The 57,671-nt window shown below is 60.4% G+C and carries 52 protein-coding genes (2 of these 52 only partly in view); 36 read left to right on the forward strand and 16 right to left on the reverse strand.

The genetic code is table 11. The features are described from left to right. The 14 genes from GWE18_RS08860 to GWE18_RS08925 form a co-directional block, all read left to right on the forward strand. On the forward strand, positions 1–1,481 hold the 3' portion of the coding sequence (locus GWE18_RS08860; RefSeq protein WP_275185376.1) for a DUF3363 domain-containing protein. The gene continues 277 nt to the left of window position 1, outside the view; the window shows 1,481 of its 1,758 coding nt (coding positions 278–1,758); the start codon falls outside the window, past its left edge; the stop codon is at positions 1,479–1,481. A gap of 262 nt (positions 1,482–1,743) precedes the next feature. Beyond that, positions 1,744–2,325 carry a ribbon-helix-helix domain-containing protein gene (locus GWE18_RS08865; RefSeq protein ID WP_275185377.1) on the forward strand — a complete coding sequence of 194 codons (582 nt, stop codon included), beginning with the start codon at positions 1,744–1,746 and terminating at the stop codon, positions 2,323–2,325. Positions 2,326–2,455: 130 nt separating this feature from the next. After that, the gene (locus tag GWE18_RS08870) at positions 2,456–3,706 is read left to right on the forward strand and encodes an MFS transporter (RefSeq protein ID WP_275185378.1); all 1,251 of its coding nucleotides are present in this window, start codon (positions 2,456–2,458) and stop codon (positions 3,704–3,706) included. A 160-nt stretch (positions 3,707–3,866) separates the two neighbouring features. Continuing rightward, positions 3,867–5,870: a conjugal transfer protein TraG gene (locus tag GWE18_RS08875; RefSeq protein WP_275185379.1), complete on the forward strand. Its 2,004-nt coding sequence runs from the start codon at positions 3,867–3,869 to the stop codon at positions 5,868–5,870. Positions 5,871–5,879: 9 nt separating this feature from the next. Further along, complete coding sequence (locus GWE18_RS08880) at positions 5,880–6,314, forward strand: hypothetical protein (RefSeq protein ID WP_057900525.1); 435 nt, start codon at positions 5,880–5,882, stop codon at positions 6,312–6,314. Between the two features lie 132 nt (positions 6,315–6,446). Then, on the forward strand, positions 6,447–7,415 hold the full coding sequence (gene trbB, locus GWE18_RS08885; RefSeq protein ID WP_275185380.1) for a P-type conjugative transfer ATPase TrbB: 969 nt from the start codon (positions 6,447–6,449) through the stop codon (positions 7,413–7,415). After that, positions 7,412–7,735, forward strand: coding sequence for a TrbC/VirB2 family protein (locus GWE18_RS08890; protein WP_275185381.1), 324 nt, complete (start codon positions 7,412–7,414; stop codon positions 7,733–7,735). Before trbB ends, GWE18_RS08890 begins: the two co-directional genes overlap by 4 nt. Further along, positions 7,735–7,998, forward strand: coding sequence for a VirB3 family type IV secretion system protein (locus GWE18_RS08895; RefSeq protein ID WP_275185382.1), 264 nt, complete (start codon positions 7,735–7,737; stop codon positions 7,996–7,998). Before GWE18_RS08890 ends, GWE18_RS08895 begins: the two co-directional genes overlap by 1 nt. Positions 7,999–8,005: 7 nt before the next feature. Next, positions 8,006–10,447 carry a conjugal transfer protein TrbE gene (trbE, locus tag GWE18_RS08900; RefSeq protein WP_275185383.1) on the forward strand — a complete coding sequence of 814 codons (2,442 nt, stop codon included), beginning with the start codon at positions 8,006–8,008 and terminating at the stop codon, positions 10,445–10,447. Continuing rightward, positions 10,444–11,181: a P-type conjugative transfer protein TrbJ gene (gene trbJ, locus GWE18_RS08905; protein WP_275185384.1), complete on the forward strand. Its 738-nt coding sequence runs from the start codon at positions 10,444–10,446 to the stop codon at positions 11,179–11,181. The genes trbE and trbJ overlap by 4 nt, the downstream gene beginning before the upstream one ends. Before the next feature lie 384 nt (positions 11,182–11,565). Then, a complete protein-coding gene (gene trbL / locus GWE18_RS08910) occupies positions 11,566–12,816 on the forward strand; it encodes a P-type conjugative transfer protein TrbL (protein ID WP_275185385.1) in 1,251 nt (416 codons plus the stop codon). Next, positions 12,816–13,499, forward strand: a complete 684-nt coding sequence (gene trbF / locus GWE18_RS08915; RefSeq protein WP_275185386.1) for a conjugal transfer protein TrbF — start codon at positions 12,816–12,818, stop codon at positions 13,497–13,499. The genes trbL and trbF overlap by 1 nt, the downstream gene beginning before the upstream one ends. 32 nt (positions 13,500–13,531) lie before the next feature. Next, on the forward strand, positions 13,532–14,476 hold the full coding sequence (gene trbG / locus GWE18_RS08920; protein ID WP_275185596.1) for a P-type conjugative transfer protein TrbG: 945 nt from the start codon (positions 13,532–13,534) through the stop codon (positions 14,474–14,476). Then, complete coding sequence (locus GWE18_RS08925) at positions 14,476–15,666, forward strand: TrbI/VirB10 family protein (RefSeq protein ID WP_275185597.1); 1,191 nt, start codon at positions 14,476–14,478, stop codon at positions 15,664–15,666. The genes trbG and GWE18_RS08925 overlap by 1 nt, the downstream gene beginning before the upstream one ends. A 61-nt stretch (positions 15,667–15,727) precedes the next feature. Here the strand turns inward: GWE18_RS08925 and GWE18_RS08930 are convergent, their stop codons facing one another. From GWE18_RS08930 to GWE18_RS08945, 4 genes are all read right to left on the reverse strand, one after another. Further along, a complete protein-coding gene (locus GWE18_RS08930; protein ID WP_275185387.1) occupies positions 15,728–15,907 on the reverse strand; it encodes a hypothetical protein in 180 nt (59 codons plus the stop codon). Positions 15,908–16,895: 988 nt separating this feature from the next. Beyond that, positions 16,896–17,324, reverse strand: coding sequence for a heme-binding protein (locus GWE18_RS08935; RefSeq protein ID WP_275185388.1), 429 nt, complete (start codon positions 17,322–17,324; stop codon positions 16,896–16,898). A 28-nt stretch (positions 17,325–17,352) separates the two neighbouring features. Continuing rightward, on the reverse strand, positions 17,353–20,295 hold the full coding sequence (locus tag GWE18_RS08940) for an FAD-binding and (Fe-S)-binding domain-containing protein (protein WP_275185389.1): 2,943 nt from the start codon (positions 20,293–20,295) through the stop codon (positions 17,353–17,355). Positions 20,296–20,394: 99 nt separating this feature from the next. After that, on the reverse strand, positions 20,395–21,126 hold the full coding sequence (locus GWE18_RS08945; protein WP_275185598.1) for a GntR family transcriptional regulator: 732 nt from the start codon (positions 21,124–21,126) through the stop codon (positions 20,395–20,397). Positions 21,127–21,243: 117 nt separating this feature from the next. On the opposite strand from GWE18_RS08945, the gene GWE18_RS08950 reads away from it, so the two are divergent. The 3 genes from GWE18_RS08950 (at position 21,244) to GWE18_RS08960 (ending at position 24,622) form a co-directional block, all read left to right on the forward strand. Further along, positions 21,244–22,446, forward strand: a complete 1,203-nt coding sequence (locus GWE18_RS08950) for an alanine--glyoxylate aminotransferase family protein (protein WP_275185390.1) — start codon at positions 21,244–21,246, stop codon at positions 22,444–22,446. Positions 22,447–22,588: 142 nt separating this feature from the next. Continuing rightward, on the forward strand, positions 22,589–23,788 hold the full coding sequence (locus GWE18_RS08955; protein WP_275185391.1) for an aminotransferase class V-fold PLP-dependent enzyme: 1,200 nt from the start codon (positions 22,589–22,591) through the stop codon (positions 23,786–23,788). A gap of 36 nt (positions 23,789–23,824) precedes the next feature. Continuing rightward, positions 23,825–24,622: an enoyl-CoA hydratase/isomerase family protein gene (locus GWE18_RS08960; RefSeq protein ID WP_275185392.1), complete on the forward strand. Its 798-nt coding sequence runs from the start codon at positions 23,825–23,827 to the stop codon at positions 24,620–24,622. Positions 24,623–24,646: 24 nt separating this feature from the next. Here the strand turns inward: GWE18_RS08960 and GWE18_RS08965 are convergent, their stop codons facing one another. Continuing rightward, positions 24,647–24,976 carry a hypothetical protein gene (locus tag GWE18_RS08965; RefSeq protein WP_275185393.1) on the reverse strand — a complete coding sequence of 110 codons (330 nt, stop codon included), beginning with the start codon at positions 24,974–24,976 and terminating at the stop codon, positions 24,647–24,649. 693 nt (positions 24,977–25,669) lie between these two features. Here GWE18_RS08965 and GWE18_RS08970 point away from each other — a divergent pair. Then, positions 25,670–26,656 carry a tripartite tricarboxylate transporter substrate-binding protein gene (locus GWE18_RS08970; RefSeq protein ID WP_275185599.1) on the forward strand — a complete coding sequence of 329 codons (987 nt, stop codon included), beginning with the start codon at positions 25,670–25,672 and terminating at the stop codon, positions 26,654–26,656. An 8-nt stretch (positions 26,657–26,664) separates the two neighbouring features. Here the strand turns inward: GWE18_RS08970 and GWE18_RS08975 are convergent, their stop codons facing one another. After that, a complete protein-coding gene (locus tag GWE18_RS08975) occupies positions 26,665–27,315 on the reverse strand; it encodes a class II aldolase/adducin family protein (RefSeq protein WP_275185394.1) in 651 nt (216 codons plus the stop codon). A gap of 91 nt (positions 27,316–27,406) precedes the next feature. Between GWE18_RS08975 and GWE18_RS08980 the strand changes: the two genes are divergently transcribed. The 4 genes from GWE18_RS08980 to GWE18_RS08995 are packed head-to-tail and all read left to right on the forward strand — an operon-like array spanning position 27,407 to position 31,515. After that, complete coding sequence (locus tag GWE18_RS08980; RefSeq protein WP_275185395.1) at positions 27,407–28,282, forward strand: S-methyl-5'-thioadenosine phosphorylase; 876 nt, start codon at positions 27,407–27,409, stop codon at positions 28,280–28,282. Next, positions 28,279–29,382: an S-methyl-5-thioribose-1-phosphate isomerase gene (gene mtnA, locus GWE18_RS08985; RefSeq protein WP_275185396.1), complete on the forward strand. Its 1,104-nt coding sequence runs from the start codon at positions 28,279–28,281 to the stop codon at positions 29,380–29,382. The genes GWE18_RS08980 and mtnA overlap by 4 nt, the downstream gene beginning before the upstream one ends. A gap of 57 nt (positions 29,383–29,439) precedes the next feature. After that, the gene (locus tag GWE18_RS08990) at positions 29,440–29,982 is read left to right on the forward strand and encodes a tripartite tricarboxylate transporter TctB family protein (RefSeq protein WP_275185397.1); all 543 of its coding nucleotides are present in this window, start codon (positions 29,440–29,442) and stop codon (positions 29,980–29,982) included. A gap of 21 nt (positions 29,983–30,003) precedes the next feature. Further along, the gene (locus GWE18_RS08995; RefSeq protein ID WP_275185398.1) at positions 30,004–31,515 is read left to right on the forward strand and encodes a tripartite tricarboxylate transporter permease; all 1,512 of its coding nucleotides are present in this window, start codon (positions 30,004–30,006) and stop codon (positions 31,513–31,515) included. 281 nt (positions 31,516–31,796) lie between these two features. On the opposite strand, the gene GWE18_RS09000 is transcribed toward GWE18_RS08995, so the two are convergent. From GWE18_RS09000 to GWE18_RS09020, 5 genes are read right to left on the reverse strand one after another with little or no spacing between them, the layout of a single operon-like run. Further along, entirely contained in the window at positions 31,797–32,456 is a 660-nt protein-coding gene (locus GWE18_RS09000; protein WP_275185399.1) for a hypothetical protein, read from the reverse strand. 15 nt (positions 32,457–32,471) lie between these two features. Then, positions 32,472–32,948 (reverse strand): type II 3-dehydroquinate dehydratase, encoded by a 477-nt coding sequence (locus tag GWE18_RS09005; protein ID WP_275185400.1) that lies wholly within the window; start codon positions 32,946–32,948, stop codon positions 32,472–32,474. A gap of 54 nt (positions 32,949–33,002) precedes the next feature. After that, on the reverse strand, positions 33,003–34,283 hold the full coding sequence (locus GWE18_RS09010) for a TRAP transporter large permease subunit (RefSeq protein WP_275185401.1): 1,281 nt from the start codon (positions 34,281–34,283) through the stop codon (positions 33,003–33,005). Positions 34,284–34,310: 27 nt separating this feature from the next. Further along, positions 34,311–34,835, reverse strand: a complete 525-nt coding sequence (locus tag GWE18_RS09015; RefSeq protein ID WP_275185402.1) for a TRAP transporter small permease — start codon at positions 34,833–34,835, stop codon at positions 34,311–34,313. A 6-nt stretch (positions 34,836–34,841) separates the two neighbouring features. Beyond that, positions 34,842–35,849, reverse strand: coding sequence for a TRAP transporter substrate-binding protein (locus GWE18_RS09020; protein ID WP_275185403.1), 1,008 nt, complete (start codon positions 35,847–35,849; stop codon positions 34,842–34,844). 192 nt (positions 35,850–36,041) lie between these two features. Here GWE18_RS09020 and GWE18_RS09025 point away from each other — a divergent pair, with 192 nt between their 5' ends. Continuing rightward, positions 36,042–36,716 carry an FCD domain-containing protein gene (locus tag GWE18_RS09025; RefSeq protein WP_275185404.1) on the forward strand — a complete coding sequence of 225 codons (675 nt, stop codon included), beginning with the start codon at positions 36,042–36,044 and terminating at the stop codon, positions 36,714–36,716. Between the two features lie 129 nt (positions 36,717–36,845). Here the strand turns inward: GWE18_RS09025 and GWE18_RS09030 are convergent, their stop codons facing one another. Then, positions 36,846–38,039 carry a CoA transferase gene (locus tag GWE18_RS09030; RefSeq protein ID WP_275185405.1) on the reverse strand — a complete coding sequence of 398 codons (1,194 nt, stop codon included), beginning with the start codon at positions 38,037–38,039 and terminating at the stop codon, positions 36,846–36,848. A 744-nt stretch (positions 38,040–38,783) separates the two neighbouring features. Between GWE18_RS09030 and GWE18_RS09035 the strand changes: the two genes are divergently transcribed. Both GWE18_RS09035 and asnB read left to right on the forward strand, forming a co-directional pair. Beyond that, the gene (locus tag GWE18_RS09035) at positions 38,784–40,337 is read left to right on the forward strand and encodes an oligosaccharide flippase family protein (RefSeq protein WP_275185406.1); all 1,554 of its coding nucleotides are present in this window, start codon (positions 38,784–38,786) and stop codon (positions 40,335–40,337) included. 3 nt (positions 40,338–40,340) lie between these two features. Then, positions 40,341–42,179 (forward strand): asparagine synthase (glutamine-hydrolyzing), encoded by a 1,839-nt coding sequence (gene asnB / locus GWE18_RS09040; protein WP_275185407.1) that lies wholly within the window; start codon positions 40,341–40,343, stop codon positions 42,177–42,179. A gap of 75 nt (positions 42,180–42,254) precedes the next feature. Here the strand turns inward: asnB and GWE18_RS09045 are convergent, their stop codons facing one another. Continuing rightward, the gene (locus GWE18_RS09045; RefSeq protein ID WP_275185408.1) at positions 42,255–42,458 is read right to left on the reverse strand and encodes a hypothetical protein; all 204 of its coding nucleotides are present in this window, start codon (positions 42,456–42,458) and stop codon (positions 42,255–42,257) included. Here GWE18_RS09045 and GWE18_RS09050 point away from each other — a divergent pair. From GWE18_RS09050 to GWE18_RS09075, 6 genes are read left to right on the forward strand one after another with little or no spacing between them, the layout of a single operon-like run. Next, positions 42,435–43,271 carry a glycosyltransferase gene (locus GWE18_RS09050; protein WP_275185409.1) on the forward strand — a complete coding sequence of 279 codons (837 nt, stop codon included), beginning with the start codon at positions 42,435–42,437 and terminating at the stop codon, positions 43,269–43,271. The genes GWE18_RS09045 and GWE18_RS09050 overlap by 24 nt on opposite strands. 55 nt (positions 43,272–43,326) lie before the next feature. After that, on the forward strand, positions 43,327–44,166 hold the full coding sequence (locus GWE18_RS09055; RefSeq protein ID WP_275185410.1) for a methyltransferase domain-containing protein: 840 nt from the start codon (positions 43,327–43,329) through the stop codon (positions 44,164–44,166). A 47-nt stretch (positions 44,167–44,213) separates the two neighbouring features. Next, positions 44,214–44,732 (forward strand): DapH/DapD/GlmU-related protein, encoded by a 519-nt coding sequence (locus GWE18_RS09060; protein WP_275185411.1) that lies wholly within the window; start codon positions 44,214–44,216, stop codon positions 44,730–44,732. Continuing rightward, positions 44,722–45,579 (forward strand): class I SAM-dependent methyltransferase, encoded by an 858-nt coding sequence (locus GWE18_RS09065; protein ID WP_275185412.1) that lies wholly within the window; start codon positions 44,722–44,724, stop codon positions 45,577–45,579. The genes GWE18_RS09060 and GWE18_RS09065 overlap by 11 nt, the downstream gene beginning before the upstream one ends. Before the next feature lie 2 nt (positions 45,580–45,581). Continuing rightward, a complete protein-coding gene (locus GWE18_RS09070; protein WP_275185600.1) occupies positions 45,582–46,505 on the forward strand; it encodes an NAD-dependent epimerase/dehydratase family protein in 924 nt (307 codons plus the stop codon). Beyond that, positions 46,481–47,707 carry a glycosyltransferase family 1 protein gene (locus GWE18_RS09075; RefSeq protein WP_275185413.1) on the forward strand — a complete coding sequence of 409 codons (1,227 nt, stop codon included), beginning with the start codon at positions 46,481–46,483 and terminating at the stop codon, positions 47,705–47,707. Before GWE18_RS09070 ends, GWE18_RS09075 begins: the two co-directional genes overlap by 25 nt. Here GWE18_RS09075 and GWE18_RS09080 read toward each other — a convergent pair. Further along, the gene (locus tag GWE18_RS09080) at positions 47,688–48,554 is read right to left on the reverse strand and encodes an epimerase (protein ID WP_275185414.1); all 867 of its coding nucleotides are present in this window, start codon (positions 48,552–48,554) and stop codon (positions 47,688–47,690) included. The genes GWE18_RS09075 and GWE18_RS09080 overlap by 20 nt on opposite strands. A gap of 368 nt (positions 48,555–48,922) precedes the next feature. Between GWE18_RS09080 and GWE18_RS09085 the strand changes: the two genes are divergently transcribed. The 4 genes from GWE18_RS09085 to GWE18_RS09100 all read left to right on the forward strand — a co-directional run bounded on the left by GWE18_RS09085 (position 48,923) and on the right by GWE18_RS09100 (position 53,191). Continuing rightward, positions 48,923–49,984 (forward strand): Gfo/Idh/MocA family oxidoreductase, encoded by a 1,062-nt coding sequence (locus GWE18_RS09085; protein WP_275185415.1) that lies wholly within the window; start codon positions 48,923–48,925, stop codon positions 49,982–49,984. After that, the gene (locus tag GWE18_RS09090) at positions 49,981–50,451 is read left to right on the forward strand and encodes an acyltransferase (protein WP_275185416.1); all 471 of its coding nucleotides are present in this window, start codon (positions 49,981–49,983) and stop codon (positions 50,449–50,451) included. The genes GWE18_RS09085 and GWE18_RS09090 overlap by 4 nt, the downstream gene beginning before the upstream one ends. Positions 50,452–50,488: 37 nt before the next feature. Beyond that, complete coding sequence (locus GWE18_RS09095; RefSeq protein ID WP_275185417.1) at positions 50,489–51,589, forward strand: DegT/DnrJ/EryC1/StrS family aminotransferase; 1,101 nt, start codon at positions 50,489–50,491, stop codon at positions 51,587–51,589. Between the two features lie 237 nt (positions 51,590–51,826). Beyond that, positions 51,827–53,191, forward strand: coding sequence for a hypothetical protein (locus GWE18_RS09100; protein ID WP_275185418.1), 1,365 nt, complete (start codon positions 51,827–51,829; stop codon positions 53,189–53,191). A 279-nt stretch (positions 53,192–53,470) separates the two neighbouring features. On the opposite strand, the gene GWE18_RS42250 is transcribed toward GWE18_RS09100, so the two are convergent. Beyond that, on the reverse strand, positions 53,471–55,891 hold the full coding sequence (locus GWE18_RS42250) for a glycosyltransferase (protein ID WP_342804241.1): 2,421 nt from the start codon (positions 55,889–55,891) through the stop codon (positions 53,471–53,473). 269 nt (positions 55,892–56,160) lie between these two features. Here GWE18_RS42250 and GWE18_RS09115 point away from each other — a divergent pair, with 269 nt between their 5' ends. Continuing rightward, positions 56,161–56,532, forward strand: a complete 372-nt coding sequence (locus GWE18_RS09115; RefSeq protein WP_275185419.1) for a hypothetical protein — start codon at positions 56,161–56,163, stop codon at positions 56,530–56,532. 32 nt (positions 56,533–56,564) lie between these two features. Here the strand turns inward: GWE18_RS09115 and GWE18_RS09120 are convergent, their stop codons facing one another. Beyond that, a protein-coding gene (locus tag GWE18_RS09120; RefSeq protein WP_275185420.1) for an O-antigen ligase family protein crosses the window boundary here: on the reverse strand, positions 56,565–57,671 show its 3' portion. 201 nt of this gene lie beyond the right edge of the window; the window shows 1,107 of its 1,308 coding nt (coding positions 202–1,308); its start codon lies beyond the right edge, outside the window — the gene reads right to left on this strand; the stop codon is at positions 56,565–56,567.

The following is a 57,671-nucleotide window of genomic DNA, read 5'->3' on the forward strand; positions in this document are numbered from 1 at the left end:
GTTCAGCACCGCTGTTCAAGCATATCACCTATTTGAAGCGGGAGGGCGTGACGCGGGACGGTGCCGACGCCCGGATGTTCGACGCGAGATCGGATGTGGCGGATGAGCGCGCCTTTGTCGAACGCTGTGAGGACGACCGGCATCATTTCCGCTTCATCATATCTCCGGAGGATGCCGCCGAACTCGGCAATCTCCGTAGCTTCACGCGAGAGCTAATGGTCGACGTAGCAGCGGACCTCGAAACCAAACTGGACTGGATTGCGGTCGATCATTGGAATACCGACAACCCCCATGTTCATGTCCTGATCCGCGGCCGCGACGCGAACGGCCAGGATTTGGTCATTAGTCGTGATTACATCAGCCGCGGCTTTCGGAATCGCGCCACCGAGCGCGTTACTCTCGAACTCGGGCCACGCAGCGAGCGAGAAATCCGATCTGCCCTGACGAGGGAGGTTGAGGCCGAGCGCTGGACGAGTCTAGATCAGGCGTTGCGTATTGCCGCCGACGAAGGGGCCGGCGTGGCGGACCTTCGACCAAATGCAACAGGTGAAGACCCCGAACTTCGCCGCCTGATGGTCGGCCGAGCAACCAGGCTGGAACGTTTCGGCCTTGCCGAGCAGATTGCACCCGGTTGCTGGACCCTCAAACCTGGTATCGAGGACAAGCTTCGTGATCTCTCGATTCGTCGCGATATCCTAAAGACCATGCATCGGGCTATCGCCGGCATCGGTCGCGATCCAGATGTCTCTGGCTTCGCCCTGCACGGCGATGAGCCGGCAGACGCAGTGGTTGGCCGCCTGGTCGAGCGCGGGCTGCATGACGAGCTGAAAGGTTCGGCCTATGCGATCATCGAGGGCGTCGATGGACGAACGCATCACATCAAGTTCACCGATCTGGAAATGACCGGCGATGCCATGCCCGGCGCGATCGTGGAGGCCCGGTCATACGAGGACGCGCAAGGCCGCAAACGCCTGGCGCTTGCCACGCGATCGGATCTCAGTATCGAGGCTCAGGTCACGGCGCAGGGGGCGACCTGGATCGATTGGCAGTTGCTTGTGCGTGATTCGGAGATCGGCGGCGCCGGTTTCGGAACAGCGGTGCAAGATGCGATGGAGCGCCGGATCGACCATCTCTCAAACGAAGGTCTCGCGCGGAGACAAGGGCAGCGCGTTATCTTCGCTCGCGATCTCCTCAATACTTTAAGGAAACGAGACCTTGAAGCGGCTGCATCGAGGCTCTCGGCCGAGACCGGACTGCTCTATCATCCCTCGTCTGAAGGTGAGCATGTCGCGGGTATCTATCGTCAACGCGTAACGCTGGCATCGGGACGGTTTGCCATGATCGACGATAGATTTGGATTCCAGCTTGTACCTTGGCGACCGGCGCTGGAGGAGCATCTTGGTCGGGAGGTGTCAGGCATCGCAACGAAAGGGGGCGGCGTGACCTGGACCATCGGAAGGAAAATTGGTCTCGGAATTTGATCCGGACGCGCCACGCATTTCGGCGTGCGAACTCTGCGTCGTGCCGCTACTCCAAGGCACTCACAGGGCTGAGTCAGTTTCTGTATCCGGATCTATCCGAACATACGACGACAGCAATTGAGAGATTGCCCGGCGACCGGGCGTAGCTCCTTTTGTAGGTCACGTTCGTGGCGGTCGAGGTACTTTCGGCAGTTGCCGAATTTCCGATCCCAAGGTGCCCGCTGCAAGCGCAGTTCAATAGCGTTTCAAACAAGGTCCAAGCATGAAGCCCAGGATTGGCGTCTACCTATCTGAACAGATGGCCGCACGGCTAACGGCGGCGGCCAAGCGTCCCGGTGCCAGCAAATCAGCGCTTGTTGAGGCCGCGCTCGCTCAGTTCCTGGGTGCTGACGACGACACTGATAACCTCTCGGTGGACCATCGCCTTACCCTTATAGGCCGCCAACTCGAGCAACTCGATCGCGATCTTAGAATCGTAAACGAGACTGTCACGCTTCAGGCCCGATACCACCTTGCAGTGACGCCACCGCTGCCGGCCGCCGCTCTGCGCACTGCCTGCATGCTAGGGGCGGAACGCTTTGACGAATTTGCCGCACAAGTCGGGCGACGCGTTCATTTGGGAACATCTCTCATGCAGGAGACGATAGATCGGATCGGTACGACGAAACGGGATACGCAGGCTAGCGTCGTCGGGGAGGGGATGCCAGCACCGTACTCCCCAGCTCAAGAGCCAGATGTCCGCGCGTCAAGTCAGCTTGGCAGTGATGCACACAACCCCGCTGCCGTTCGGGAGGGCGGCAGCTTGATCAACTTTCCAGGCAAGGCGGGGATACCTCTGCACTAAGGTCGCCACGACCTGGGAAATCGCTCGCGCAAATTCGAGCGATCAGTTGCGACGATCTGGAGCGTCTCAGGACGCGAGTTCACGCCGACCTGCTGGAAACCTGACAACAAACTGGCGTCTTATTCTGTGCGTGTTCCTGCCGTTCGTTGCCGCCTATTACCTTGCGTTTCTGTTCCGGACTATCAATGCGACGATCGCGAACCCGCTTGCGTCGGAATTTGGCCTCGGCGCCGGCGATCTTGGCCTGCTGACGTCGGTGTACTTCCTGACTTTCGCCGCTGCTCAGATTCCGATCGCCATCTTATTAGACCGATACGGCCCGAGACGAATCCAGTGTGCTGTGTTGGTCGCCGCAGCGCTGGGCGCGGCGTTATTTGCTGTCTCGAACAATTATTTCCTGCTCCTCGGCGGCCGGGCGCTGATCGGTCTAGGCGTCGCCGCGGCATTGACGGCTGGCTTGAAGGCCCTCGTTCTCTGGTTTCCCGCGGAGCGTATCCCGCTGCTCAACGGTCTGATGATCATGTTGGGGGCCTTGGGCGCCCTGACGGCAACGCTGCCCGCCGCAAACCTACTGGATTCGATTGGTTGGCGAGGGTTGTTTGAGCTACTCGCAGTGGCGTCGGCTGGATGCGCTCTTATTATCTACGTCGTCGTGCCTGAGGCGCCGGCTGCAAGCGATGCGACCGCCAACAGTATAACGACGGTTTACGCCGACCCGCGCTTTTGGCGCCTGGCTCCGCTTTCGGCGACCTGTATCGGAACCGCTTGGGCGTTGCAGGGACTATGGGTGGCGCCATGGCTCAGCGATGTCGAAGGGCTCGACCGGACCGGAGTGCTCCGGCATTTGTTCGTCATGGCAGTCGCATTAGGTGTGGGGGCGCTTCTATTGGGTGTCGCGGTCGATTGGTTGGGCCGGCGCGGTGTCGGACCGAGGGTGCCATTGGGCGTCGTCGCTGTGGTATTCATTGCGGCTCAACTGACGCTGATCTTCCGGTTGCCCATTCCCTCGTATCTTCCATGGGCCGTCGTCGCGGCGGTCTGTACTGCGACCGTTCTCAGTTATGCGATCCTGGCCGAGTATTTTCCCAAGGAAATTGCTGGAAGGGCCAATGCGGCGCTGAACGTGCTCCACATCGGTGGTGCGTTTTTCGTGCAGTATATGACTGGCATGGTGGTTCAGCTCTGGACCCCTATAGAGGGGCACTACCCTGAGGTTGCCTACAAAACGGCGTTTACCGTCAATGTCGGCCTCCAGGTCGCAGCAGGCATCTGGTTTGCTTTACCTTGGATTTTGCCACGCGGTCGCACGCGATGGCGATACCATGCGGCGCATAGCAGTTGCTATGTGCTCTCAGGGCGCGTCAGGGCTGGCCATGCTTGACAAGGCCATGACGGCCCGAATTTCAGATGAGCGAGCTGTTTGTAGGATGCTTTCGGTTCGGGTAGACCGGCCGATTTGTTCGCAGGAATGCGCAGGAATGCGCTGACCATTCCAAAAGGCTTGTACGAGGGGGTGCGGATCGTCTGATCTGCTGGTGCCCATGTCTGCCACCAAAATTCTCTGGGACCAGATTCTCGTCGTCTTCACCATTGTGCTGGTCACGATGTGGGCCGCGACGCAGTGGACCGCGTGGCGGCTTGGCTATCAGCCCCAACTCGGCGAACCCTGGTTTGAGCTTGCGTATGGTGTTCCCGTCTATTTTCCACCGTCCTTCCTTTGGTGGTGGTTTGCCTACGATGCCTATGCACCTGACGTGTTCGTCGAAGGAGCATGCGTTGCGGCATCGGGCGGGATCATTTCCATTGTGGTCGCATTTGCGATGTCGGTGTGGCGGGCTCGTGAGGCGAAGACGGCCGCGACATACGGTTCCGCGCGTTGGGCGAAGGGACCTGAGATTCGACGCGCGGGCTTCGTCGGGCCGGACGGAGTGATCCTCGGGCGTTTCGAGAGACGTTATCTGCGGCACGACGGACCGGAGCATGTGCTGTGCTTCGCGCCGACCCGATCAGGGAAGGGCGTCGGACTCGTTGTGCCTACACTCCTGACTTGGCCAGGAAGCTGCATTGTCCATGACATCAAGGGTGAAAACTGGACCCTGACGTCAGGCTTTCGGGCCCGGCACGGCCGGGTGCTGTTGTTTGATCCAACCAATTCTGAGAGCGCGGCCTACAATCCTCTTTTGGAGGTGAGGCGAGGGGAATGGGAGGTCCGCGACGTCCAAAATGTCGCTGATGTACTGGTTGACCCGGAAGGATCGCTTGAACGGCGTAATCACTGGGAGAAGACCAGCCACGCCTTGCTGGTCGGAGCTATCCTTCACGTTCTGTATGTGGAACAGGACAAGACACTTGCGGGCGTCGCGAGCTTTCTGTCCGATCCGAAGCGTCCGATCGAAACAACGCTTCGCGCGATGATGACTACGCGGCACCTTGGCGAAGCCGGGACGCATCCAGTGATCGCTTCTGCGGCGAGGGAGTTGTTAAACAAGAGCGAGAACGAGCGATCAGGCGTACTATCGACGGCGATGTCGTTCCTGGGTCTCTATCGCGATCCCGTCGTTGCCCAGGTAACACGCCGCTGCGATTGGCGAATCCGCGATCTCATAGAGGATGACCGGCCAACGACGCTCTATCTCGTTGTACCGCCGTCTGACATCAGTCGCACCAAGCCCTTGGTGCGGCTCGTGCTAAATCAGATCGGTCGCCGTCTCACTGAAGACCTCCATGCCAAGGGCCGTCGGCATCGCCTGCTGTTCATGCTCGATGAGTTTCCGGCGCTTGGAAGACTTGACTTCTTCGAGTCCGCGCTTGCCTTCATGGCTGGCTATGGACTCAAGAGTTTTCTCATCGCCCAATCTCTCAATCAGATCGAGAAGGCCTATGGGCCAAACAACGCGATCCTCGACAACTGTCATGTCCGCGTTTGCTTTGCGACCAATGACGAGCGCACCGCCAAACGGATTTCGGACGCGCTTGGGACTGCCACGGAACTGCGAGCAATGAAGAACTATGCTGGTCACAGGCTAAGCCCCTGGCTCGGCCATCTCATGGTTTCTCGGCAGGAGACGGCGCGGCCTTTGCTCACGCCGGGCGAGGTGATGCAGCTTCCACCTGACGATCAGTTGGTGCTGGTTTCGGGTGCGCCTCCAATCCGCGCAAAAAAGGCGAGGTATTTTGAGGATCAACGCCTGGCTGAGCGTGTGCTGCCGCCGCCGGAATCATCCACCCGCGACCGCGAGGCCAGCGCTCGGCCGGATGATTGGAGCCGGTTACCAAACTCACCGAATAGCAGTGCTGGCAAGCCAGAAATCCTGTCGGATGGCCGACGATCGTTCGATGATCCCGCAAATTCCGGCATTCGTCGCGAGCCGGAGCTTCCCAAGCATGAAGATATCGCACCAGACGTTTTGAAGCCTCCGCCTGAGTTCGACTTTATGGAAGACGAGGACGACGGTGACCCTGTGCGGGCTCGCGCGATGCGCAAGAATGCCGTCGGGCTGGCACGCCAAGCCGCGATGGACCCGGACGATGGACTCGAGCTCTAGGGTGAGATAGTGCGGACAAAACATACGTTTCGCTTGCCTCCGGACCTTGCGGTCAGGCTCGCCGATCATGCAAGCCGCAAGCGGGTGCCCCAGGCGCTTGTCGTCGAAACCGCACTGGCCTCATTCCTGTCGCCGGACAATTCCGAGCGGATGGAGGCCGCACTCGGCCGTCGCCTTGACCGGTTGACCAGGCAGGTCGAGCGGCTCGAACGCCACATCACGATCTCGAATGAGGCCTTGGCCTTGTTCGTACGGTTCTGGCTGACGGCAACGCCGCCGCTGCCCGACACGGCGCAAGCCGCCGCAAAGGCCAAGGGCCGGGAACGATATGAGGGCTTTGTCGAGGCACTCGGGCGCCGGCTAGCCAGAGGCCAGACCCTCGCTCAAGAGGTCTCGCTCGACGTCGAGCCGGCCAAGGCGTCGCCAATCATTCCTCAAGAGTGATTTCGCAGGCTTTTTCTTTTGCTACGCCACGGCACGCTGCCCGATCTGATCTTGTTGCGCGGACACGCTACCTGCCTTTTCTACTAACCCCGTCGCTGAGCCATTTTCGCACTCGGCGTCTTGGGGGCGTTGGTGGCAGTTCATTCTTCCCAATCCGAGATGCTATCGCGTGGTGCGCGCATGTTGCGCACCGCGCTCGGACCAGCGATAGCGTCCTGGCTCGAAGACCCCGTAATCATCGAGGTGATGCTCAATCCCGATGGCCGGCTCTGGGTCGATCGATTGTCGGGAGGTCTCGCGGATACCGGCGAACGACTCGCCGCAGCCGACGGCGAACGCATTGTTCGGCTTGTTGCCCATCATGTCGGCGTCGAGGTCCATCTGGCAAGTCCGCGGGTTTCGGCCGAATTGCCCGAGACGGGAGAGCGATTCGAGGGGTTGCTGCCGCCCGTGGTGACAGCACCAGCCTTCGCAATCCGCAAGCCGGCGGTCGCCGTCTTCACGCTCGACGATTATGTCGCCGCCGGCACCATGACTGGAGTTCAAGCAGAAATGCTCCGCGAAGCCGTCCGGGAGCGTCACAACATTCTCGTGGCGGGCGGTACCTCGACCGGCAAGACCACCTTAACGAATGCGCTTCTGGCCGAAGTCGCCAGGACAACCGACCGCGTGGTGCTAATCGAGGATACCCGGGAGTTGCAATGCAAGTCGCCAAACCTCGTGGCATTACGCACGAAGGACGGCGTTGCCTCACTGTCTGACCTTGTTCGTTCTTCGCTGCGGCTGCGTCCCGACCGGATTCCAATCGGTGAGGTACGTGGCGCCGAGGCGCTCGATCTCCTCAAGGCTTGGGGCACCGGCCATCCCGGAGGAGTCGGCACCATTCACGCTGGCACGGCGCTTGGCGCGCTACGCCGGCTCGAGCAGCTCATCCAGGAAGCGGTCGTCACCGTGCCGCGCGCGCTGATTGCGGAAACCATCGATGTCATCGCCGTTCTCTCCGGCCGTGGCACTAACCGACGGTTGACCGAACTGGCGCGCGTCGAGGGCCTGACGTCCGATGGCGAGTACCTCATCTCACTCTCAGGAGACCGATCGTGAAGGACATCACATTGCGACCCGTGGTGGAAACGGCTGCCGCTACTTTCAGCTCTTTAGTGATCTCTCCCACGGCATATGCGGCGGGATCCAACATGCCATGGGAGCAGCCGCTCAACCAGATCCTGCAATCGGTCGAAGGACCGGTCGCCAAGATCCTGGCCGTGATCATCATCATCGTCACCGGTCTTACCCTCGCATTCGGCGACACCTCCAGCGGTTTCCGGCGCCTGATCCAAATCGTGTTCGGTCTGTCGATCGCATTTGCGGCGTCGAGCTTCTTCCTGGCGTTTTTCTCGTTCGGCGGCGGGGTGCTCATCTGATGGACGGACCCGTTGAAGGCTTCGCGGTACCGGTGCATCGCGCCCTGACCGAGCCGATCCTGCTCGGCGGCGCGCCGCGTGCGATCGCCATCGTCAACGGCACCGTTGCCGCGGCGCTCGGTCTCGGCCTGCGGCTTTGGATTGCCGGCCTCCTGATCTGGGCAATTGGTCATGCCGCTGCCGTCTGGGCCGCGAAGCGCGATCCGCTCTTTGTCGAGACTGCAAGACGCCATCTGCGCATCCCAACCCATCTGAATGTGTGAGCAACCAATGATGAACCTTGCCGAATACCGCCGCTCCACTACACGTCTTGCGGATTTCCTGCCATGGGCCGCACTGGTCGACGAAGGCATCCTCCTCAACAAGGACGGATCGTTTCAGAGGACCGCGCGCTTTCGCGGACCCGATCTTGATTCCTCTGTTCCAGCAGAACTTGTTGCGGTTGCCGGCCGCCTCAATAACGCCTTGAGGCGCCTCGGATCCGGCTGGGCGGTGTTTGTTGAAGCGCAGAGGTATTCATCGAACGCCTATCCAGCGAGCAGTTGTCCGGACGTGGCATCGGCGCTGGTCGATGCCGAGCGCCGGGCGCAATTCGAGGAAGAGGGAGCTCACTACGAGTCAGCCTATTTCCTCACCTTCCTGTATATGCCGCCGGCGGAGGATGCAGCGCGCGCCGAGCGCTTCCTTTATGAAGGACAGGAACGCGGGCAAGCTTCCGGCGCCCACGAAGTGTTGCGCGGCTTCGTCGACCGAACCGACCGCGTACTGCAACTGATCGAAGGATTCATGCCGGAGAGCCGGTGGCTCGATGACGGCGAGACGCTGACGTACCTGCATGCTTGCGTCTCGACCAAGATACATCGCGTCCGCGTTCCCGAGATTCCCATGTATCTCGATGCGCTGTTGGCGGACGAGCCCCTGACGGGTGGGCTCGAGCCGATGCTGGGCGACCAACACCTGCGTGTGCTCACGATTGTGGGGTTCCCGACCGTGACCACGCCGGGGATCCTGGATGATCTCAATCGGCTGGCGTTCCCCTATCGCTGGTCCACTCGGGCGATCATGCTCGATAAGGCTGACGCGACGAAGCTCCTGACCAGGATCCGGCGGCAATGGTTCGCCAAGCGGAAATCCGTTGCCGCAATCCTGAAGGAGGTGATGACCAATGAGACTTCGTCTCTCATCGATACCGACGCTAGCAACAAGGCTATCGACGCCGACGCTGCGTTGCAGGAGCTCGGCTCCGATCTGATCGGAGAGGCATTTGTCACCGCCACGATCACGGTCTGGGACGAGAATCCGCGCATCGCGGACGAACGGTTGCGCTTGGTCGAGAAGGTCATTCAGGGACGCGATTTCACTTGCATGGTGGAGACCATCAATGCCGTTGATGCCTGGCTGGGCTCGTTGCCCGGCCACGTCTATGCCAACGTCCGCCAGCCCCCGGTTTCGACCCTGAACATCGCCCATATGATCCCGTTGTCCGCGGTTTGGGCAGGGCCGGCGAGGGACACTCATCTCGGCGCGCCGCCGCTGTTCTTTGCACGCACGGAAGGATCCACGCCGTTTCGTTTTTCCCTCCACGTCGGGGACGTCGGGCACACGCTGGTGGTCGGTCCGACCGGTGCGGGCAAGTCCGTGCTGCTTGCGCTGATGGCGCTGCAGTTCCGCCGTTATCCAAGCTCCCAGATCTTTGCCTTCGATTTCGGCGGGTCGATCAGGGCCGCGGCGCTCGCCATGAAGGGCGATTGGCACGATCTTAGCGGTGCGCTGTCCGATAGCGCCTCCGAACCGGTCGCCCTGCAGCCGCTAGCCATGATTGACGATGCGGCCGAGCGCGGCTGGGCGGCGGAATGGATCGCAGCCATTCTAGCCCGCGAAAAGATCGACATGACGCCTGACGCCAAGGACCATCTTTGGTCGGCGCTGTCTTCGCTGGCTTCTGCGCCTATGGGCGAACGCACCCTGACCGGTTTGTCTGTGCTGCTGCAGTCGCAGAGCTTAAAAAGAGCCCTTCAACCCTATTGCCTCAGTGGTCCCTTTGGCCGCTTGCTCGATGCCGAGATTGAGCGGATTGGAACAAGTCCGGTCCAGGTGTTCGAAACCGAGGGGCTGATCGGCAGCGGCGCCGCACCGGCGCTCCTATCCTATCTCTTTCACCGGATTGAGGGGCAGCTCGACGGGAGGCCGACGCTGCTCATTATCGACGAAGGTTGGCTCGCGCTCGATGACGAAGGATTTGCCGGCCAGATCCGCGAATGGCTGAAGACGCTGCGCAAGAAGAATGCCTCCGTTGTCTTCGCCACGCAGTCACTCTCGGATATCGACGGCTCCGCGATTGCGTCTGCCATCATCGAGAGCTGCCCGACGCGGCTGTTCCTGCCGAACGAGCGGGCGATCGAGCCGCGAATCGCGGCTATCTACCAGCGCTTCGGTCTCAACGACCGGCAGATCGAGATCCTCGCGCGCGCCACGCCCAAGCGTGACTACTATTGCCAGTCACGGCGCGGCAATCGCCTGTTCGAGCTGGGCCTTGAGGAATTCGCGCTCGCCTTCACTGCGGCTTCATCAAAGTCCGATCAGGCAATGATCGAGCGCGTGCTGGCCGAACATGGCCGCGACGATTTTGTCACCGGCTGGCTCGCCGCGCGTGGGCTGGGTTGGGCCGCCGATCTCATTCCCGGTCTCATCAAGCAGGAGGGCTTGTCATGATGCGTCCCCGCCACCTGCCAGCAGTGAGTGCGCTCGCCATTGCGATCGCATGTGCCGCTTCGCCAACATCCTCCCAATTGATCGTGTTCGATCCCAACAACTATGCACAGAACGTGCTCACGGCTGCACGTGAGCTGCAGCAGATCAACAACCAGATTACGTCGCTGCAAAACCAGGCGCAGATGTTGATCAACCAGGCCAAGAATCTCGCCAGCCTGCCGTATTCCTCGTTGCAACAGCTCGAGCAGTCGATCCAGCGAACCCAACAGCTTCTCGCCCAGGCGCAGCGCATTGCCTACGATATCAATCAGATCGATCGGGCGTTCTCGACGACCTATGCGCCCGTTTCGGCGAACGAATCAGATCAAGCGCTGATCGCGAATGCGCAAACACGCTGGCAGAATTCTGTGGCGGGTTTGCAGGATGCTTTGCGCGTTCAGGCGACCGTAGTTGGGAATCTCGATACCCACCGCAAGGAGATGTCGGCCGTCGTCAGTTCAAGCCAAGGTGCGACCGGCACGCTACAGGCCAGCCAGGCCGGCAATCAGCTTCTTGGCCTGCAGGCGCAGCAGCTCGCCGACCTTACGGCCGCAGTTGCCGCGCAGGGACGGGCGCAAAATCTCGAAACCGCCCAGCGTACCGCCGCCCAGGATCAGGGCAGGGAGCAGCTTCGTCGCTTTCTCGCACCCGGTCGCGGCTATCAGCCTTCGACAGTTCGGATGTTTCACCAATGAGCGGACGTGGTGGACTTAAGCGGGTGATGCTTGTGACGACGGCGGCTGCCGTCCCCATCCTTGTCGCAGCGTGCACAATCCAGCTCCGCGGCGACAGCGACGGTCCACCGGCTAGATCGTCGGCATCCCGGGCAACGAGTCCGCTTGGCGGCGAACTCGAACGCTGCCGGAAGATCACCTCCGAGCAGGTTGCAGAACTCCAGGAGTGCCGTCTGATTTGGGCGGAGAACCGCCGTCGCTTCCTTGGCTCAAAGAAAACACCGGGCGTTACTTCCGCCGATGCTCAACCAGGCAGCCCGACACCGTCGTTGGCGCAGCCCAAGCATCCCGATCGTCTCCCCCAGGGCTGGCCGCCCGTTGCAACACCCGAACGCGAGTGATTCCATGGGTGGCACCGGCGTCATCGACCGATTCCTGGAAACGTTTACCCGCTATATCGACTCTGGCTTTGGGTTGCTTGGCAACGAAGTCGCCTTCCTCGCAACCACGCTTGCCGCGATCGATGTCACGCTGGCCGCTCTGTTCTGGGCCTGGGGTACCGACGAGGACGTCATCGCTCGCCTCGTGAGGAAGACGCTCTTTGTCGGCGTGTTCGCCTACCTGATCGGCAACTGGAACAACCTCGCCCGCATCGTTTTCGAGAGCTTTGCCGGTCTCGGGTTGAGAGCCTCAGGAACTGGATTGTCCGCGGCGGATTTCCTGCGGCCTGGGCGGATAGCACAGGTCGGTATCGATGCGGGGCGGCCAATCCTGGACTCAATCTCGGGCTTGATGGGCTATGTCAGCTTCTTTGAAAATTTCATCCAGATCGTGGTTCTGCTGTTCGCCTGGGCGATCGTGCTGCTCGCCTTCTTCATTCTGGCAATCCAGCTATTTATCACCTTGATTGAATTCAAGCTGACGACGCTCGCTGGCTTCGTCCTGATTCCCTTTGGGCTATTCGGCAAGACGGCCTTCGCCGCCGAACGCGTGCTCGGCAACGTCATCTCATCCGGCGTCAAGGTCATGGTGCTCGCCGTGATCGTCGGCATCGGCTCGACGCTGTTTTCGCAGTTTACCGCAGGCTCTAGCGGTGCACAGATCGGCATTGAAGATGCCATGGCCCTGGTGCTCGCAGCATTAGCGCTGCTGGGTCTGGGAATCTTTGGACCCGGCATCGCCAACGGCATCGTGTCCGGCGGCCCACAGCTTGGCGCCGGAGCCGCCGTCGGCACGGGGTTAGCTGCCGGCGGAGTCGTGGTGGCCGGAGCGGGTCTTGCTGCAGGCAGCGCTGGTGCACTCGCGGGAGCCGCACGTGGCGCTGCGACGCTAGCGGGCAGTGCGAGCGGTGCGTTTCGGGCGAGTGGATTGTCCGGTGTCATGGACACCGGCGCATCCGCCATGACGAGCCCACTTCGTCGCGCCGCGGCAAGTCCCGGCAGCTCGGCATCAACCGGCGGCGCTGCGGCCGGTGAAGCCGGCGCAGCCCAGCCCCCTGCGAGTTCTTCATCTGCGGACACCCAGTCCAGTTGGGCCAGCCGCTTGAAGAGCATGAAGACCATGCGTCATGGGGCGTCCGCCGCCACCAACGCCGTCCGTTCTGCCGATCAGGATGGAGGCGGCGCCTCCGTAGATCTCTCGGAAGGAAAGCAGTGATGTTCAAGCGACCGTCCGTTCACTATGGCCGCACGCCCGCACCTGTGACGCCCTATCAGAAAGCGGCCCAAGTTTGGGACGACCGCATCGGTTCGGCGCGCGTGCAGGCGAGAAACTGGCGGCTGATGGCTTTCGGCTCGCTGATCCTGTCGGCGGGGCTCGCATCCGGTCTTGCCTGGCAGTCGACCCAAGGCACCATTACGCCCTGGGTCGTTGAGGTCGATCGTCTCGGCCAGGCGCAGAGCGTCAGCCCAGCCAATCCATTCTATCAGCCGACCGATCCGCAGATCGCCTTCCATTTGGCACGCTTCATCGAAGACGTGCGTGGACTTCCAGCCGACGCTGTCGTGCTGCGTCAGGACTGGCTGCGTGCCTATGACTTTACAACGGACCGCGGTGCGGCAGCCCTCAATAACCACGCTCGCGTCAACGATCCCTTTGCCAAGCTCGGCAAGCTGCAGATTGCGGTCGAAATATCGAGCGTCATCCGCGCCTCGCCGGAGAGCTTTCGCGTCGCCTGGCTCGAGCGCCGCTATGAAAACGGTCAGCTCGCCGCTACCGAACGCTGGACCGCCATCCTCACCCTCGTGATCGAAACCCCGCGTGATGCCGATCGCCTGCGTAAGAATCCGCTCGGGGTCTATGTCAATGCCATCAACTGGTCGAAGGAGGTCGGGCAGTGAACGAGCCGACAATCAAAATCGCTAGCCGACGTATGGGCAAGATCATGTGCCCCGTGCTGTTTGCTTGCCTAGTTGCACTCAGCGGTTGTACCACCTTCAAGCCACCGCAGATCAGCTACGATGCCGATGTCCCGCCGCTTCCTGGTCCACCATTGTTGGCGGAGGGCCGTCCACGGTCGCAGCACGTTCCACCGTCCTGGACGCCAGCCAAAGGAGGCAAGAAAGGTGTGGCGGAGGCGAAAGAGCCTGTCGCCCGGATTGAAACCGCCAATGATGCCGCACGCGTCGAACCCCGGAAGGAGGGCTACTTCAACGCGGTGCAGGTATTTCCGTTCAGTCCCGGTGCCCTCTATCAGATTTATGCCGCTCCTGGACAGATCACCGATATCGCGCTCGAGCCCGGTGAGCAGCTTACGGGTTCAGGTCCGATATCGGCCGGCGACACCGTGCGCTGGGTTGTCGGCGATACCGAAAGCGGAAGTGGCGACACCAGACGCGTCCATATCATGGTCAAGCCGACACGGTCCTCGATCGAGACCAATCTCGTGGTCAACACCGACCGGCGCACCTATCTGATTGAGCTACGATCGCGTGAGAAGCCCTATATGCCCTCGGTGGCCTGGTTCTATCCCGAGGATCGGATGGCGCGCGCAGAGGCCGTTCCGCCGACGCCAGTCCTTCCCGAGCCTTCTCAGCGTCGCTACCGCTACACCATCGAAGGCGATGATCCGCCCTGGCGGCCGGTCGGTGCCTATGACGACGGTCGCAAGGTCTATGTGGAATTCTCTCCTGGCATAGTTCAGGGCGAGATGCCGCCGCTATTCGTCATCGGTCCGGATGGCAAGCCTGAAATCGTCAACTACCGAACCTATCGTAATGTGCTGATTGTCGATCGACTATTTGCCGCGGCTGAGCTGCGGCTTGGTGGCGATGCCCAGCAAAAAGTTCGGATCGTTAGAAGCGACCGGAGGTCTTGATGACCAGCACCGAAGCGAATAGTGCCGGCAGCCCTCATTCGACGGAGCCGAAGACATCCGAGGAAGTTGCTCGCTCTTTGCGCCTCCGCCCAGAACGCCCGCCTGTTAAGCGTCTGTCGCGTAAGATTTTGGCTAGCGGGACAGCATTGGCACTCCTTCTAATCCCTGCAGCCGTCCTCTGGGCCTTGCAGAACGATCGTACACGCGGGTCTGCATCCGAAGAACTCTACAGCACTGATCACCACAATGTGGCCGATGGCTTGGCCGGACTGCCGCGCGACTATGCAGGCGTTCCGCGCGACGTGCCTCGCCTTGGACCGCCATTGCCCGGCGATCTCGGTCGTCCAATCGTTGCGGCTCAAGCTCAGTCAGGTCCGCTAGCGGTCGATGCCGAGCAGCAGCGAATGAACCAGGAAAGCGAGGCCGCGCGCATCAGCAAGGTCTTTGCGTCAACGAATGCTCGACCACCCGCGGCAATCACTCCCGCTGAGACCACCCCGAATGCTGTGGCATCGCCCGATGAGGCCTATGCTCAGAACGGACAAGATCGCAAGCTCGCGTTCATCAATGCCTCGATAGATCGCCGGACCATGAGCCCCGATCGTGTGACGAAGCCGGCTTCGTCTTACGTCGTGCAGGCCGGGTCCGTGATCCCCGCTGCGCTTATTACGGGGCTTCGCTCCGATCTGCCGGGGCAAATCACCGCGCAGGTGACGGAGAATATCTATGACACGCCGACGGGACGCTCGCTGCTAATCCCCCAAGGAGCGCGGCTGATCGGAATCTACGACAGCCAGGTTGCCTTCGGCCAGTCGCGCGTGCTCTTGGTCTGGACACGTCTCATCATGCCGAATGGCCGATCGATCATCCTTGAGCGCCAGCCGGCTGCCGACGTCGGAGGATATTCGGGGCTGCAAGACGAGGTCGATCATCATTGGGGCGAGCTATTCAAGGCGGGGCTGCTGTCAACCTTGCTCAGCGTCGGGGCGGAGCTCGGCTCCGATGCCGGCAACAGTGACAGTGGTATCCTCCAGGCGCTTCGCCGCGGGGCAGGGGACTCTTTCAGCCAGACCGGCCAACAGATCGTTCGGCGTAACCTCAACATGCAGCCTACCCTGACAATCCGGCCGGGTTTCCCGGTGCGGGTAATCGTCAATCGCGATCTGGTCCTTGAACCATACAGAGTGTGAGAAAAGAAATGACCAAGCTAAAAGCTCGGTGCCGTTGCCGATGACAATCCTGTCGAGGCTACTATAGATTTGCCAGCAAATGGTCATTCTGCAGGTCGGTCCAATAGATCGACTTCTTTGTAGCGAGTTGATGACCCTCCGGCAGGGCAACTAAAATGCGTTCGCTCCACAGCGGCAAAGCCTTACTATTAAAGAGCGGCCCTGCATCCGTAGCTATGACAACATCAATTGCGCTACGCATGGTCGGCACTCGAAAAAAGACTCACAAGAAAATGCTGGAAAGGAACCTGAGCCGAATTCTGTTGGGAACAGGACTGTTCCATAGCCCTCGCAGTCAACACCGAGGCAGCCCTTATGCGCGGGTATTCCTGGACTTCGCGCGTTCGACGGCCTCTCGCCACCGTCGAGCTATTTCGGCAACGATGATGTATGTGCCGACAATCAACAGAATGGCTTCGATCATGATATGCTCCGCCGAGGTATTGCCGCAGGCAAACTACGACCTCTATATGAAGTTGCCAAGTCAGTCGTATACACTCAAAACGAGTTCCAGCAGCGGAGCTTTCTAGAATGTTTGCGATCTGTTCCTGTCGTGAATTGGGTCATGTCCCGTGCTTGCCCCTCGTGTCCCTAGTTTTACGAGTTGTCCTAATTTGCTATCGCATAGCAAGGGCCGCCACGGTAACTGCGGACGCAAAGACGATTTGTGAACTAACGCCAATCTGCCAACCGAGCTGACGCTTGGTGTGAATCCATCGGTGAAAGCGCTGGAGAGACGCCAAGGGCTCATAAGGGTAATGTGCGTGAACAAATTGGAGGGGGTCAGGAAGGATCGCTCCTATCGCTCCGGCAAGTATCGCCACTAACGTCGCTGGCGCTGCAAAAATTGCGATTGCAAGCGCCAATCCTGCAAATGCATCGAACCCGATCACAGTCAGGTCTCTTAGTAACGCGGGGGTAAGCCGTCTGTCATTTTGCGCTCCAGGTGCAACTGATATTGACCTGAGAGGATAATCCCAGTGCGGGATTGCATCAATTACGTAATGGCTGGCAAAGCCTGCCGCAAATGCGGCAACCGGATACGACGGCATTAGACTGGCGAGAGCCGCTCCAACGACTCCATGTGTGCTTAGGATCATCGCATGCCTTGCAAGCTCGGTTGGCGCAGCCTCTTATCGATCTCACGCTCGGGGCTGTCAGCCGAGGTCAATCGGCGATGTAAATGACCACTATCCCACATTCGCCTTCAGTCCGGCGGCTTCGATGCCCGCGACCGCGCAGATCTCGTCATTATCAGACGTGTCGCCGCTGACCCCGACCGCTCCAAGCAACGTCGTGCCGTCCATGATCAGTATGCCGCCGGGCACCGGCACGAGGCGGCCTTGCGCAAGCGTATTCACGGCGTCGACGAAATAAGCCTGCTCCTGGGCGCGCTGGAATAGCGCCCGCGACCCCATGCCCATCGCCAGCGCGCCATAGGCCTTGCCGTGCGCAATTTCGGCCCGCATCAGGCTGGTGCCGTCCTGCGCCGCCGTGACCTTCACGCAGCCGCGGTTATCCAGAATGGTGATGACCAGCGGCTTCAGCTTTTTCTCAACGCCTTTCGCCAGGGCGGCATCGAGAATTTTGCGGGCGACGTCGAGGGTGAGTTCAGCCATAAATCAGTTCCTTTGTGATTGAGCGGGATTAATGGTTGGGCCGCGCGCTGTCGAGGCTTATCGCGATGACCCGGGCAACGTGCAGTGCTGCACGGTTCGTGCCATCCTTGATCTGGTGTCGGCACGAGGTGCCGTCGGCTACGATCAGCGTAGCCGCATCAGCGCGGCGCACCGTCGGCAGCAGCGACAGCTCGGCCATTTCGATCGAGGCCTGATAGGTGTCGGCGCCATAGCCGAACGCTCCGGCCATGCCACAGCAACTGGATTCGATGGTTTCGATGCTGAGACCAGGAATGAGGCGAAGCACCTTTTCGACCGGCTTGAACGCGCCGAATGATTTTTGATGGCAGTGGCCGTGAACCAGCGCTTTCGCCGGTACGGCGCCGAGCGGAAGCTTCAGACGTCCGGCTTCCGCCTCGCGAACCAGGAATTCCTCGAACAGCAATGCGTGTGCGCTGACGCTCTTGGCGTCGTCGTCCAGGCGCAGCGAGAGCAGCTCGTCGCGCAGCGTCAGGAGACAGCTCGGCTCCAGCCCGACGATCGGCACACCGCGCGCGGCGAATGGGGCGTAGGTCGCGACCAGCCGGTCCAGTTCGCTGCGCGCCTGTTCGACCAGGCCCGCGGACAGGAACGTCCGCCCGCAACATAGTGAACGGCTGCGGTCGATGGGCCGTGGAATATGCACGCGATATCCGCCTTCAATCAAAACACGCAAAGCGGCATCGAGATTCTCGCGCTCATAGGCACGGTTGAAGGTGTCGGCGAACAGCACGACCTCATGGCCATCTACGGGGCCGAAGACCTCAGCGTCGGCCTTGAACACGTCGCGGCGGAACACAGGCAGAGTGCGTTTCGCGCTGATGCCGGCGAATTTCTCGAACAGTGTGCGGAGCAATGGACTGCTGTTACGCCAGTTGGCGAGCGGGGCGAAGCGGGACGCCAGGTCCGCATAGCGCGGCAGATAGCCGACCAACCGATCGCGCAGCGAAAGGCCATGTTTCTCCGCGCGGGCAGCCAGCACCTCGATCTTCATCTTGGCCATGTCGACGCCGGTCGGGCATTCATGACGGCACGCTTTGCAGGAGACGCAGAGCTTGAGCGTCTCCATCATCTCGTCGGAGGCCAGTGCATCGGGTCCCAATTGGCCTGATATCGCCAGCCGCAGCGTGTTGGCGCGGCCTCGCGTGACATCCTTTTCGTTGCGGGTCGCGCGGTAGGACGGACACATCACGCCGCCCTCGAGTTTCCGGCAGGCGCCATTGTTGTTGCACATCTCGACAGCGCCTTGAAAGCCGCCGCCGGCGCCCGGGTAGGCCGACCAGTCGAGCGCGGTCTTCAGCTCAGCAACGCGATAGGTCGGCGGATAGCGAAACAGGCTGCGGTCATCCATTTTGGGCGGGTCGACGATCTTGCCAGGATTGAGCAGGTTATCCGGGTCGAAACGCTGCTTGACCTCCCTGAAATCGGCAACGATGCGCGAGCCGAACATCGCTTCATGGAATTCGGAGCGAACCAGCCCGTCGCCATGCTCGCCGGAGTGCGAGCCCTTGTATTCGCGCACCATCTCGAAGGTCTCTTCGGCGATGGCGCGCATCGCCTTGACGTCCTTCTCGAGCTTCAAATTGAGGACGGGGCGAACATGCAGGCAACCTTCGGAGGCGTGCGCATACATGGTGCCGCGGGTGCCGTGTTTGGCGAAGATGGCGTTGAGCCGTTCGGTGTAGTCCGCAAGGTGCGGCAGCGGCACCGCGCAATCCTCGACGAACGAGACCGGCTTGCCCTCCTGCTTCATCGACATCATCACGTTGAGGCCGGCGGCGCGGAAATCGGCGATGCCGGTCTGCAGTGCGGGCTCGGTGATCTCGACCACGCCGCCCCATTTGCGTTGCGGCTTGTCCCAGCCAAAACCGAGATCGGCCATCAACTCGCCAAGCTGCTTCAGACGATGCAGGTTCTCGGCCTGATCTTCCTCGGCAAATTCCACGATCAGCACCGCATCGGGATCGCCGCGCACGGCCGTGCCGATGATCGGCTTGAACATCGCGATGTTGCGGCCGAGCGCGATCATGGTGCGGTCGACCAATTCCACCGCGATTGGCCGCAGCTTCACCAGATGCTGGGCCGCGTCCATCGCCTCATAGAAGCTGCCGAAGTGGCAGACGCCCAGCACCTTGTTGCGGATGACAGGCCACAGCTTGAGTTCGACCTGCGTGGTGAAGGCCAGCGTGCCTTCGGAGCCGACCAGGAGATGCGCCATATTGTTTGGCGCATTGCGCGGCACCAGCGCATCGAGATTGTAGCCGCCGACGCGGCGCTGCACCTTTGGAAATCGCTCGGATATCTCTGCGGCCTCGCGCTCGCCGAGATCGAGCATGTCCCGGAATAGCGCAAGCCCGCTCTGGGGCGAGTTCACCCGCGCCAGATCCCGCGGCACCTCGCCGAAATGCAAGAGCGTGCCGTCGGCCAGCGCTGCATCCATCGACAGCGTGTTGTCGCGCATAGTGCCGTAGCGCAGCGAACGGCCGCCGCAGGAATTGTTGCCGGCCATGCCGCCGATCGTGGCGCGTGACGCGGTCGAGACGTCGACCGGAAACCAGAGCCCGTATTTTTTGAGCTGGCGGTTGAGATCGTCGAGCACGATTCCGGGCTCGACCACACAGGTGCGGTCTTCGACGTCGAGCGAAAGGATGCGGTTCAGGTGTTTTGAAAAGTCGACGACAATTCCCTCGTTGACGGTCTGGCCGCATTGCGAGGTCCCGCCGCCGCGCGGGGTGACGATTCGGCCGGCCTCCCTGGCGATCGAAAGCGCTCGCAGCGCCTCGTCCATGGTCCTGGGAACCACCACGCCCAGGGGCAGAATCTGGTAGAATGAGGCGTCGGTCGCGTAGCGGCCGCGGTCGAAGGCGCCGAAAAGGACGTCGCCGGTCATGTTTGTTCGCAGGCGTCGCTCGAGCGTTGAGGCGTTCTTCATCCCAAATCCAAAGCGATCCAAGAGGGTTAGTGCAACCCCTCAACGGGATTATGCACTTTTTCGTCGGATGAACTACATTATGAATTCATAATCGGCAAGCTAGCTAACCGTGGGCGCCGCTGCAATGGCATCCCCAACCGCAGCCAGATGCTCGATGGCGGCGGTTCGCTTGTTGCGTAAATGCTGGAACAGGACATCGCTTAGCTCGCTTCCGGCGCGGCGGCGCAGCGCATCCAGGATCGCTTCGTGCTCGCGCATGGCTTCGCCCCAGCGCTGCCGCTTGCGCGCGAAATTGGCGGAATAGCGGACGCGGCGGATCCGGCCGGCAAAACTGGCGTAGGCCGCGCGCAGGGTCTCGTTGCGCGCGGCAGCGACGATGCTCTCGTGGATGCGCTGGTTGACCTGAAAATAGCCGTGCATATCGCTATTGAGATAGTGGCCGTACATCTCGTAGTGCAGCCGCTCGATCGTGGCGATTTCCTCGTCCGTGATGGCCTCGCAGGCAAGGCGTCCGGCGAGGCTTTCCAGGCCCGCCATTATATCGAACAGCTCCTCCAGATCCCGCTTGCCGAGTTGGCGTACCCGCGCGCCGCGGTTGGGCAGGAGCTCGATTAAGCCCTCCGCAGCGAGCACCTTGAGCGCCTCGCGCAGCGGCGTCCTGGAGATTCCAAGCATCTCGCAGAGTTGCCGCTCGGGAACGCGTGCACCTTCTGGAATGTTGCCTTCGACCACGTAATCGCGAAGTCGCAGCAGGATTTCGCCGTGAAGCGAAGCCTCCTGGCGGTCGGGCTGGGTGATCGGCACCCCGGCTTCGGGAATCGTGGATTTCATTTGCATAGCAATAGTTTGCGAAATCTGTAGCGTCGATGATCTAGATTGAATACCAAAATTAAGTTGAAAAGACAAAAAATGAATGCAGAATGGCTTCAGGGCTTTTAGGAGGTTATCATGCGGCAAGGACGGCATTTTCTGCAGATTCCAGGGCCCAGCCCGGTCCCGGACCGGGTTCTTCGCGCGATGGACATGCCCGTGATTGATCACCGGAGCACCCAGTTCGCCGAACTCGGGCGGGCGGTGCTTGAGGGCAGCCAGAGGATTTTCCAGACCTCTGGACCGGTGGTGATCTTCCCGTCGTCAGGGACAGGCGCCTGGGAGGCCGCGATCGTCAACACCCTGTCGCCCGGCGACAAGGTCCTGATGGCGGAGACCGGCCACTTTGCGACTCTGTGGCGCCAGATGGCCGCGCGCTGGGGAATTGACGTCGACTTCTTGCCCGGCGACTGGCGCCGCGGCGCAGACCCGACGGTCATCGAAGAAAGGCTGGCGCGTGACACATCGCATGCGCTCAAGGCGGTGATGGTCGTTCACAACGAAACCTCGACCGGTGCCACCAGCCGGATCGGCGAAATCCGCACGGCGATGGACCGGGTCGGTCATCCGGCCTTGCTGATGGTCGACACCATCTCCTCGCTCGGGTCGGTCGACTACCGACATGACGAGTGGAAGGTCGATGTCAGCGTCAGTTGCTCGCAAAAGGGCTTCATGCTGCCGCCCGGCCTCGGCTTCAACGCGATCTCGGAGAAGGCCCGCGCCGCTGCCAAGACAAACCGGATGCCGCGCTCCTATTTTGATTGGGACGAGATGCTGAAGCCGAACGCAAAGGGCTTCTTCCCATATACGCCGGCGACAAACCTGCTCTATGGGCTGCGCGAGGCGATCGCGATGTTGCTCGAGGAGGGGCTCGACAATGTGTTCGCGCGTCACCAGAGGCTCGCCGCTGCGACTCGAGCAGCGGTCAATCATTGGGGGCTGGAGGTGCTGTGCCAGGAGCCCCAGGAGTATTCGCCCGTGCTGACCGCCGTGCTGATGCCGCCGGGGCACGACGCCGATCAGTTTCGTCAGGTCGTGCTCGACAACTACAACATGTCGCTCGGCGCAGGCCTGTCGAAAGTCGCGGGCAAGGTGTTCCGCATCGGCCATCTCGGCGAATGCAATGAACTCACGCTGCTCGGTGCGTTGACCGGCGTGGAGATGGGGCTGTCGGTCGCCGGCGTTCCGCATCGTTCCGGAGGCGTCGATGCCGCGATGAAGTATCTGGAGCAGCGCCCGCAAGGCAATTCCCCGGCGCATCTCAAGGTCGTGGGCCGCTAGCAGGCAGCTTGCGCCTGCCTGGAGGCGCCGCTCCAGCCCTGCTCCTTATGCATTGACGTGCTGCGTCCGGCGGGCGACAAGCCCGCCAAATGGTGATATTCGAGCGGCTCGAAACGCCAAGGCAATACCGGGAAGGACGCCCATGACCGTGCATACTGGAAGGCATTTTCTGCAGATTCCGGGACCGACCAACGTGCCGGACCGGGTGCTGCGCGCTATGGACATGCCGACCATGGACCACCGGGGTCCCGAGTTTGCGGAGGTCGGGCACGCCGTTCTGGCGGCGATGCAGCGGGTGTTTCGCACCAAGCAGCCGGTGGTCATCTACCCGTCGTCCGGCACCGGCGCCTGGGAGGCGGCTCTCGTCAACACGCTGCAGCCCGGCGACAAGGTTCTGATGGCCGAAACCGGGCAGTTCGCCGTGCTGTGGCACGGCATCGCTGACAAGTTCAAGCTCGAAGTGGATTTCATTCCCGGCGACTGGCGTCACGGCGCCGACCTCGAGCAGATCGAGGCGCGGCTTTCGGCCGACAAGGCGCACAAGATCAAGGCCGTTTGCGTGGTTCACAACGAGACCTCGACCGGCTGCGTCACCCATCCGCAGGACGTCCGCAAAATTCTCGACCGCGTCAACCATCCCGCGTTGCTGATGGTCGATACCATCTCGGGTCTCGGATCGCTGGAATATGAGCACGATGCCTGGGGCATCGACGTGTCGGTGGCCGGCTCGCAGAAGGGCCTGATGCTGCCGCCGGGTCTCGGCTTCAACGCCATCTCGGAAAAGGCGCTTGCGGTGGCGAAAGCCAATCCTGCCATGCGCTCCTACTGGGACTGGCAGGAGGTCATCGCGATCAACAAGGCGGGCACCTGGCCGTACACGCCGGCAACGAACCTGCTGTTCGGGCTGCGCGAGGCGATCAAGATGCTCGAGGAGGAGGGGCTGGAGAACGTCTTCGCCCGGCACAAGCGCCACAGCGCCGCCACGCGTGCGGCGATCAAGGTGTGGGGCCTGGAAACGCAATGTCAGGAGCAGGGCGCGCACTCGCCCGCGCTGACCGGCGTCGTCGTGCCGGAAGGCCATGACGCCGACAATTTCCGCAAGGTCGTGCTGGAAAATTTCGACATGTCGCTCGGCACCGGCCTGAACAAGATCAAGGGCAAGGTGTTCCGGATCGGCCATATCGGGCACTTCAATGACCTGATGATGATGGGCACGCTGTCGGGCGTCGAGATGGGTCTCGATCTCGCCAAGGTGCCCCATCGCGGCGGCGGCGTGCTGGCGGCGATGGAAGTGCTCAAGGGGCGCGACGTCGTCGCGATGCCGAAGGCTGCCGTTGCCTGAGATCATTTGACCGAAACAAAAATAGAGAGAGCTGCGATGAACGCTCCGGTAGCTGCGACCGAAGACCTGATCTATTCCGTCGAGGACGGCATCGCCCGGCTGACGTTCAATCGTCCGCAGGCGCGCAACGCGCTGACCTTTGCCATGTACGAGCAAATGGCGGCGATCTGCGAGGCCATCAACAATGATCGCTCGATCAAGGCGATGATCCTGACTGGCGCGGGCGACAAGGCATTCGCGTCGGGCACTGACATTTCGCAATTCCGTGCCTTCAAGACCGCACAGGACGCGCTCGACTATGAGGCGCGGATTGACCGCGTGCTCGGCGCGCTGGAGGCGTGTCGGGTGCCGACGATTGCAGCCATCGCAGGCGCCTGCACCGGCGGCGGCGCCGGTATCGCGGCATGCTGCGACATCCGCATCGGCACTGAGACGACACGGATGGGCTTTCCGATCGCGCGCACGCTCGGCAATTGCCTGTCGATGTCCAATATTTCCAGGCTCGTTTCGCTGGTCGGCCCGGCGCGGACCAAGGACCTGATCTTCAAGGCGCGGCTGGTCGAGGCGCCGGAAGCGCTGGCGCTCGGGCTGCTCAACGAGGTGGTGCCTGATGTAGCAACGCTGCAGCGCCGCGCCGATGAGACCGCGAAGCTCGTTGCCGGTCATGCGCCGATCACGCTCGAGGTCACCAAGGAAGCGGTGCGCCGCATCCGGCGGACGTTGACCCGCGACGAGGGCGAAGACCTGATCCTGCGCGCCTATATGAGCGAGGATTTCCGCGAGGGCATGGACGCGTTCCTCAACAAGCGCTCGCCGAACTGGAAAGGCAAGTAGGGCACAAGCGGTCAGAACCGCCCGCTATGGTTTGGCAGCCTTTCTTGCCAGTTCCATACCCAAGTCGAGCGCCGCGATACCTATTCTGTCTGAAGGGGTTGTGAGGCAACGTTGATCCATCCACGCGATGATCGCGTCGAAGTCGCCGCCACCAACCATGTCCCGTTCGCCGCTGATGTTCAGGCCACTGATGAATCCAACCAGCCAGGATTCAAAGCTTCCTTTGACGACCGCATTCTTTTTGCGATTAGTCCACGCCGTACAGGAATGAGAGCCTGCGCCAATTATTGACGAGCCGGCGTCCGCGACAGTGGAAAGAAAAGCCAGGACCAAACCAATCGCGAGCGCCTTCATGCTTCCTCGTTAGCGAGTCACTTGTCGGACCGCAGCACAATAGGATGGCTATGGCTTTTTGAGGCAAAGACCAATGGCAGGAGCGGTGGCGCACTTGGCGCCATCGGGTGCGCCGCCAGACGGGCAAAACACCGACACCAGATTTTCACTTGCATCGCAACTGACCTCGCGGTCGGCCTGGACCGATCTGATGGAAGTAGCAGCCGGTCCGGGATCGCCCTTTGCTCCGGGCGCACCTTGCGGTCCCTGTGGTCCTTGAGGACCCTGTTGCCCTTGCGGACCTTGTTGTCCTTGAGGGCCGGGCACGCCTTGCAAGCCCTGCGCGCCCTGCGGCCCGGCGGGTCCTTGGGGGCCAGGATCCCCTTTCGGTCCTGGATCCCGTCCACACCCGGCGAGGGTCACCGTCGCGCCCATGACGACGGCTATCAAAATCCTTCTCATTCGGTTGCTCCACCTGATTGTCCTTGCAACGTGCATTAGATGGGCCCACACGCAGCCGTGCAACGGAAAAGCCGCGGCTTGAAGCGGCTGCTTCCAGCTACGAGCCTGCTGCTGCAAGGGCCTGCGCCTCATGCGAAAGTCATAGGCGGCGCATTTGCGGTGCAGCTTGAACTCTCGCCGGTTCGCTCGCACAATGGCGTGGCGGGCAATGATAATTTTTCTAAATACAACAATGACATATGGGAGAAACTCGTGGGACAGATGCTGAAAGCCGCGGCCGCCTTGACGGCCATGATCGCAAGCACCCCGGCGCTTGCCGCCTGGGAGCCGACCAAGCCGGTCGAAATCGTGGTCGCAGCCGGCGCCGGCGGCGCCTCCGACCAGATGGCGCGGATGATGCAAGCGGCGATTCAGAAGAACAATCTGATGAAGCAGCCGATGGTGGTGTCGCTCAAGGGCGGGGCGTCCGGCGCCGAGGCGCTGATGTACATGAAGTCCAGCGACGGCGACGCCAACAAGGTGCTGATCGCCTATTCCCTGATCTACATGCTGCCGCTGTCGGCCAAGATTCCCTTCAACTGGCGCGATCTGACGCCGGTGTCGGTCGTCGCGATGGATCAATTCGTGCTGTGGGACAATGCCGACGGACCGAAGACGGTGAAGGACTTCATCGCGGCCGCCAAGGCGGCAAGCTCGCCGTTCAAAATGGGCGGTACCGGCTCCAAGCGCGAGGATCACGTGTTGACCGTGTTCATGGAGCAGAAGACCGGCGCGAAATTCTCCTATCTGCCGTACAAGTCCGGCGGCGAGGCGGCGACGCAACTGGTCGGCAAGCACACCGAAGCCAACGTCAACAATCCTTCCGAGAATCTGGAAGTCTGGCGTGCCGGCCAGGTCCGTGCGCTGTGCGTGTTCGACAAGGAGCGCATCTCCTACAAGACCAAAGTCACCGAAACCCAATCGTGGAACGACATCCCGACCTGCAAGGAGGAGGGGCTCGACGTGCAGTACCTGATGCTGCGCGCGATGTTCCTGCCGGGCAAGGTCACGCCTGAACAGCAGGCATTCTATGTCGACCTGTTCCAGAAGGTGACGCAGACAGCAGAGTACAAGGACTATATGGAGAAGCAGGCGCTCAAGCCGATCTTCCTGACCGGCAAGGACATGCTGAAGTTCCTCGAGGAGGACGACAAGCTCAACAACTCGCTGATGAACGAAGCGGGCTTCGTCGCGAAGTAGGCCGATCGTTATTTGTCGGCAGGACCGTACCCTGCGATCCTGCCGAGAACGTTTTCGATCTCTGCCTTCGAGAGCAGCCGCGGTGTCCCGATCTGCAGGCAGCCGTGATATTGCCGCGCCAGCGTTTCGACTTCGACGGCAAGCCACATCGCTTTCGAAAGCGATGCGCCGACTGCGATCATGCCATGGTGTTCCAGCAGGCAGGCTTGCCTGCCTTCCAGAGCGCGCACGGCGTGCTCTGAAAGCTCCTGCGTGCCGAAGGTCGCGTAGGGCGCGAGGCGGATGGTGTCGCCGCCGGCGCACGCGATCATGTAGTGTATCGGTGGAATTTCCAGGCCCATGATGGCGAGGATCGTCGAATAGGGCGGGTGGGCATGGACCACCGCATTGATTTCGGGCCGGGCTCTGAGGATGTCGAGGTGAAATCGCCACTCGCTTGACGGCCGTCGGGCGGGATCGTGCGAGCCGTCCAGGCCCATGAACACGATCTGCTCGGGTTGCATTGCCTCGTAGGGCGTGCTGGTCGGCGTGATCAGCAGGCCCTCGCCGTGGCGCAGGCTGATATTTCCTGACGTTCCCTGATTGATGCCGAGCGCATTCATGCTGCGGCAGGCATCGATGATGGATTGACGTTTTTCCCTGTCGTTCCTGGCCGGCATTTTGAGACCCCTTGCAACCGCGCGACAATGCTTGATTATTGCGTCGCAGTATAGTCGAACATCTTGCGTGAAATCCTGACTGGGAGAAGTCATGACGCGTGCCGTGCTTGGCATCATCGGCGGATCCGGCATCTACGACCTGCCGGGGCTGGAGGACGTCCGCGAGGAGACCATCGAGAGCCCCTGGGGCGAGCCGTCGGCAGCCCTGACGCGCGGCGTTATCGCCGGGCTGCCGATTGTGTTCCTGCCGCGGCACGGCAAGGGGCATGTGCTTTCGCCCTCCGACATCAACTACCGCGCCAATATCGACGTGCTGAAGCGGGCAGGGGTCACCGACCTGGTTTCGCTCTCGGCCTGCGGTTCGTTCAGGGAGGAACTGCCGCCGGGCATCTTCGTACTGGTCGATCAGTTCGTCGACCGAACCTACAAGCGCGAGAGTTCCTTTTTCGGCAAGGGCTGCGTCGCTCACGTCTCGATGGCCCATCCGGTGTCGCCGCGGCTGCATGTGCACCTCGTGGCGGCCGCCAAGGCTGAAGGCATCGAAGCGGTACAGGGCGGCACGTATGTGTGCATGGAAGGCCCGCAATTCTCCAGCCTCGCCGAGAGCTTGACGTACAAGGCGCAGGGCCATTCGGTGATCGGCATGACAAACATGCCCGAGGCAAAACTCGCCCGTGAGGCCGAGATCTGCTACGCCAGCGTGGCGATGGTCACCGATTTCGATTGCTGGCATCCCGATCACGACGCCGTCACTGTGCAGGACATCATTCGCGTGCTGAACTCGAATGCCGGGAAGGCCAAGGCGCTCGTTGCGCGTCTCGCCAGGGATTTCCCGCGCGAGCATGAGCCTTGTCCTGTTGGATCGGACAAGGCGCTCGACACTGCACTGATCACGGCGCCGGAAGCGCGCGATGCCAGGTTGCTCGCCAAGCTCGATGCGGTGGCTGGAAGGGTGCTGAACTCATGAAGGTGGACGGCCGGCATTTTCGCAGCATCTGGCTCGAGGACGACGGCTGGACGGTCGGCGCGATCGACCAGCGGCGGTTGCCGCATGAATTCGTGGTGGCGCATATCGCGAGCGCTGAGGACGCGACCGAGGCTATCCGTTCCATGCTGGTGCGCGGTGCGCCGCTGATTGGCGCCACTGCGGCTTACGGCATGGCACTCGCCATGCAGACGGATGCTTCCGATCCGGCGCTCGACCGCGCCTATGCCATGTTGCTGGCGGCGCGGCCCACGGCGGTCAACCTGAAATGGGCGCTCGACGAGATGCAACGATTGCTTCAGCCGCTGCCGGCGTCCGGGCGCGCTGCGGCGGCCTATAAGCGCGCCGGCGAAATCGCCGAGGAGGACGTCGCGATCAACCAGGGGATCGGCCGGCACGGGCTGGCGCTGATCGAACAGATCGCGGCAGGGAAGCGGCCGGGCGAGCCCGTCAACATCCTGACCCATTGCAACGCCGGCTGGCTCGCCACGGTGGACTGGGGCACGGCGACCGCCCCGATCTACCTCGCGCATGATAGCGGCCTGAAGGTCCATGTCTGGGTCGACGAGACCCGGCCGCGCAATCAGGGCGCCTCGCTGACCGCCTGGGAACTCGGCCATCACGGCGTGCCGCATACGGTCATCGCCGACAACACGGGCGGCCACCTGATGCAGCACCGGATGGTGGATCTCGCGATCGTCGGCACCGACCGGGTGACCGCCGGCGGCGACGTCTGCAACAAGATCGGCACCTATCTGAAGGCACTCGCCGCGCACGACAACGGCGTGCCGTTCTATGTTGCACTGCCGTCGCCGACCATCGACTTTAGTATCGATGACGGCATCAGGCAGATTCCGATCGAACAGCGCAGCACGGAGGAGGTGGCGACTATGACCGGCCGCACCGCCGACGGACGCGTCGAGACCGTGCGCGTGGTTCCCGATGGCTCGCCTGTGGCCAATTACGCCTTCGATGTCACGCCGGCGCGGCTGGTGACGGGGCTGATCACCGAACGCGGCCTGCTGCGTCCCGAGCGTGCTGCACTTGCGAGCGCATTCCCGGAGCGCAGCGCGGGACATTGACGCCAGCGACATCGGCACGTATCCCCGTTCGATACCGTATCGGGGGTCACCGTCTCCATGTCCAACACCGACATCGAAATCGTCGTCGAGGATCCGACCGCACCCGAGGCGGACTCGCCTCAGGTAGCGAGTGTTCGCGCGGTCGACGTCGTCGTCTGCCTCCTGCTGCTCGCGCTCGCGCTGACGCTCGGGTACGACAATTGGCGCACGGGAGCCGGCTGGGAATCGACCGGCCCGCAGTCCGGCTATTTTCCGTTCTATCTTTCGATCATCCTCGGTGGTGCCAGCCTTTATGGACTGGTCGCCGCGTTCCTCTCGCGCAAGGAGGCTTCCGAGGTCTTCGTGACGCGGGCGCAACTTCGCCGCGTGATGGCGGTATTGGTGCCGACGCTGCTGTTCTGTCTCGCCATGCAGTTCCTCGGGCTCTATGTCGCGAGCTTCCTCCTGATCGCCGGTTTTATGCGCATGGTCGGCAAGATCGCGCTGTGGAAGTCGTTGCTCACCGCCCTCGTGTTCACCGCCGTGATGTTCGTGACCTTCGACATCGCCTTCGACGTCATCATGCCAAAGGGCCCGCTCGAAGCGGCGCTCGGCCGCTAGTAGGGTCGGTGGGACGTAGCCATGGAAGCGCTCGGCCTCTTGATGCACGGTTTTGCTGTGCTGCTGACCTGGAAGACGCTGCTGCTGATGATGCTCGGGCTGGTACTCGGCATTTTCGTCGGCGTGCTGCCCGGCCTCGGCGGTCCGAATGGCGTCGCGATCCTGCTGCCGCTAACGTTTACGATGGATCCGACCTCGGCCATCGTGATGCTGTCGTGCATCTATTGGGGCGCGCTGTTCGGCGGCGCCATCACCTCGATCCTGTTCAACATTCCGGGCGAAGCCTGGTCGGTCGCGACCACCTTCGACGGATATCCGATGGCGCAGCAGGGCAGGGCGGCGGAAGCGCTGACCGCAGCCTTCACCTCGTCGTTCATCGGCTCGCTGGTCGCGGTGATGCTGATCACCTTCCTGGCGCCGATGATCTCGTCGTTCGCGCTGAAATTCGGACCGCCGGAATTCTTTGCCGTGTATCTCTTGACCTTCTGCTCGTTTGTCGGCCTCGGCCGCGAAGCCAAGCACAAAACGGTCATTTCGATGTCGCTCGGCCTCTTGCTCGCCGGCATCGGCATGGACACCGTATCTGGCCAGTTGCGCATGACCTTCGGTTCGGCGGAACTGTTGCGCGGCGTCAACTTCCTGGTCGCGGTTATCGGCCTGTTCGGCATCAGCGAGATCCTGCTGACGATGGAGGAGCGTCTCGCGCTGCGCGGCCATGCCGCCGGCATCTCCTTGCGCGTGGTGCTGTCGGTCTGGAAGGATCTGCCGAAATACTGGGTGACGCTGTTCCGCTCGTCCTTCATCGGCTGCTGGCTCGGCATCACGCCGGGCGGCGCGATCGCTGCTTCCTTCATGGGCTACAACCTCGCCAAGCGCTTCTCGAAGGATCAGGACAGCTTTGGCAAGGGCCGCATCGAGGGCGTGTTCGCGCCGGAGACTGCGGCACACGCTTCCGGCACCGCGGCGCTGCTGCCGATGCTTGCGCTCGGCATTCCCGGCTCCGGCACCGCGGCGATCCTGCTCGGCGGATTGATGGTGTGGGGCCTCAATCCCGGGCCGCTTTTGTTCGTCGAGCACAAGGACTTTGTCTGGGGCCTGATCGCGTCGATGTATCTGGGCAATGTCGTCGGCCTCGTGCTGGTGCTGACGACGGTGCCGATCTTTGCCTCCATCCTGCGTGTGCCGTTCGCGGCCGTCGCGCCGATGATCGTGGTGTCCTGCGCGATCGGCGCCTACGCGATCCAGAACGCGATGTTCGATATCTGGCTGATGCTGGGGTTTGGCGTTGTCGGCTACGCATTTAAGAAGATCGGAATTCCGCTCGCGCCGTTCACGCTGGCGCTGGTGCTCGGCAACCGCGCCGAGGACGCCTTCCGCCTGTCGATGATCGGCTCCGGCGGCGACATGAAAGTGTTCTGGTCGAACGGCTTGGTCGGTTCGATCACGACACTTGCGATCGTGCTCCTGTTCTGGCCTGTCATCGACAAGGCGTTCAGCAGCGTTACGCGCATGCTGCGGCCGGCGAAGGCGTAGCGACCTAGGCTCGCAAGATTCAATTTTCAAACAGCCTGTACCCCGGATGAGCGAAGCGATATCCGGGGCTGTGTGTTCTTGACCCGATCCGGAGCATTCGACGTTCGTCAGAAATGTAGGATGGGTAGAGCGAAGCGAAACCCATCGCGGCATGAACGCTTGTCATGATGGGTTTCGCTTCGCTCTACCCATCCTACGGTCCTGGTGTTTTTCGGATGGAGCGGGCCCCATTGCTACTTTGCATGGGGTTGTTTTCGCAATTTTGCTGACCGTCGACTCTCCTAGCGCGGCAGCAGCCGCTTCGGCAGGCTGAAGGCGAGCCGGTAGAGCGGCAGGTTGTCGATAGCGCCGTGATCCTCGGCGGGCAACGTCTTGCGCGCATGATGGAGGGCGTCGCGGACCGCGGCTTCGTCCAGTCCCTCGATCAGCAGCAAAGCGGCGAAGGAGCCGTCGTTGCTTCGCATGCCCTTCTCGCGCGTCCTGATCGAGGTGTGTGCCACGTCGGTGAGCAGGACCCGCGCTGCGATGATGCGGTCGAGGCGGGCGAACTCGGCGACAAGGTTAGCTGCGTCCCAGGACGGCGCGGCGTCGAGGCGCAGGGGAGCGACGATGCCGCCCTGGCCGGTCCCGGATGAGGCTGCGATGCGGCCGCCGCCCCGCGCGAAATTGCCGAGCCGGGGCATGATGCGCTGCGACCACGGCGTCGGCGCGTTCAGCCGCGCCAGATAGTCCGCACCGCCTACGACGCGCTCGTCCTCGAGCTCGTATAGGATGAAGTAGCGGTTCACCGAGACGCTCAGCGCACGGAAGATGCGGCACGCCAGGAAACCGTTGATGCCGACGCGCTCAGCGGCATGTTCGCGCGTGATCCAGTGCGCCCAATCGGTTTCGTCCTGCGGCGCGAGGTCGCTCCAGATCGCGAGATAGCCGGCTCCCTGCATGTCAGGCTCCATCCGTCATTTCGGGCCGACGCGCACGGCTGCGGGGAGCGACGCCGGCAATTGGCCGGCGCCCTGCAGCGCGGCCTGCATGGCAACGATGTACCCATAGGGGCCGAGCCCCGCGATCACGCCTTTCACGGCAGCCGATAGCTTCGAATGCCGATGCAACTCGTCGCGGGCGTGGATGTTGGAGATGTGCACTTCGTAGATCGGGCCGTCAAAAATCTTCATGGCGTCGAACATCGCAATCGAGGTGAAGGAGTAGGCGGCCGGATTGATGATGAGCGTGTCGGCCGAATTGCGGGCGGACTGGATCAAGTCGACCAGCTCGCCCTCATGGTTCGACTGGTGAAACGCCAGTTGCGTGCCGGTGAAGGCGGCGAACTCCTCGCAGGAGGCCTTGATGGCGTCGAGCGTGGTCGAGCCGTAAATGTGCGGCTCGCGGATGCCGAGCATGTTCAGGTTCGGACCATTGAGGATCATGATGCGCATGGAATGCCTTTCGCGGGGTAATGACGGGGCAGTGTAGCCGATTGCGGCCGCATGTCAGCCGCCGAACCATTTCGCCGGCACGGTGACAACAGACGGAAACAGCACCATCAGGAACAGCACGACCAGTTGAGCGATCATGAAGGGCCAGACGCCCTTGATGATCTCCTCCATGCTGATGCGCGACACGCCGCAGACGACATTGAGGACGACCCCGACGGGCGGCGTTATCAGACCGATCGCGTTGTTGATGATGAAGAGAACGCCGAAATAGACCGGGTCGATGCCGGCCTGCTTGACGATCGGCATCAGGATCGGGGTGAGGATCAGAATGGTCGGCGCCATGTCCAGCGCCGTGCCGACGATGACGACCAGCAGCATGATCGCCAGCATCAGCAGCGTCTGGTTGCCCATGAAGGGACGGACGAGGTCGACGATCTGGGTTGCGATCTCCGAAACGGTTATGAGCCAGGATGACACCAGCGCCGCCGCCACCAGGAACATGACGACGCTGGTGCTGAGCGCGGCCGAGACGAACACTTCGTAGAGTTCGCCGAACTTGAGCTCGCGGTAGATGCAGGTCGCGACAAACAGCGCGTAAACGGCGACGACGACGGCGGCTTCGGTCGGCGTGAATACGCCGAAACGCAGGCCCACAATGATGATCGCCGGCAGCATCAGGGCCCAGAAGCCGTCGACAAACGCCCACACGATCTCGCGAAGCGACTGGCGCGGCGGGCTTTCGACATTCTCCCGGCGCGCGACCCACCACCAGGCGAAGCTGAGTCCTGCGCCGAGCATCAGGCCGGGGAAGATGCCGGCGAGGAACAGTTTTGAGATCGATACGCCGCCGGCCACGCCGAACAGCACGAAGCCGATGCTCGGCGGGATGACGGGCGCGATGATGCCGCCGGCGGCGACGAGGCCCGCCGCATACATTTTGCGGTGCCCGGCTGCGACCATCATGGGGACGAGCAGCGCCGCCAGCGCCGCAGCGTCCGCCGCCGCGGAGCCCGATAGCGAAGCCAGCACACAGGAGGCGAGGATGGTGACGTAGCCGAGGCCGCCCCTGACGTGGCCGACGAGAGCGAGTGCGATGTTGACGATCCGCTTGGCGAGGCCGCCGCGGTTCATGACTTCGCCGGCCAGCATGAAGAACGGCACGGCCATCAGGGGAAAACTGTCGGCACCGTTGATGATGTTCTGGGCGACGATCTGCGAGTCGAAAATGTCGAGCGAATGCATCAGCGCGACGCCACAGACGATCAGCGCAAAAGCAATCGGCATGCCCAGCGCGATCGCGCCGAGCAAGGAAAAGGTGAAGACCGCGAGTGTCACGCCCGGCCCCGCGCCGTCAACGGATGATCAGGTATGCTCATCGCTTTCCTTCACCAGGATCAGGTCCTCCTCGGACGCCGATCCGCTCAACACCCGCACCAGATCGACGATCAGGATCACTGCCGCCGAAACGCCGAACACGAGCCCGGAGGAATAGAAGAACAGCCCGACCGAAATGCCTGAGGCGGGCGCGCTGTCGCCGAGGGTCAGTACCGCCTGCTTCCAGCTTCCGAGCGTCAGCAGTGCGTCCACATAGAGCATCAGGAGATAGCTCAGCACGAAGCAGGCGAGCTTGCCGCGCGGCGGCAGCGCGCGAACGAGCGCGTCGACGCCGAGATGGGCATGCTGGCGCAGCGCCACGATGGCGCCGAGGAAGGTCAGCCAGACCAATAGCCAGCGCGACAGTTCTTCAGAGGTCGCGATCCCTGAATTGAAGAGATAGCGCAGCACGACGTTGGTGAAGACCAGCACGACCATCGCCGCAAGGCAGATCGCGATCGCGCCCCTGAGCAGCCGGCAGTAGAGGTCGATCAGCCGCTCGATCGCGCCCATGGTGGCTTACTTGGCGCTGCGGATGCGCGCCAGCTCACTCGTAAAGAGCTTTACGCGCGCCGGGTCATATTCGGCCGAGAATTTTTCGACGACAGGTTTGGTCGCGTCTTGCATGCGGGCGTAGTCGGCCGGCGCGATCTCGTTGAACTTCATGCCCTTGGCCTTCAGTTCGTCCAGCGCCTTGTCCGCGGCGAGCTTGGTCTGGTCGCGCTGGTACTCGCGTGTCTCGGCAAAGCTGTCGCGCAGCATTTTCTGTTCCTCCGCCGACAGGCCGTCCCAGAACTTCTTGCTGACGATGATGACGTTCTGGGTGAAGGTGTGGTTGGTGGCCGAGACGTATTTCTGCACCTCGTAGAACTTGTTGGACAGGATGACGCTGTAGGGATTTTCCTGGCCGTCGACGGTCTTGTTTTCCAGCGCGGTGTACAATTCGCCGAACGCCATCGGCACCGGGTTCGCCTTCAGCACCTTGAAGGTCTCGAGATAGACCGGGTTCGGGATCACGCGCAGCTTGAGGCCGGAAAAATCTTCCACCTTCGCAATCGGGCGGCTGCTGTTGGTGGCGTTGCGAAAGCCTAGCCCCCAGTAGCCGAGACCGATCAGCTCCTTCTCGGGGAGCAAATCCAGCATGGCCTTTCCGAACGCACCCTGCGCCAGCGCCTCCGCCTGCTCGAACGTGCTGACGGTGAAGGGGAAGTCGAACAGGCCGAGATCCTTGACGACGCCGGCGAGCGATGTCGTCGACGCCGAGAGGATTTCCTGCGTGCCACCGCGCACCGCCGACTGCTGCTGCATCTCGTTGCCGAGTTGCGAAGCCGGAAATTCGCGGATCTTCAGCTTGCCGCCGCTCTTGGCCGCCAGCACCTCGGCGAGCTTCTTCACGCCAAAGCTGATCGGGTGGTCGGCGTTGTTGAGATGGCCCCAGCGGATGGTGCGTTCCTGCACCTGGGCGGCAGCCGGTGTCCCCAAAAGCGCGCAAACGCTGACAGCAGCGCACAGCAATCCGATCCGCATGGCGGTTTCTCCCCGTTGGTTCGCGATCTTCTGGATGTCGCGGTGAAGGGAGTATTCATATGATAAAACCAAAGTCAAAATATAATTTTAGAATCATCATATGAAATAGACTATACAGGACGAATGGTGGCGCTTGAGCGGAATCGGCTAACATGGCACTTGCCGGTTGGCTGCCTGACGCATGGATTAGCAATGACACTGGTCGAGCGAACGGAAGAGCAGGAAGCAGTCGGCGATGACGGCTATCGCCGCATCCGCACCGACATTGTGTTCGGCCGGCTGCGCCCGGGGCAGAAGCTCAGGCTGGAAGGTCTCAAAGAGGACTATGGCGTCAGCGTCTCTACGCTGCGCGAAATCCTCAACCGGCTGGCAGCGGAGGGTTTTGTGCTGGCCGAGGGCAGGCGGGGTTTTGAGGTAGCGCCGATCTCGGCCGAGAACTTGCGGGAGCTTGCGGAGCTTCGGCTGCTGCTGGAGCAGCATGCAATGGGCGTATCGTTCGCCAATGCCGATGTCGAGTGGGAAGGGCGCGTGGTCTCCGCCCATCACAAGCTGGCGTCAACCGAGCGGCTGATGGAGACCGGCCTCGGCGAGCTCGAGCAGTGGAAGCGCTATGACGGCGAATTCCATCAGGCGCTGATCTCCAATTGCGGTTCGCGCATGCTGATGGTGACGCATGCCTTGGTGTTCGACAAATATTTCCGCTACCAGATGATAGCGTTCAGCTACCGCGGCAGCGAGCCCGCCGCCCAGCACGAGGCGCTGCTAGAGGCCGCGCTGAAGCGCGACGCCGCGACGGCGGCTGAAACGCTGCGCGCCCATGTGAGCAATTGCGTCGAGCACGCGCTTGCAACGGCGGCGCTGAAGTAAGGCGATCAACATCGTCATTGCGAGCGAAGCGAAGCAATCCATATGTCCGCTTGCGGCGCTAGCTTCGTCGCTTTCGCTCCCTAGCGCAAACGCTCCGCGTTTGTCGCAGGCAATGACGGAGGGCTGGGCTCACACCACCTTGCGCTGGCGCAATTCGGCGATCTCTTCCTTGCCGAAGCCGAATTCCGCGAGCACCTCTTCGGTCTGCTCGCCGAATTCCGGCGGCCGCGCGGCCATCTTGCTTGGCGTGCGCGACAGCGACACCGGCTGGCCGACGAGCTGGATGTGGCGGTTCTCGTCGTTCGGCACGTGCTGGGCGATGCCGAGGTGCTTGACCTGGGCGTCGTCGAACATCTGGTCGATCGAATAGATCGGGCCGCAGGGCACGCCGGCCTCGTTCAATTCCCTGACCCAGGTTTCCGTCGATTTCTTCTCGGTGAGCTTGCCGATCGCTGCGTTCAGTGCGTCGCGGTTCTTCGAGCGCGCAGGCGCGGTCGCGTAATCGGGATTGGTGACGAGCTCGGGCGCGCCGATCGCCTGCGCGCAGCGTTCCCAGATCCGCCCGCCGGTCGTGGCGATGTTGATATAGCCGTCGGAGGTCTTGAAGACGCCGGTCGGGATCGAGGTCGGATGGTTGTTGCCCGCCTGCTTGGCGACGTCCTTTTCCATCAGCCAGCGCGAGGCCTGGAAATCCAGCATGAAGATCTGCGCCTGCAACAGCGAGGTCTGCACCCATTGGCCCTCGCCGGAGACGTCGCGCTCAAGCAGCGCGGTGAGAATGCCAAGCGCACAGAACAGCCCGGCGGTGAGGTCGGCGACGGGGATGCCGACTCGCATTGGGCCCTGGCCGGGCGCGCCGGTGATCGACATCAGCCCGCCCATGCCTTGCGCGATCTGATCGAAGCCCGGCCGCTTGTGGTAGGGGCCGTCCTGGCCGAAGCCGGAGATGCTGCCATAGACGATGCGCGGGTTGACCTTGCGCAGGCTCTCATAGTCGATGCCGAGCTTTGCTTTCACGTCAGGGCGAAAATTTTCGACCACGACGTCGGCCTGTTCCGCCAGCCGCTTGAAAACTTCGAGGCCCTTGGGGTCCTTCAGGTTCAGCGTCATGGCCCGCTTGTTGCGGTGCAAATTCTGGAAGTCCGAGCCCTGGCGCGGGCCACCCGGCTGCTCGCCGCCACCGTCCTCCAGCAGCGCGTCGATCTTGATGACGTTGGCACCCCAGTCCGCCAGTTGCCGCACACAGGTGGGCCCGGAGCGAACGCGGGTCAGATCGAGCACGGTGAAACGGGACAGGGCTTGCGAAGCGCGTGGGAAAGGCATTGAGAAACCTTGTCTTTTTTGGATTTTCGCGGTGGGAAGAAGCAGCCCGGTCGGACTTAAACAAATCCGGCGCCGATTTCCAACTGCTTGTTCGGCATCCGACGGGCGGTCAGTCCCGTCCGGGTCCGGAGTGGGGCCCGGTGTGGGACCGGAAACGCGGTCCTGCAAGAGCCTACGCATCGAGCGACGTGGGCTTCCAGCCCATAGACTGGCGGAGCGCCATTTCAATGGCCTTCTTTTCGGCCACTCGATTATCCAATGGTAGCGCTCGATCATTGGACTGCGCCAAGGTCGGTTCATCGCGCCAGCTTTGGCCATCGGCACCCGGACGTGGGTTGGGAGAAATTGCGGGCCCGCCCGGCCGGACGAAGCCCATCCGCCTGTTGGAGAACCTTTGTCCGCGCTGCCTACTGCACGCCAGACCCACGGCGTGCATCACTGCCCAAGCGAGGCCGCTAAGCGGTTGCCGAGCCACCTTTCGGTCCAGTGGGTGCAGTTGAGATCAGTGACACAATCGCACGAGGCCTCGGGTGATCGGCCGCTCGTAAGAGCGGAATAAAAGCCTATCACGTATCCGACGATGCCCGCCGAGCTCCCGGTGACTATCGACATCCGCTGCTGTTACTGCTAGCCCGCTGACTCTAAATCGCCTTCTGATCGTACCGATCGGGTTGCTTCGTAAGGCGGGTACCGGCGGTCCAACTGACGAGCAATCGAAGCAATTCGTGGTAGCCAGAAGCTGATATGGCGCTGAGAAGACCTTCCACCGATTTGCTTGGTAACTCTGCCTGGAACGCGATCGCCTTTGTGGTGGCCGTGGCGCTCAATCTCGTTGTCCTGCCGTTCGTGGTCTTCCGCCTCGGCGTGGCCGCGTTCGGCGTTGCAGGTCTGGTTACGGCATGTGTTGCACCTGCGCTGGCATTCAGCAACGCGCTTGCATTGTCGACGACGCGAGAACTCGGCCAACGATTGGGCCCGTCGGAGCGTGCCGATGCGCGGGGCTTCTTCGCCACGGCACTGATGCTGGCGCTTGGCGCGGGCGGCTTGATCGTGATCTTTTTCGCTCTGGCCGGGGCGCCGCTGGCGCGCCTCGGATTCCACTTGAGCGGGCCGTCCGGCGATGATCTCGGATTAGCGTTTGCGATGGCCAGTGCCGGATGGCTGTGCCAATGCCTTTCCGCCGTGTTCCTGGCCCTGTTCACAGCACGTCAGGATTACCGGCGGGTTGCCTCGATCAGCATCATCAGCACCGTGGTCGCGACGGCGTCCATGCTGTTGTTCATTCCGCTCTGGCCCCAGGCCTCGACGTTTCTTGGCTGTCAGGCGCTGGGATATGCAACGAGCCTGCTTCTGGCTCTGGGTTTGTCTCGACACGTCATCGGCGATTGGCTGGCACGCCCGGCGATTCATCGTGGGGCTCTCGGTAAGCTGGTCAAGCTCGGCGGTTGGCAATTTGCCGCACAGGGCGGCGCGCTTATCGCCGGACAGGCGGACCGCTACTTGCTCGGAGCTTTGCTGCAGCCACAGTTCGTCGGGTTTTATACGATCGCGCAGCGGCTGGAAGAGGCGATGTATATCGGCGTTCTAAAGGTCGGCGAAATACTGTTCCCGTTCTTCAGCACCCTGCAAAAGGAGGCTGACGATCGCAAGGCCGATCTTTTGTTCCGCTCTTCCTGGATCCTCAACGTGCTCGCCGCAAGCGCGCTTGGCGGCTTGATCCCCGTCGCCGGCCCGCTGCTTCATCTATGGACCGGCGCCGAAGTGGCGGCCGAAGCCCAGAATGTGCTGGTGATACTGTCGATCGCCGGCATACTCGGATCGAGTACGAACGTCTTTGCATTCTATCTTCTGGCGCAGGGACGTTCGAACTCGAATGCCTTGATCTCCCTGCTTACGGGCGTGTTCACGCTGGCGACCAGTGCGATCGCGTTGCCGTATTTCGGATGGCAGGCGGCGGGATGGAGCGCGTGCTGCGGCATGATCGCCCAAATGGTCACCACCATGATCCTGCTGCGGCGGGGTTTCAGCCTCACCGGCATGTGGTCGCGTCTGGTCCACTTCGTATTGATGCCGCTTGGTGCCGGCATAGCGACGGCGCTGGCGTTGCGGTATGGCTTCCGCGTAGCGCAACTCGACCAGGCTCTTGGCTGGTGGTACGTGGTGGGCGTCTATTTGCTGGCGGCCGGTATCGTCTTCGTCGTCGCGGTCGCGGTTTCGCAGGTCGGCCCCTACGGGGCTGCCTGCTGGCGTGATCTCCGCGTCATCGCCGGTCGTTTCCTGCCGCTTAAGGCGATCTGAGAAATGTGCGGAATAGCAGGTATCATGAATCTCCGCGGGCACGCGGTCGACCCGGCGGAAATCTCGCGGCTGACGAACCTGGTCGCGCATCGCGGACCCTTCGGCGAGGGAATCTGGTTCAGTGAAAACCGGGACCTGGCGTTTGGTCACCGCAGGCTCGCGATTATCGATCCCGGGGAGGGCGGCTATCAGCCGATGGCTTCCGCCGACGGCCGCCATGTGATCGTGTACAACGGCGAAATCTACAACTTCCTCGAGCTGCGGCGCGAACTCGAGGCGCAGGGCGCGATCTTTCGCAGTCAGTCCGACACGGAGGTCATTTTGGCCGCCTGGCGAGTCTGGCAAGAAGGCATGCTGACGCGCTTCAATGGAATGTGGGCGCTGGCGATCTTCGATACGCAAACCGAAGAGTTGTTTCTGGCGCGTGACCGCTTCGGCATCAAGCCGCTATTGTATGCGTTGACACCGGAGCGCTTTGTCTTTGCATCCGAGCAGCGCGCATTGGTCCGGAGCGGCCTGATCAACGTGTCGCCGGATATCGATGTGGCGCGACGGCTCATGCTCGATGCCTTCGGGATCGAGGGAAGCGAGCGGACCCTTTGCCGGGAGGTGCGCCGCCTGCAGGGCGGTCATTGCATGTGGTTGCGTCGGGGAAGGGTGGAAATCCGGCGCTGGTGGAAGACGGTGGATCATCTGCCGGCGATCCCGGACACCGAGGCCGAACGCGTGGAGCGTTTTCGAGAACTTTTCCAAGATGCCGTCGCGCTTCGGATGCGCAGCGACGTGCCGATCGGGACCTGTCTGTCGGGCGGGTTCGATTCGTCGGCCGTGATCTGCACCATGGCGGCGCACGAAAAGGCCGGCATGGGTCCGCGGGACAGCAGCTCCTGGCGCCACGCCTTTGTGGCGACGTTTCCCGGTGCCTCCAACGATGAGCGGCCGATGGCCGAGGAGGCCGCGGCCTGGGCGGATGTTGCGCCGACATTCCTCGAGATCGGCCGCGCCGATGCGTTGACGGAACTCGATCGAATTCTCGATGACAATGATGACGTCTATATCGGGCTTCCAAGCGCAGCCTGGTTGATCTATCGAGAACTCCGGCAGCACAACGTGACGGTGTCACTGGATGGCCACGGCGCGGACGAACTGATGGGGGCCTATCTCCAGGAGGGACAATCGGGAGCGTTCCGGTTGCGTAATGCGGCTGCCGCGCTTGGCTCGAACTCGGCACTGGCCAGGCGAGGCGTCGATCTACTTCGCGCGCTGATGATCAGGCGCCAGGGGCATTATTTTCTGCGCGGTGGTCTGCTCGATGTTCCGCCTCCACTGCCGCTGGTCAGCGACGACGACGTGTTGCCGCGTGAATGGGGCGCGTTGAACCGGCGCCTCTATCGCATGTTCCATGGCACTGTGTTGCCGACGATCCTGCGAAACTTCGATCGCTTGTCGATGGCTCACGGCGTCGAGGTCCGGATGCCGTTCATGGACTGGCGTCTGGTGACCTATACGATGGCGCTGCCGGAAAGCAGCAAGTCATCGAATGGATATTCCAAGGTCATCGCGCGGCAGGCCATGGCCAATTTGATGCCGGAATCCATTCGCATGGGACGCAGGAAGGTCGGTTTCAATTCGCCGATGCCAGAGTGGCTGAACGAGCCTCTTGCCGGCTGGACTGCCGGTCTGCTCGATCGAAAGGTGCCGGCGTTCGCCGAGCTGGTTGACGAAGAAAGCTTACGCCGGACGGTCAGCCATCTGACTTCCTCGAAGAAATGGGACTGGGAGACGGTCGGTCGGATCTGGCCGTATCTCAACATGAAATGGATGCTGGCAAGGTTTGCGTGAGCGATGCGCCTGTTTCAAAACAGCGGAATCTACCCGTCCTATCTCGTTCGCCTGAACCAGCTCGCGGCGAAAGCATCAAGCTTCGAAGCGCGGCGTCGCATCTTCCTGGATGACCGCTTCGGCGCGCTGCATTTTCTCAAGCCGGTGCTTGATGGAGTTCCCGAGGCGTTCTTCACCAATGGCGACGACGAAATCCTGCAGCGCCGTTGGGCGCGTGAGCAGGGGATTGCGGGCAAGCCGACGCTTGAAGCCATCTTGCTCGCCCAGATCGAGCATCACCGGACGGAAATTTTCTACAACCTCGATCCCGTGCGATATCCCAGTGCGTTCGTCGGCAAACTGCCCGGCTGCGTGAGGAAGACGTTTTGCTGGCGCGCTGCGCCGTCAGGAAATGCCGACCTGACCGCCTATGGCGCGGTGCTCGGAAACTTTCCGTCAATCCTCGAATCCTGGCGGCGCATGGGCTGTCGTGCCGAACTGTTCTTTCCCGCGCTGGACCCTGTCATGGACGAGTATGGTCACGGTGATCGGCCGATCGATGTGCTTTTTGTCGGCGGCTATTCGCGACACCATACAGCGCGCGCGAAGGTGCTCGAACAGGTGGCTAGCCTGGCCGGTAGCCGCCGTATTGTGTATTGCCTCGACGCTTCGCGGCTGACATTGCTCGCGGAAAGCGCGATCGGCGCCTGGCTGCCATTACGAAAGCACCGCCGTCCCGATGCCATCGCAGGGATCGCCAAGCCCCCGGTGTTCGGGAGAGAGCTTTACGAACTCATCGGTTCCTCAAAAATCGTACTCAACGGCGCCATCGACATGGCCGGCACGGATCGGGGAAACATGCGCTGCTTTGAGGCCATGGGGTGCGGCGCGTTGCTGGCGTCCGACGCTGGAGGCTATCCGGACGGAATGCAGCCGGGCGTGACTATCGAAACCTACGACTCGCCGGAGCAGGCCACTGAAATCATTTCAAGTTGCCTGCAACAATGGCCGGAATCGGCCGAAATGGCCGGGCGGGGCAGGAACCTGGTCTCGCAGGCCTACAGCAAGGCTTCTCAATGGAAGCACTTTGCCGATCTCGTCGCGCGGATTTAGCCGTGCTAGAGCGTTCACGGGGCGAATAGGTAGCGCGGGTGATCGGGCGTCGATGATGCGTACGGACAATCTGGTTCAAGGGGTGAAATGGCTGCTCGACGGGGCGGCTGTGCCGGTCTTCAAGATGCGGCCACGGCCCTTCAGTCCGGGTTACCAGACGGTGAAGCGCGGGATCATCATGTCAGCAATCGACAGTGGCCTGCTTCGCGACGGGAAAGACCTGCCGCCTTCCTATGGCGTCGCAATGGACGAAAGGGTGGTGGAGTATCCCTGGCTGTTTTCGCGGCTGACCCATGTCGGCAAGATGCTCGATGCCGGTTCGACTTTCAATCACGACTTTCTCCTGCAGCGGCCTCCGCTGCGGGGCGCCGACCTCACGATCATGACGCTGGCGCCGGAAAAGCGCTGCTATTGGCATGACGGCTATTCGTATGTGTTCGGCGATCTCAGAAATACAATATTTTCCGATCATGTATTCGACACGGTTGCCAGCATTTCGACGATCGAGCACATCGGCTTGGACAACACGATGCTCTACACCGGTAATCCGGAAGATGCGGAATCCGATGAAAATGGCTTCGTTCCGGCCGTGAAGGAATTCAAGCGCATTCTCAAGCCCGGCGGCAATTGCTTCATCTCGGTGCCATTCGGCAAACAGGACAATCTTGGCTGGTACCAGGTTTTCGACCTGGCCATGGTCGAGAAGATCGTAGAGACCTTTGGCCCGACGTCGCACCAGATCGACTATTTCGGCTACTCGCGCGACGGCTGGTCCCGGCAGACCGCCCATACGCTGGCCAACGCAACCGTCTATGATGTTCATACTGGCAAGGGATGGAGCGACGACCTGGCGGCATCCTCGCGCGCCGTGGCGTGCCTCCGGCTGACGGCATGAATGTCGATTACCTGATCCAGCGGCTTATGAGGCGCGCGACCTGCCGGTTGCAGCTCGATGCCGTGCTCGGCTCCAGTGCAAGGATCAGAAACATCCGGGGCGACGCCGACAAGATCGTTGTCGGCCGGCGCAGCCGCATCCTGGGCGAGCTTTTGACGTTCGCGCATGGCGGCGAGATCAAGATCGGCGAATGGTGCTATGTGGGAGAAGGGACCAGGATCTGGTCGGCCGCCTCCATCGTCATTGGAAATCGCGTTCTGATCTCGCACAATGCAAATATTTTTGACAACCTTACCCATCCGCTGGGAGCGGCGGCGCGACACCAGCAAATCAGGGAAATCTTCACCTGTGGCCATCCGCGCGAAATCTCGCTCGACGAGAGCCCGGTAAAGATTTGCGACGATGCCTGGATTGGTGCCGGTGCAATGGTCTTGCGTGGGGTCACAGTGGGCGAGGGCGGCGTTGTGGCCGCCGGCGCGGTCGTCACCAAGGATGTCCCGGCCTTTTCCATCGTTGCGGGAAATCCGGCCGTGTTCATCAGGGAGATCCCGCCCGATGAAAGGTGAACAAAAATTCACGACGTGGGAAGATGCCGTGATCTGGCTTCGCAACCAGCCGGACCGGCGCCAGCTGGTGCTCGACGCTTTCTATGATGATCCTCTGATCGCTGCCGCCGAGCGCTATTTTGCCAGTGCCGAATGGCAGGCGGTATCAAAGCTTCTTCGAGACCGCACCGGCAAGGCGCTTGACGTCGGTGCCGGGCGCGGAATTGCCACCTACGCGCTGGCGCGGAGCGGATTTGCGGTCACTGCGCTCGAGCCTGATCCCAGTGCCGTGGTCGGGACGGCGGCAATCCGGGGTCTCGCCGCAGAGGCTCGCCTGCCGATCAAGGTGGTTGAGGAATTCTCCGAGCGGCTGCCGTTCGCTGACGGCACATTCGATGTCGTGTTCGCGCGGGCGGTGCTGCACCATATGCGCGATCTCGACGACGCCTGCCGGGAAATGTTCCGCGTGCTTCGCCCCGGCGGAATGCTGATCGCCGCGCGCGAACACGTGATCAGCAAGAAAAGTGACCTCGGCGCATTCCTCGATCAGCATCCCCTGCATCACCTCTATGGCGGCGAGCATGCATTTCTTCTCGATCGATATATCGGCGCGCTCAGGGCTGCGGGATTTTCCGCGATCGAGGTGCTTACGCCGCTGAAGAGTCCGATCAATCTGTTTCCCTATACGATCGAGACGCTGCGAACGGCTGTCGTGGAAAGATTGACCAGCAAGATTCCGGTGAAGCCTCTGTGGCGCGCCGCGCTTGCTTCCAAGGGCGTTTTCATGTCGCTGCTTTCGATGGCAGAGCGCTTTGACCACCGGCCCGGCCGGCTCTATTCGTTTGTCTGTCACAAGGCTCAGCCATGAACATGTGGGTTACCGGCGCCAACGGCTTCATCGGCCGGCATCTCGTTCGGGTGCTGGCTGATCGAGGCACGCGCGTTCATGGCATCGGCCACGGCGCGATCGGAGACGCCGAAATGCATCGCATCGGCTTGGAGCATTGGTTGAACGGCGAGATCGACGCGGCCAATCTCAATGCGCTTGCGGAACGGTCCGGAATACCATCGACGATTTTTCATCTGGCCGGCGGATCTTCGGTCGGGTTGTCGATCGCTCAGCCGTTTGAGGACTTCTCGCGCACCGTTGCGAGCACGGCCCGATTGCTGGAGTGGCTCCGGGGTTCCGCCAGGGATTGTCGCTTGATCGTCGCGTCGAGCGCGGCGGTCTATGGCGCAGGTCATGAAGGCGCGATTGCCGAGGACGCCGAGCTGCTTCCGATGTCGCCCTATGGGCAGCACAAGCTCATGATGGAGCAACTGTGCCGCAGCTACGCCGTCACCTTCGGCTTGCGTAGTACGGTTATGCGGTTGTTCTCGGTTTACGGGCCATTCTTGCGCAAGCAGTTACCGTGGGATATTTGCTCTCGCCTGCACGCGGGTGAGCGGAACCTGGTGTTGGGTGGGACGGGCGCGGAGGTGCGTGACTGGACCGACGTCCGCGACGTCGTCCGGCTCCTTGCGGAAATTCGCGGTAGACCGCAGCAGGAGGCTTTTCACGTGATCAACGCCGGATCCGGGCTTGGAACGACGGTCGCGAAAGTTGCCGCGACAATCACCGAAAGTTGGGGCGGAGGAATCTCGGTAAAGTATTCCGGTAACGTTCGAGCCGGCGATCCGCCAAGTCTGCTGGCGGACAGCGCGAGGCTGCACGCTCTACCCTTTGACTGGAAGATCCCGGTTGAACAGGGCTTTGCGGAGTATGTTTCGTGGTTCAAGGATCAGATCCGGTGAACTTGGGTGCACCGCTGCGCCTCGCATTCACGCATATCCCCCGCCGGCTTTGGGCCGGGGGCTATAACTATCAAAGCAATCTCTTTGCGGCGCTAAGCAAGTTCCACCCTGGCGAATTCACTCCCGTCCTGTTCGCCGGGACAGGTAGCGACGATGCCGATCTTGCTCCGCTTGCGGCGATACCCGGCGTGGAGGTTGTGCGGTCGCCGGCCTTCGAGCGCCGCGCCGGTTTGGTTGCAGCGCTTGCGCTGGGACTGGACCGTGAGGCGGCGGCAGAATTCCGGACGCAGGGCATCGATGCCGTCTTTGAATCCGCACGTTTTTTTGGTTGGCGTCTGCCCTATCCCACGGTGGCCTGGTTTCCCGATTTTCAGCATCGACGGTTGCCTCAGCTTTTTCCGGCGGCGTCGCGGTGCCGTCGCGAGGCCGGTTTCCGCATTCAGATCGCCTCCAGGCGGACCGTCATGCTGAGCAGCGAAAGCGCGCATCGTGACTTCAGGAAATTCTATCCCGGAGCCAAGAATGAGGTCTGTGTGGTTCGTTTCGCGACTCAGCCATCGCCGGCGCTCTTGACCGCAAATCCGGCTGAGGTAATTGCACAATACCAGTTGCCCGAAAAATACTTCTACCTGCCAAATCAATTCTACAGGCACAAGAACCACCAAGTGGTCATCGATGCACTGACCATCCTGGCGCAACGTGGGCTCGATATCGTCGTGTGCGCGTCAGGCAGCACCGAAGATCCACGAGAGCGCGGATACTTCGATCGTGTAATGACCGAGGTCCGAAGTCACGGCCTTGAGAAGTCTTTTCGTCATCTGGGAATGATTCCGCCGTCTCAGGTATACGCGCTGTTGCGGAACTCCGTTGCCTTGATAAATCCATCTCGATTCGAGGGATGGAGCACAACGGTCGAAGAGGCTAAATCGTTCGGTGTTCCATTGATTTTGTCTGATCTCGACGTGCACCGCGAGCAGACCGACGGTGCGGCGCGCTATTTCGGAATCGACGATCCCGTCACCCTGGCCGATCACCTCATAGGCGCGTCGCAGGATTCCCAAGCCTCAGTCGTTCGTAACGTCGTCCCGCATCAGGAGTACCGGGTCGCAGCATTTGCGGCGGATTTTGCCAACACAATTCATCGAGCCATGCTGAAAAGTTCGCTGCAGGATCGGGGCAGTCTTAGTCAAAAACTGGATTGAACATTCTTGGATTCCAACCGAAATCCTCTCGCGCGGGGGTGGAATCGAAGGCCATATCTTTCATCATTCGTGTGCCCATAGCCGCATTTGTGCCGGGAAAAAGTGGTTTCGCAACGATAAAGGCCGCCTGCCACCAAAAAGGCGATATTGAAATAGTACGCCGCGGTACGTGCAGCCCATCAAAAATTCGGCCGATCATTTCGCGGTACGTAAGGGTTTCACCACCAGGCAAGGAATAGATCTTTCTGGCTGCGGCCAGACTGGATGCGGCGGAAATAGCTCCGATCGCTAGATCCTCCGCGTGCACCGGTTGTCGCAAGCCCGGCCCTCCGCCGACAATAGGCATAAAGCCAAATCTGCGGATAAGCTTGGATAACGGCGTAATATTGCGATCTCGACCTTCTGCGTAAATCAGCGTCGGGCGCAATATCGTCCAAGCAATGTTGCTTTGATCGCAAAGTGCGGCAATTTCTCGCTCTGCCTCAACGAGTTTCTTCAACGTCTCTCGCTCCGAGACGATTTCGCTATTAATTTTCGTTATGACGCTGGTCGAACTGAAGACAACGACACGCTTCAATGAGGGATTGAAAAGATACGGAAGCGCCGTCGGCAACAGGACCGCACTTGCGGTGCAGTATAGTGTTGCAAATGGGGGAAGGCGGAATGCCTCAGGATTCTCAAGGTCCCCTTGAAACCAGTCGATGCCAGCTCTGGTTTGCCGGGACCTGGAGAGAGCAAGCGGTCGCTGTCCGCCTCGGATGAGGTGCTCAACGATATAACCACCAGTAACCCCGGAGGCGCCTATCACCAGGGTCTTCGCCTGTTCCGAATCTCTTTTTGCGTCCACCTGGTCTACTCGCTCTCGAATCCCAAAAGGATTGAGCACAGGGTAAGTTCTCACATTCATAAAGGATCAGTGCCAGTATTCAAGACGGTGCAAATTGGCCGGAGTCCTTTCTTCAAAGCCGCAGAAAGGACCGATCGGTAGATGTGATCTGACGGCTTGACGCCGCGCGACGAAGTTTCGGTAAGGGCAAGCCTTGACCGGGTGGTTCCCGCTCCGTCATGGACATACAAGATATTGAAAGTGATGGCGGCTTCAGCTATCCGGTGTGCTGGCCGGTCAGATCATGCCGGTTCTACAATCGTTGGGACAACGCACGATACCAGGATAGGTCGTCGGGCGCTCTTCGGCGCGAACCGCAAAGGTGATGCATGATCAAATTTGGCTTGCTAGGCTGCGGACGCATTGCGAAGCGCCACTCAGATCTTCTTGGGGGCGGCCACATCCCTGGAGCCGAGCTCGTTGCAGTCTGCGACGAGGTGCGTGAACGCGCCGACGCAATTGCTGCGAAGTTTCGCGTGCCGGCATTCTACGATATCAATGATTTTCTAGCCCAAAATGATATCCAGGCGGTGTCGGTGCTTACACCCAGCGGCATGCATCCAGCTCACGTCATTGCCGCGGCCAAAGCGGGCAAGCACGTTATCGTCGAGAAGCCGATGGCTCTTCGTCTTGAAGACGCTGATGCTATGATCAGTGCCTGTGACGCAGCGGCAGTTAAGCTGTTCGTCGTCAAGCAGAATCGATTTAATGTACCCGTGATCAAGGCGCGCGAGGCGCTTGACGCCGGTCGGTTCGGTCGGCTTGTGCTAGGTACCGTGAGAGTGCGCTGGTGTCGCGATCAAGCCTACTATGATCAAGATAAATGGCGTGGAACTTGGGCATATGACGGTGGCGTTCTGGCCAATCAGGCCAGTCATCATGTCGATATGCTGGAATGGTTTTTTGGTGACGTGGTCAGCGTGCATGCTCGCGCGACAACAGCGTTGGTGAATATCGAGACCGAAGATACCGCAGTTGCGACGCTACGATTCAAGAATGGTGCACTCGGAATTATTGAAGCGACAACGGCGATCAGGCCTAAGGATCTAGAAGGCTCGTTGTCTATACTGGGGGAAAGAGGAGCTGTCGAAATTGCAGGCTTTGCTGTCAATAAGATCCGGCACTGGCAATTTGCAGAAGAACTTGCAACAGACAAAGACGTGATGGAAAAGTTTTCCGTCAATCCGCCGAACGTTTACGGCTTTGGTCATCAGGCGTATTACGAGCATGTCATTAGATGCCTCAACAATCAGAGTTCCGCTCTGGTTGACGGTCTACAGGGCCGCAAAAGTCTCGAGCTGATATCCGCGTTGTATGAGTCAATTGAGACGGGCAAAGAGGTTTCGGTGAATTTCGTTCCGCAGTTGTGTCGCCTTGGAGAGTTGCCATGAGTGACCCGGAGATTCGACGCGTATGTGTGCGTGATGATGTGCGGTTCGGCGCTCGTGTAAGCATTGTAGAACCTTGTAATCTCTACGGCTGCGAAATTGGGGATGACTGTTTCATCGGCCCCTTCACCGAGGTTCAGAAAAGTGTGCGCATCGGCGCACGCACACGAGTTCAGTCTCATGCTTTCGTTTGCGAGCTTGTCAATATCGGCGATGACTGTTTTATCGGTCACGGGGTGATGTTTGTCAACGACACGTTTTCCACTGGGCGGCCGGCTGGCGGTCGCAAAGAGTTGTGGCGCTCGACGACGATCGGAAATCGCGTCTCCATCGGATCCGGCGCGACTATTCTTCCGGTCAGAATTTGCGACGACGTCGTAATCGGTGCGGGTGCCGTCGTTACAAAGGACATCACAGCATCAGGATCTTATGTTGGAAATCCGGCGCGACGTATGCAGCCGCTTCCGTAGCGCGTCATTATTGGATATCTGAAAGAAAGTTCTGCCGATGGCAGTGCCCTACGCCGATCTTCATTTACAGTACGAAAGCATCAAATCAGAAATCGATGCCGCCATTGCGGCTGTCATTCGTGACAGTTCGTTCATTCGCGGGCCCTATGTGGATGCGTTCGAGCGTGCGTTTGCGGATGCTGTTGATGCTTCTCACTGTGTATCTTGCGCGAACGGCACTGATGCACTCTACATCGCCATGGCTGCGCTGAAGGTAAAGCCGGGGGATGAGGTCATCACGACCGCACATTCATGGATCAGCACTTCGGCCATGATCACTCATTCCAATGCCACCGTGGTGTTTTGCGACACAGATGCCCAGACATTCACCATAGATCCGGCTGCGATTGAAGATGCTCTCACTCCGCGCACAGTCGGAATCGTTCCGGTCCATCTTTACGGCCAACCCGCTGACATGGGTGCCATCATGGCAATCGCTCGTAAGCACGGCCTGTGGGTGATCGAGGACTGTGCGCAAGCACATTTAGCGCGGTACGAAGGCCAGCAGGTCGGCACTTTTGGTGATGCTGGGACATACTCGTTTTATCCAGGTAAGAACCTCGGCGCGATGGGCGATGCCGGTGCGATCGTCACCAGTCGCTCCGATCTCGCTGAGAGGATGGCGATGCTGGCGCGACACGGCGGGCTGCTGAAGCATCAGCATCGGATAGAGGGAATTAACAGCCGTTTGGATGGTCTGCAGGCCGCAATTTTATCCGCGAAGCTGCCGCATCTGCCGCGTTGGACACGAGCCCGCCAGGCTGCTGCGGCGATCTATGACACCGGTCTCAGTCAGATTGAGGAAGTTGTTGTGCCACAGATCGCTCCTGGTCGCACACACGTCTATCATCTCTACACCATTCAGCATCCGCAGCGCGATGAACTCGCCGCTCATTTGAAGGGAAACGGCGTGCAAACCGCCATCAACTATCCCATTGCGTTGCCGTTTGTGGAAGCCTATCGGCGTTTGGAGCTTCGTCCCGAGCAGTTTCCGAATGCCTACTTGCATCAGAGCCGCATTCTGTCGTTGCCGATGTTCGCCGAAATCACTGCCCAGCAGCAGAAGACCGTAGTCGATCTCATCCGCGCCTTTGGGTAGTCATGACTGTCCTCGGGCGATATCGGCCGAGAGCCGTGTGAGATATTTTGGGGAGGGCGGTTTCCTTTCTTGCCGGCGCCAGATGGAATTCGATGGTCATTGGTTATTCGCGGGTGACTCGTTCATCACACCAAGTCTGGTTGCATCTTTGCTGGCGTTATTCACTGACTGAACAATCTTATCGCGCGCCTTCATCCGGAAGCGGGTGACATGGCGTTCTTCTAGCGGAAGGTCATAATGCTAATAGCCAGCTATGTTGCCGCCGCGTTGGCCATGTGTGGAGCGGGAGTTTATCTCTACCTAAGGCTCCGCTTGTTTCTAACCGCAACAGTCATGCTACTGGCATCATTGCTGCTGATCTATGGACCGGCTTATCTCAGCTTCATACTGTCATCAGGCGAAAAGGCGATGATGATCTACCGGCTGTCTGGCTCAATGGGAGGCAAGTCCGTTATTTTCAGTATCATTCAGGCCGCTTCTCCGGACTTCGACGCTATACTTGTTGCGATGAATCTCTCGATGGCATTGATGTTCGTAGGTGTTATCGCGGGAATCGATATTGTCGATCGCCTCATACCAAATCGGATTGCGGCCATGCAATCTGCCCTGACCGGCTGGAATTCGCAGCCGTTGAAAGACAACGTCGGCGGTAGTTGTGCATTGTTGATCGCTGTCGGCGGCCTCACCCTATTCTTGGCTTGGATATCCATCAAAGAGAACCATATCGGTACCATCAAAGCGTTTCTGTCGATTACCGGGGATGAAGCAGAGAGAGTCGCCTATCGACTAAATAACGGCGGCAGTCCGAATTATCTCTACCGCTTGATCTTGGGAGCGGTAGCACCGATGTTGGTCGTTTGGGGATTTCTTTCGGGTTGGGTCAACCGTTCCTGGACGCTGCTTGTGGCAGCGAGTTTGCTGTTCTTCGCTGTAATGATCGGAAAGTGTGAAACCCTCAGCAAAGCCCCGCCGGCGTTCTTTCTTCTTCAATTGATCTTGGCAGGATTGCTTGTCTTCCGCAATAAATTGACTTGGCGCAGTGGACTCGCTGTTTTGCTCGCGATCACTTTGATATTTTACATGATCATCAGAATGACGATATCGGCCTACGACAGTTTCGGCGTGTTGGGGTTTCTGTACTACCGGGTCTTTGAAGTGCCGAGTGAGTCCGTTCTGGAAACGTTCGGCACATTTCCCTTCCGATATCCTCACACATGGGGCGCCAATATTCGGCCACTAGCGATGATAATGGGAGTCGATTATACACCCGCATATATCATAGCTTCGCAGCTCTGGCACAATACGAAAGATGCAACCAGCAACGCGCTATTTATTGCAGACGCCTGGACAGATTTTTCGTACGCTGGCGTCATCGTCTTTAGCATGCTTGCAGGCGCCATATGCCGTTCGATCGATGCAATCTATCTGGTGAATGGCAAGACAGTGCTCGCGATCTCAACAATGGCCGCGGCGTTCCTCGGTATCTTTGCGTTGCTGGTGAGCGCTCTGAACACTGCTCTCTTTTCGGGCGGACTACTGCTCGCCCCACTCTTGGCGGGTGCCCTGGTCAAAATACTGAGGCGTCTCAATCGGATTACGTGATCATCAAGTCCGGTCGGCAGTAGTTGATCTAAGCGACTTCGCCAGTATCATCAGCAGCCCATCCGCGGCGCAAAAATCCAGCGCAACTTCGTCAAGAGAAAACGAGGTACGCAATCCAGGTCGGTGGCTAACAATGAATCGTTTTCATAACGACGTCTTTGCTGGAGAAACGATTCCGTCATTATGGCAACGCTGGTTCCTTTGACGAAAAATTGCGACTAACGTAAAATGTCTTCACAGACGTGATTACAGAATCAACGCCGTTTGGCGCTACAGATCTCAATCTGTTCGGGCGCCGGCCTGCTTTCCGAGAAGGCGATCCATGAGCTCATTGTAAGATCTCAGCGCAATCTGCTTTGTGTACCGCGGAGCGACTGCAGCCGCGCGTCTACCTTTCTCTAGGGGCTTGCCGGCGGTCGAGGCGGCAAGCGTCACGGCTTGTGCAATCGAGGCGGGCGCCTCGGGTTCCACCACCCAACCCAGATCATGTTCCCGAACGAGCATAGCCGCTTCTGCTTCGGGCTCTGAGCAAATGATGACCGGCCGCCCAACCGCAAGCAAATTATAGATTCGGCTGGGCACAGACACGCCAGTATTGTTCTTGCGGTAAGGGATGATCCAGACGTCAGCGGCCGACAGGAACGTTTCAAGTTCTGTTTCGGGGACACGCTCTATCAGCGTCACATTGGATAACGGAGAAGCGGCTTGCTTTTCCTTCAATTTGGTCCAACCGACGCCTTCGCCAGAAAGCAGAAAATGTATGCCGACATTGTCTCGTAATATTCGAGCGGCTTCGAAGACGGATTCCGGATCGTGGGTAAATCCCGCAGTGCCTGACATGGCCACCAAGAATTTGCCTCCGCAACGGCGGCGATAGGGATTGTCAGCGTCGATCTCCCGATAGCGCACGGGAAGCGTCGCCCAATTCGGAATCAAGCTAATCTTTTCTTCAGTCATGCGGGGGTAGGCCATCAGTATCGAATTCATATCACGCCCAATTGTAACGATGGCGTTGAGCCCCTGGAACATCAACTTGTTTGCCCATCGCATCATTCTCGTCACCATCGAGGTGGGCCGTAAAAACCCTGCCATGACCAGTGAATCCGGATAAAAATCGTAAATAATGAGCGCTACAGAAGCCCTACGTAGTCGGGCCGCCAACGTTACGGCATACGGCACGGTGAACGGCGTCGTGACGCAAAGAACAGCGTCGTCACGCCGGCTGTGCTTGATGACGGAAAGAAAAACTTGCACAGCGAACGTGAGAGCGGCGAGCGATCGTGAGACCAGCGCAGATTTCCTCGGCCACCAGCTTCTTAATTCGATGACAGTGGGTTCGTGTGATTTCGGCGTCAACTTTGAGCCGGAGTTTGGAGTTCCCGACAGGACGATTACGTCGCTTTCCAGCGCAAGTGCTTTAGCAATGTCGGTCATGTAACCCGACGTGGTGCTGGGAAAGGGTGCGTAGTGTTGAGTGACGAGAAGAATGCGTCCAGCCCGCGCCGACGCTTCTGTCTGAAATTTCGAAGTATCCGGCGCTCGATAAGTGCGATTGGAATGGTCTAGAACTCGCTGATCGTAGAGTGCGACAATGGCCTTGCCGATAATTTTCGCTGACAGCTTGTTGACGACCATCTCTCTCGCAGCCTGTCCATAACGTGCTCGCAGTGGAAAGGAGGTCGCGAGGCGTAAAATGGCGTCGGCTAATGCCGACGGATCCTCGATCGGCACCAAGAGCCCTGTCTGTTCATTGAGTACGATTTCGCGACAGCCTGGTGCATCAGCTGCAATCATAGCCCGTCCGCAAGCGGCCGCTTCCAAAAGGCTCATTGGCAAGCCCTCTCGGTGCGAGGGCAGCACCGCAATATGACAGCGTCGCCAGAGCGAAACGATATTGTCGATGTGCCCGAGCCAGGTAATTCCTGGTCGGCGACTCCATTCCCGCGCTTCCTCTAGTCGAACGGAAGTCGGATTTGCTGGGTCAGGGTTACCGGCAATTATCAGATTTATGTCATGCCCCTGGTCACGCAAGATACCATGAGCCGCTACCAGCGCCCTAATACCCTTGTCGGTCAAGAGGCGCCCTGCAAAACCTATTGTAATTGGGCCATCGGGCTCCGGCAGCGGCTTTAGGACATCAGTGTCGACGCCTGACCCGGGAATCAGAGTTATGCGCTGCCGATCTATTCCAAGAGACTCGAGGGATGACTGATCATCCGGGTTTTGAACGAGCACTAGGCTCCGCTCGCTATTTAGAAGCCTGGGCAGCAGCGTTGCCATGCTCCGCTTAAGTAGCCGCGTTCTCCAAGTCATTGATGTAAAGATATAGCCCAGTCCGGTTATCGCGTTTACGACTGAGATCGCTGTTCCGTATGCCGCGATCGAGCCATAGACGCAGCATTGGAGCCCGGAGTGGTGAACAATTAGCGGCTTGATCTTTGTTTCAACGCGTCGAAGCGCTGCGATGGTAGGAATTGCGGAAAATGGTGATAATCCGCCGCGTCGGAAGGGGATCTTGTGCAGGGTGAAGCCTTCCGCCTCAATAGCGTCTGCTCCCTTATCGACGCGTGTCGCTACATGCACCTCGAAGCCTGCTTCGCGCGCTGCTCGGGCCATCGGTAGCCGATTGAGCAAGAAGGCGAAGTCCTCGTTGACGACATATAGTATTCGTCGGCGCGGCGCAGCGGTTTCCAAAGTCATCCAATTCACATCGATTGATTTGGCCTGAGTAGTCCCGGGACTGTTTTAGTCAGGCGCCGCTTCAGGCGGCATCGACCCTTGAACAGGGGCTATACAGCTCGGAAATCTTCTAAGAGTAATTCCTATTGTGCGCAAGCCACTTAGCTAAATGCCACGCTCGCATCTGGCATTCGGAAGGGCTAATCTTTGCCGTATATTCAGATTCGGCAGCTTGGATCACGCCCTCCGAAGGTGGGTAGACTTTGAGGTATTGGCGGGCTTCAAAAGCGATGACCAAAATAGTAGTGGGATGCGCAACGTTGGTCTTCGCCGCAATCTTCCGCGCGGAGTTATCCCTCGCGGAAGGCCGCTCGAAAGCCTATTTGAACGATATGAGAATTATGGCTTGCATTACAGCTCAGAATGCTGTGCGCGCGCATTTGAAGGGTCAAGGCCGGGTCAGTTTTGAAAGCTGTGCGTCCAATAAGTTCGAGATCGATCTTGCAGCTGACGATCGCGACTATAAGGTGTTCGGCTACGCCACCATATCGGCTCCCAACGTTGCTTTAGCGACTAAGCGCTTCTATGTGCGTATTAATCACGACCCTGGCTCGTATGGAGATTGGGGCTTCGAAGTGACAAGCGTCGAAATCGATCCTTGATTACGTGCGATCGGTTCAATGCTCAGTGGCTCTTAGGTATGCGACGAGGCGACGATTGGTCGATGCGGCGTGGCTTCTGCAGTCCGTTTCAGAGCAATAATTCCAACTGTCAAGGCGAGGAAAAACTGCAGCACGTATGTATAGGCGAATGCGCCAGAAATTTCCGAGCTCACTAGGCTAAAAACATATATTGCGACCACGGATCTCTCCGCGGGAGAAAATGCAGACCAGCGGCGCAGCGACGTAATGATTGGCCAAAGCGTTAGCGTGCTGAACAGCAGCAACCCAACAATTCCCGCTTCGTAAAGTAGTTCCAGGCCCATGTTGTGGGGGTAATGCTTGGACCCTTCGGTAGGATGAAGGAGCCAATCCGGCGAACCGAATCCTGCATCGACTGGATACATTCCGATGCCCCGCCCGAATAGTAGCCGATTCGGTTCGCTCACGATGCGGTGCCAAGTCTGTTTCCAAATCGGCAAACGGAATCCGGGATTGGAGTCCTGGAGCTCTCGGATGGTCCGAGAGACCGCGTCTGGCGCCGTTGCGTCCACGGCAATTTGGTTTGGCGCGTGCTGGGAAAGCATCCCTAATACGATCGTCGCAGCCACGACGACAGCTGCGGCAGTTAGCAACGCCACTTTCCTCGAATACGCCCAAAGCGTTGTAAAACTCAGGAAGACGAGACTGCTCGCCAGCGCGACCAATGCCGTTCGGGCGGCGATATGAAACAGGAACAGCAGCACGATCGGCAGTGCACTCATTGCGAGGGTCTGCGTGATGCGATTCGATGCCAATCCTAGTGCTGCAAGTATGCCGACGCCGAGCACGAAGCCGATATTCTGATGGAAGGTAATGTAGATTGCCGGAACGCCGATTCCGAAGATGTCGTCGACGTTGATGCCAGTTGTGACGCCGCCGAACCGCAGTGCATGCAGGGCTAGCACCGCCACATAGATCGTCGCCATACCCAAGAGCACCAGCAGGACCATCTTCGGCGCACGCGCTGCAGAAAAGCCAAAAATCAGAACGAGCCCATGGATGATTAGTATGCCCAAAAGGTGCGTCGCCGGCACTGCAGCGCGGGAATACACTAGGAAGCTTACGACGACGACCGCGTAGAACAGGGCGGCCACAATCAG

Source organism: Bradyrhizobium sp. CSA112 (assembly GCF_029051645.1).
Classification (GTDB): Bacteria; Pseudomonadota; Alphaproteobacteria; order Rhizobiales; family Xanthobacteraceae; genus Bradyrhizobium.

Excerpts from the sequence above, each read along its gene's own strand:
- GWE18_RS08865 (WP_275185377.1), top strand. The coding sequence starts at position 1,744 with ATGAAGCCCAGGATTGGCGTCTACCTATCTGAACAGATGGCCGCACGG.
- GWE18_RS08875 (WP_275185379.1), top strand. The coding sequence starts at position 3,867 with ATGTCTGCCACCAAAATTCTCTGGGACCAGATTCTCGTCGTCTTCACC.
- GWE18_RS08895 (WP_275185382.1), top strand. The coding sequence starts at position 7,735 with ATGGACGGACCCGTTGAAGGCTTCGCGGTACCGGTGCATCGCGCCCTG.
- trbE (WP_275185383.1), top strand. The coding sequence starts at position 8,006 with ATGATGAACCTTGCCGAATACCGCCGCTCCACTACACGTCTTGCGGAT.
- trbJ (WP_275185384.1), top strand. The coding sequence starts at position 10,444 with ATGATGCGTCCCCGCCACCTGCCAGCAGTGAGTGCGCTCGCCATTGCG.
- trbL (WP_275185385.1), top strand. The coding sequence starts at position 11,566 with ATGGGTGGCACCGGCGTCATCGACCGATTCCTGGAAACGTTTACCCGC.
- trbF (WP_275185386.1), top strand. The coding sequence starts at position 12,816 with ATGTTCAAGCGACCGTCCGTTCACTATGGCCGCACGCCCGCACCTGTG.
- trbG (WP_275185596.1), top strand. The coding sequence starts at position 13,532 with ATGGGCAAGATCATGTGCCCCGTGCTGTTTGCTTGCCTAGTTGCACTC.
- GWE18_RS08925 (WP_275185597.1), top strand. The coding sequence starts at position 14,476 with ATGACCAGCACCGAAGCGAATAGTGCCGGCAGCCCTCATTCGACGGAG.
- GWE18_RS08930 (WP_275185387.1), bottom strand. The coding sequence starts at position 15,907 with ATGCGTAGCGCAATTGATGTTGTCATAGCTACGGATGCAGGGCCGCTC.
- GWE18_RS08935 (WP_275185388.1), bottom strand. The coding sequence starts at position 17,324 with ATGGCTGAACTCACCCTCGACGTCGCCCGCAAAATTCTCGATGCCGCC.
- GWE18_RS08940 (WP_275185389.1), bottom strand. The coding sequence starts at position 20,295 with ATGAAGAACGCCTCAACGCTCGAGCGACGCCTGCGAACAAACATGACC.
- GWE18_RS08945 (WP_275185598.1), bottom strand. The coding sequence starts at position 21,126 with ATGAAATCCACGATTCCCGAAGCCGGGGTGCCGATCACCCAGCCCGAC.
- GWE18_RS08950 (WP_275185390.1), top strand. The coding sequence starts at position 21,244 with ATGCGGCAAGGACGGCATTTTCTGCAGATTCCAGGGCCCAGCCCGGTC.
- GWE18_RS08955 (WP_275185391.1), top strand. The coding sequence starts at position 22,589 with ATGACCGTGCATACTGGAAGGCATTTTCTGCAGATTCCGGGACCGACC.
- GWE18_RS08960 (WP_275185392.1), top strand. The coding sequence starts at position 23,825 with ATGAACGCTCCGGTAGCTGCGACCGAAGACCTGATCTATTCCGTCGAG.
- GWE18_RS08965 (WP_275185393.1), bottom strand. The coding sequence starts at position 24,976 with ATGAAGGCGCTCGCGATTGGTTTGGTCCTGGCTTTTCTTTCCACTGTC.
- GWE18_RS08975 (WP_275185394.1), bottom strand. The coding sequence starts at position 27,315 with ATGCCGGCCAGGAACGACAGGGAAAAACGTCAATCCATCATCGATGCC.
- GWE18_RS08980 (WP_275185395.1), top strand. The coding sequence starts at position 27,407 with ATGACGCGTGCCGTGCTTGGCATCATCGGCGGATCCGGCATCTACGAC.
- mtnA (WP_275185396.1), top strand. The coding sequence starts at position 28,279 with ATGAAGGTGGACGGCCGGCATTTTCGCAGCATCTGGCTCGAGGACGAC.
- GWE18_RS08990 (WP_275185397.1), top strand. The coding sequence starts at position 29,440 with ATGTCCAACACCGACATCGAAATCGTCGTCGAGGATCCGACCGCACCC.
- GWE18_RS08995 (WP_275185398.1), top strand. The coding sequence starts at position 30,004 with ATGGAAGCGCTCGGCCTCTTGATGCACGGTTTTGCTGTGCTGCTGACC.
- GWE18_RS09000 (WP_275185399.1), bottom strand. The coding sequence starts at position 32,456 with ATGCAGGGAGCCGGCTATCTCGCGATCTGGAGCGACCTCGCGCCGCAG.
- GWE18_RS09005 (WP_275185400.1), bottom strand. The coding sequence starts at position 32,948 with ATGCGCATCATGATCCTCAATGGTCCGAACCTGAACATGCTCGGCATC.
- GWE18_RS09015 (WP_275185402.1), bottom strand. The coding sequence starts at position 34,835 with ATGGGCGCGATCGAGCGGCTGATCGACCTCTACTGCCGGCTGCTCAGG.
- GWE18_RS09020 (WP_275185403.1), bottom strand. The coding sequence starts at position 35,849 with ATGCGGATCGGATTGCTGTGCGCTGCTGTCAGCGTTTGCGCGCTTTTG.
- GWE18_RS09025 (WP_275185404.1), top strand. The coding sequence starts at position 36,042 with ATGACACTGGTCGAGCGAACGGAAGAGCAGGAAGCAGTCGGCGATGAC.
- GWE18_RS09030 (WP_275185405.1), bottom strand. The coding sequence starts at position 38,039 with ATGCCTTTCCCACGCGCTTCGCAAGCCCTGTCCCGTTTCACCGTGCTC.
- GWE18_RS09035 (WP_275185406.1), top strand. The coding sequence starts at position 38,784 with ATGGCGCTGAGAAGACCTTCCACCGATTTGCTTGGTAACTCTGCCTGG.
- asnB (WP_275185407.1), top strand. The coding sequence starts at position 40,341 with ATGTGCGGAATAGCAGGTATCATGAATCTCCGCGGGCACGCGGTCGAC.
- GWE18_RS09055 (WP_275185410.1), top strand. The coding sequence starts at position 43,327 with ATGCGTACGGACAATCTGGTTCAAGGGGTGAAATGGCTGCTCGACGGG.
- GWE18_RS09065 (WP_275185412.1), top strand. The coding sequence starts at position 44,722 with ATGAAAGGTGAACAAAAATTCACGACGTGGGAAGATGCCGTGATCTGG.
- GWE18_RS09070 (WP_275185600.1), top strand. The coding sequence starts at position 45,582 with ATGTGGGTTACCGGCGCCAACGGCTTCATCGGCCGGCATCTCGTTCGG.
- GWE18_RS09085 (WP_275185415.1), top strand. The coding sequence starts at position 48,923 with ATGATCAAATTTGGCTTGCTAGGCTGCGGACGCATTGCGAAGCGCCAC.
- GWE18_RS09090 (WP_275185416.1), top strand. The coding sequence starts at position 49,981 with ATGAGTGACCCGGAGATTCGACGCGTATGTGTGCGTGATGATGTGCGG.
- GWE18_RS09095 (WP_275185417.1), top strand. The coding sequence starts at position 50,489 with ATGGCAGTGCCCTACGCCGATCTTCATTTACAGTACGAAAGCATCAAA.
- GWE18_RS09100 (WP_275185418.1), top strand. The coding sequence starts at position 51,827 with ATGCTAATAGCCAGCTATGTTGCCGCCGCGTTGGCCATGTGTGGAGCG.
- GWE18_RS42250 (WP_342804241.1), bottom strand. The coding sequence starts at position 55,891 with ATGACTTTGGAAACCGCTGCGCCGCGCCGACGAATACTATATGTCGTC.
- GWE18_RS09115 (WP_275185419.1), top strand. The coding sequence starts at position 56,161 with ATGACCAAAATAGTAGTGGGATGCGCAACGTTGGTCTTCGCCGCAATC.